The organism is Rhodococcus sp. SJ-2 (assembly GCF_053750035.1).
The window spans coordinates 5,092,188-5,149,858 of sequence record NZ_CM132340.1; the positions used below are offsets into that span (position 1 = coordinate 5,092,188).

Genomic DNA, 57,671 nt, shown 5'->3' on the forward strand with positions numbered 1-57,671 from the left:
GCGCAGAACGCCTTGGTGTACTCGAAGATCGAGGCGTCGAAGCTCGGGGACGCCAGATGCGAGACACGGGCGTGGTGGGTGATCGTGAAGTGTTCGCGGACCTCGGCATTGAGGTTGGTCAGGCCGCGGTGGGTGACGACGACACCTTTGGGGCGGCCGGTGGAGCCGGAGGTGTAGATCAGGTAGGCGGGATGGTCGAACCGCAGCGGTGTGGTGCGGTCGGTGTCGGTGATCGGGTCGGTGGACGCCGCGGCGAGACGCTCGCGCACGGCCGGATCGTCGAGGACGAGCCACGGCACCGTGTCGGGGAGCCGGTCGCGGTGCTCGATGGTGGTCAACCCGAGGGCGGCGGCGCAGTCGGTGAGCATGTAGGTGATGCGTTCGGGTGGGTAGGTGGGGTCGACGGGCACGAACGCCGCGCCGGTCTTGGTGACCGCCCACACCGCCGCCACCGACTCGATGGAACGTGAAATACCCAGTGCTACAACATTTTCTGGACCAACGCCACTGTCGATGAGTAGGCGGGCGACGCGGGTGGACCACTCGTCGAGGTCCCGATAGGTCACCTGACGGCCCCGGAACGACAACGCCACCGACTCGGGCATGATCGCGGCGATCGCGGTGAGCATCTCCGGCCACTGCTGCGGCGAGACCGGAGGACGGCCGCGGGCCGGAGCGAGGATGGCCAGTTCGGCCTCGCTGACGATGCCGATGTCACCGACCGGAATCCGCGCCCCCGCCGCGGCCGCACTCGAGTCCGATACCGCGGCAGGTCCGGCGCTGACCGCATCGAGGATGCGAATGAACCGGTCGGCGAAGGAGCGCACGGTGTCGGTGTCGAACAGATCCGTGGCGTAGGTGAAATACGCCGAGATCCCGGCAGGCCCCCGGTCGTCGACGGTTTCGGCGACCGACAACTGCAGATCGAACAGCGACAACGGCGCCGCGAGATCGAGAACTGCGACGGTCAGATCGGGCAACACCACCTCGGGGCGTTCGGTGTCCTGGAACTCGAGCATCACCTGGAACAGCGGTGAATATGCCGTCGACCGGGGCGGATCGAGAACCTCCACGAGACGCTCGAACGGAATGTCGGCGTGATCGAACGCCGCGAGGTCGTCGTCGCGGACCCGCTGCAGCAACGCCGCGAACGGTTCGGTGTCGTCGACCCGGGTGCGCAACACGACGGTGTTGACGAACATGCCGATCAGATCGTCGAGGTGGCGGTGCCCGCGACCCGCAACCGGGGTGCCGATCGCGATGTCGGAGGTCGACGACAACCGCGCGAGCAGCACCGCCAGCGCCGCGTGCACCACCATGAACACCGACGTGTCGTGCCTGCGCGCCAACGCCACCAACCGGCGGTGGGCCGCGGCATCGAGGGTGAACGGCACCCGGCCACCACGGCGGCTCTGCTGCACCGGGCGGGCACGATCGAGCGGCAATTCGAGCAGTTCCGGAACCCCGTCGAGATACTCACGCCAGAACCGCAACTGTCGCGCGGCGAGCGACTCCGGGTCGGCCTCGTCGCCGAGCACCGCCCGCTGCCACAGCGTGTAGTCGGCGTACTGGATCGGCAACGGCGCCCAGCCGGGATCGTGCCCGGCACTGCGCGCCGTATACGCGATGATGACGTCGCGGGCCAGCGGGCCGAGGGAGAACCCGTCACCGGTGATGTGATGCAGCACCATCACGAGCACGTGCTCGCTCTCGGAGAGCGCAAGCAACCGGACACGGGCGGGGATTTCGGTCGCGACGTCGAATCCGGTCGCCGCGATCTTCTCGATGTGCGCGTCCACGGTGTCGGCGTCGATCGCGGTGACGGTGAAGTCCGCGAGCGACGCCGCCGCGGCCGGGACGATCACCTGCACGGGAGCGGTGTCGACGAACGGGTAGCGGGTACGCAGCGATTCGTGGCGGGCGACGACATCGGCGACCGCGGCCCGCAGGACGTCCAGCTCGAGGTGTCCGGTCAGACGCAGCGCGACGGCGATGTTGTAGGCCGGAGACGTCGTGTCGAACTGGTTGATGAACCACATCCGTTGCTGCGCCGGGGACAGCGGCAGCGGAGCCGGGCGTGGCCCGGCGGCGAGCGGCGGGCGCGCGGCGGCGGGCGCGGGGGCGTGGTGCACATGGTCGAGCACCCCCGCAACGGTCGGATTGTCGAACAGGTCGCGGATGCCGAGGTCGACGCCGAGTGCGACGGACAGCCGCGCGGCGAGCCGCATCGCGAGCAGGGAGCCGCCGCCGAGGTCGAGGAAGCTGTCGTGCAACCCCACCCGGGGTACGTCGAGCAATTCGGCGAAGGTATCGGCGACGAGTTGCTCGACAGGGGTGCGCGGCGGACTGTACGGGCGGTCGGGTGCGGTCGGGTCGGGCGCCGGGAGCGCATCACGGTCGAGTTTGCCGTTGACACCCACCGGGAACCGATCGAGCACGATCAGCGTGGCGGGCACCATGTATTCGGGGAGTTGCCGGGCGAGTGCGGCGGTGACCGCGACGGTGTCGACGCTGCGGCCGGGGTGCGGCACCACGTACCCGGTGAGCACATCGTCGGCGAGGTGATGGACGAGCACCGCGGCCTGCGCAACGTCCGGCCGGCTGCGCAGGGCATGTTCGATTTCGCCGAGCTCGATACGCAGGCCCCGGATCTTGACCTGGAAGTCGGTGCGCCCCAGGTACAGCAGGGCGCCGTCGGGGCGGCGGGTGGCGAGGTCGCCGGTGCGGTACATCCGCTCCCCCGGCTGTCCGTGCGGGTCGGCGACGAACCGGTCGGCGGTCAGTGCGCCGCGGCCGAGATAGCCCCGGGCGAGTTGCACCCCGGCAAGATACAGTTCGCCGACCGCCCCGACGGGCACCGGATGCAACCGAGCATCGAGGACATAGGCGCGGGTGTTCCACACCGGGCCACCGAGCGGCACGGTGCCGGTGTCGTCGTCACTGGTGGCCCAGGCAGTGACATCGACGGCCGCTTCGGTGGGTCCGTACAGGTTGTGCAATCCGATCCGGGGGAAGGCGCGGCGGGTCGCGGCAGCGGTTTCCGGAGGCAGCGCCTCACCCGAGGCGAACAGATGCCGCAGGGAACTGCCCGCCGCCGGCCGGGTTTCGGCGGCCGCGGTGAACACCGCGAGCATGGACGGCACGAAATGCGCGACCGTGATCTGTTGCGCGTCGATGAGATCGAGCAGGTAGTGGGGATCACGGTGCCCACCGGGTGCAGCAAGCACAAGCCGTGCCCCGGTATGCAGGGGCCAGAAGAACTCCCACACCGACACGTCGAATGTCGCGGGGGTCTTCTGCAGCACGCTGTCGGCGCCGGTCAGCGGATAGGTGTGCTGCATCCAGCGCAACCGGTTGACGATGGCGCGGTGGGTCACCGCGACGCCCTTGGGGCGGCCCGTGGAGCCGGAGGTGTAGATGACGTAGGCCAAATCGTCACCGACCGGGGCGCGGCGGTCGGTCTCGGTCAGCGGCGCATCCGATTCGCCGTGGAGGTCGAGCGTGTCGAGGTGCAGGACCTCCACATCGGAGCCGGCCAGGCAATCGGCGTCGGCGGTGGCGGTCAGGATCAGCGCGGGGCGGGCGCTGGTGAGCACATAGCCGGTGCGTTCGGCGGGGTGTTCGGGGTCGACCGGCAGGTACGCGGCGCCGGTCTTGACGATCGCATACATGCCGACGAGCAGTTCGAGCGACCGGGACACGGCCAGGCCGACGATCCGGCCGGGTCCGGCGCCGCGGCGCAGCAGGAGGCGGGCGAGACGGGTGGTGACGGCATCGAACTCTGCGTAGCGCAGAGCGCGATCCCCGGCGACCACGGCGACCGCGTCCGGCGTGGCAGCAACCTGCGCGGCGAACGGGTCGAGGAGGGTGGCGTCGGGCAGCACCACAGTGGTGGCGTTCCATTCGTCGAGCACCCGGCTGCGTTCACCGGCGCACAGCAGGTCGAGATCACCGACGGCGCGGCCGGGGTCGGTCACCGCGGCGGTGATCAGCCGCACGAGGCGGTCGATGAATCCGGCGGCGGTCTCCGCGTCGAACAGATCGGTGGCGTACGACAGGGCACCGTGCAGCGAGTCGATGCCGCCGTCGAGGCCCGGGATCTCCGTGACCGTCAGATGCAGATCGAACTTGGTGGTGGCGGTGTCGATTTCGGTGATGTCGACCGTCAGGTCCGGCAGTTCCAGGTGGGCGGTGTCGTTGTTCTGGAAGGCGAGCATCACCTGGAACAGCGGGGAATGCGCCGCCGACCGGTGCCCGGCGAGCAGATCGACGAGCGCATCGAACGGCAGATCGGCATGTGCGAATGCTTCGAGATCACCGTCGCGGACCGCCCGCAGATAGGCGCCGAACGGCATCGCCGGTGGCACCGCGGTACGCAGCACGACGGTGTTGACGAACATGCCCACCAGGTTGTCGAGTTCGGGTTCACCGCGACCCGAGACGGGAGTGCCGATGAGGACGTCGTCGCTGCCGGACACCCGCGCGATCAGCAGGCTCACCGCGGCGTGCATCACCATGAACTCGGTGGCGCCGTGCGCGTGCGCGACCGCGCTGATCCTGCGGTACAGGGCAGGATCGATGTCGAAGTCGACGGTGGCGCCGCGGAACGACTGGGTCGGGGGCCGCGGCCGATCGGTGGGCAGCGCGCCGATCTCCGGGGCGCCCGCGAGCCGGGTGCGCCAGAAGTCGAGTTGCTGCGCGGCGCGGGATGCGGCGTCGTCGACGGTGCCGAGGATCTCGTCGAACCACAGGGTGTAATCGGCGTACTGCACCGGCAACGCGTCCCACTGCGGGTTCCGCTCGTCCCGGCGCGCGAGATAGGCGGTCATCAGGTCGCGGGCCAGCGGCGCCAGGGACGCACCGTCCGCGGCGATGTGGTGCACGACCACCGCGACGACATGATGCTCGTCGTGCACCCGCAGCAGCCGCAGCCGCACCGGTGGATCGACGGTGACGTCGAATCCGGCGGTGACGACCTCGGCGACCGATCGCTCGAGGTCGGTCGGGTCGACGGTGGTCGGGTTCGGATCGAGGTCGATCTGCGCCGCCGAAAGGATCTGCTGGATCGGGCCGTCGGCGGTCGCGGGGAACAAGGTCCGCAGTGCCTCGTGCCGCTCGAGCAGATCGTGCACCGCGGCGGTGAGCGCGGCGACGTCCAGCCGGCCGGTCAACGTGATGGCGATGGGAATGTTGTAGGCAGCGGAGGCGGGATCGAGCTGGTTGACGAACCACAATCGCCGCTGGGCCGCCGACACCGGTACCTGCTCGGGCCGGGGGCGTGCGGTCAGCGGAATCCGGGTGAAACGTTCCGCGGTAACGCCGCTCGCGTCGAGGTGCGCGGCGAGCGCCCGCACGGTCGGAGCCTCGAAGAGGGTGCGCACCCCCACCTCGGTGCCGAATGCGTCGTTCAGGCGCGCCACCACACGGGTGGCGATCAGGGAGTTACCGCCGAGGTCGAAGAAACTGTCGTCGAACCCTATCCCGTCGAGACCGAGTTGGTCGGTCAGGATCTGCGACACCGCGGTTTCGGTGGGCGAGCCCGCTGCGTCGCCCGTCGCGACGGTGGTGGCGAACACCGGCTCGGGCAGGGCCCGGCGGTCGAGTTTGCCCACCGGGGTCAGCGGGATGTGGTCGAGCACCACGAGCGCGGCGGGCACCATATGCGCAGGCAGCCGCCGCCGCAGGTGCTCGGCCACGGTGTCGGTGTCGACGACATGTCCGGTCTCGGGCAGGAGGTAGGCGACGAGCATCGGATCGCCGGACGGTGCGGTGCGGCCGAGGGTGACGGCGAACGCGACGGTGGGATGGTCGGTCAGGGCGGCGTCGATCTCACCGAGTTCGATGCGGAAGCCGCGGATCTTGACCTGGAAGTCGGAGCGGCCGAGGTATTCGATGGTGCCGTGGTGATGCCAGCGGACCACATCGCCGGTGCGGTAGGTGCGCGATCCGGGTGGGCCGTACGGGTCGGCGACGAAGCGGGCCGCGGTCAGAGCGGGCCGGTCGAAATAGCCGCGGGTGACACCGGGCCCGCCGACATACAGCTCGCCCGCGACCCCGCGCGGCACCGGATGCAGCCGGGGGTCGAGGACCACTTCGGTGACCCCACACACCGGCGCCCCGAGCGTGACGGTCTCGCCCGCGACGAGCGGGTCGGTGATGTTGACGACGATGGTGGTCTCGGTGGGTCCGTAGGCGTTGAACATGCGCCGGCCCGGTGCCCATCGTGCGGCGAGTTCCGGGGGGCAGGCCTCGCCGGCGACGGTGATCGCCCCGGCCTGCAGTCGGGCCGGGTCGAGTGACGCCAACGCTGCGGGGGTCGAGAACATGTGGGTGACGCGTTCCCGATTGAGCAGATCGGTCAGTTCGTCACCGCCGTACACGGTGGCGGGGACGACCACGAGGGTGGCGCCGACCCCGAACGCCGTCATGTATTCGAAGATCGAGGCGTCGAAGCTCGGGGACGAGAAATGTGAGACCCGGGCGGTGGGCGGCGGGGCGAGGCGAGTGTGCAACGTGGCGGACAGGTTCGCCAGGCCGCGGTGCGGGACGAGCACCCCTTTGGGGCGGCCGGTGGAGCCGGAGGTGTAGATCAGGTACGCGGCATGATCGAAATGCAGATCGCAGGGACGGTCGGCGTCGGTGACGGGGACCCCCGAGGTGTGCTCGATCCGGGTCCGCAGAGCGGGATCGTCGAGTTCGAGCCAGGGCACGTGGTCGGGCAGCTGCGGCCGGTGCGCGCCGACGGTCAGGCCCAGTACGGCACCGGAGTCGGTGAGCATGTAGTCGATGCGGTCGGTGGGGTACGCCGGGTCGATCGGCACGAACGCCGCACCGGCCTTCGCGACCGCCCACAGCGCAGCCACCGATTCGATGGAGCGGGCGATACCCAACGCGATGATGCGGTCCGGTCCGGCACCCGCGCCGATGAGGATGCGGGCGAGCCGATTGGACCATAGGTCGAGTTCGGCGTAGGTCACGGCGCGGTCGCCGCACACGAGGGCGGGGCTGTCGGGGACGATCGCGGCGACCGCCGAGAGCAGTTCGGGCCACAGTTGCGGAGACATCGCGGGGCGGCCGCGGGCGGGCAACAACCCGGCCGGCTCGTCGGGCGCGACCACGGGCAGATCTCCGACCGGGCAGGCCGGATCTGCGCAGGCGGCAGTCAGGACGCGGCCGACCCGCACCACGAAGTCCGTTGCCGTCTGCGAGTCGATCTCGTCCGGCCGGTAGGTGCCGTGCACGTGCAGAGCGTCGGCGGTCACCGTCATGTGCAGTGCCAGCGCGGCGTCCGCTGCCGGCCCGGTCGCGGGGCGTGCCTCGGTCCCGGTGACCGTCAGAACCACCGGCGGGACCGGAGCGGGGCCACACGAGGCCAGCACCTCGGCCGTGACATCGGCGTGCGCTGCGGCCTCGGTGTCGAGCGTGTCCAACCGCGCGAGCAGGTCGGTGAACGATTCGCTGCCGTCGATGCGAGCGCACAACGGCAACACCACGGCGCTAGCGGGCCACCCGACGACGGTGTATTCCTCGGCGGTCAGGCGGGCCTCGACGATCGCGGTGGCAGCGTGCAACACCGGGTACCAGGTGTCGGCGAGGCCGGACGGGTGCGTGCCGTCGGCGACCTCGCGCACGACCGCGAGCGCTGCGGGGGGCAGGGCGAGGACCGTGTCGACAACGCCGATCGGCTCGGCGGGCACACCGGGGTTCGCGGTCTCGACGGGTGTGCCCTCGTCGACGGTGCTGTGCGGCAGCCGGAGCTGTTCGGGTGCCCCGGCGAGGGTGTGGCGCCAGAACGCCTCGGTCGCCACTGCGTGCCTGCGGCGACGGCCGATCTCGGCGGTGGCGGGGTCGATCCGGTCGAGCGGGGTGTCTCCTGGGGCGCGCAGGAACTCGCCGAGCAACGCGACGAACGCGGCGTGGTGTTCCGCGAGTTCGTCGGGATCGTAGCGGTGCGGGTTGCCGCGGAAATCGATGAACGTCTTCGCGGGAGTTCCGCTCTGATAGATGTTGACCAGCAGGTCCTCGACGGGGCCGGAGGTCATGATGTGGAATTCCCCGCGGATGTCCCCGAGGGTGATCTGCTGACGGAAGAGCATGACGTTGACCATCGGCCCGGCGTAGCGGGTCGGGTCGCCCGCGGCACCGCTTTCCCTGCGGATGTCCTCGAGGCTGAAACGCTGGTGCCGCAACGCCCCGGTGAGCTCCAACTGCACCCGTTGCACCAGATCGTGGCGGGTGTCGTCGGCGGCGAGCCCGATGTGCATGGGCGCCGTGTTGACGAGCATGCCGCCGCTGCGCCGCACGATCGCGGTGGTGCGGGCCGAGACGGGCAGATTGATCACCACGTCGTCGTGGCCTGTCATGCGCGCCAGATAGGTCGAGAAGGCTGCGATGACCGTCGCGGTGGACGACGAGCCGGCGGTCTCGTCGCTCGCGGTCAGGGCCCGCACCAGATCGTCGGGCAGTGCGGTGCCGGTGAGCAGGCTCTGGGCAGCTGTCGGGGCGTCGCGGTGCGCGAGGGTGGATCCGGCTTCGAGTCCGGCGACCCGTTCGAGCCAGTAGTCGCGGTCGGAGAGGTAGCGGGCCGAGCCGTGATAGTCGCGGTCCCAGTCGTAGAGGGTGCGCAGGTCCGCGGCGCGCGCGGAATCGGGTTCCCGCTGCTCGCGCGCCGCGGTGTACAGCGCGGCCGCCCGGTTGATCATGGTCATCGCGGCGTAGCCGTCGAGCGCGACATGGTGGATGCGGGTGTACCAGAAGTACCGGTCGTCGGCGACCTGCAGGATCGCCATGTTCACCAGCAGGTCGGTGGTCAGATCGACCGGTCGGGCGTAGTCCGCGTCCATCCAGTCGCGGGCGGCGCGCAGCGGGTCGGTTTCACCGCGCAGGTCGACCTGCGGGATGGTTTCGGAGGCGATGGAGCTGTCGACGACCTGGTAGGGCTCGCCGTCGACTTCGAGGATCCGCAGATAGGCGGATTGGAACTCGCCGCCTGCCAGGTACGAGACCCGGCACAGCAGGTCGATGTCGAGGTCGCCGCGCAGATCGATGTACTGCGCGATGCAGATCGGCACGTGCGGTGCGAGTTGCTGCGCGAACCAGATCGATCGTTGAGCGGACGACAGCGGGAAGGCGCCTTCGGGCAGCGCCGACTCATGAGATCGCAACGACATTCCCCTCCGAGAAGCGATGTGGCCGAAACCGGCGCGCCCCGACATCGCGTCATGGTGGCTCCATAGGTGCCCCATTTTTCCGGTCGTGCGTTCGCTTCCGAGTGATCGGAAGCACTCCCCAAGCTAGACCACATCCGTTGCGTCCCGGTGCGGTTTCGCGCCGCAGAAAGGAGACGGGGAGCGAAGGCGATACCGGTGGCGATACCGATCGGTAATTCGGATCGAACCGGTCACCGGCCGCGCACCATTTGTCCGCGAGAATCATTACTTTTTCATCGCGATTCGATCACCGTTCGATATTCGATTGCGAAATGCCCGATTTGCGACGGCAAATTCGGAAACCGCACGAAACCCGCTCTCGGTGCCTATTCTCGAAACTCGGATCACACCTGTCCCACGATTTGCGGTACCCGACGATTGTTCCCGCCTGACGCACCACTCTCACACCCACGAAGGAGCATCCGATGTCGCGTCGCCGGTTCGCCCGCTCACTCGGTGTCCTGTTCGCCGCAGCGATAGCCGTCACGGCCCCCGCACACGCGGCCGCCGATCCGGCGCTCGCCGGAATGCCCGTCGACCAGTTGCGCGCCGAGCTCGCGGGCTCGCCGGACGTTGTCGGCGCTCTCGACCGGCTGGTCGACGCCGCCCGCACCCCGACGATCCTCGAACCTCCGCCGCGCAACATTCCGCAGCCGTTCATGTCGCCCGCGCCGTCGGTCGGGCCGGGCTGCGGGGGCGGATTCACCCCCTTCGCGATGACCTCCGGTTGGGCACACCCGGGCCCGCACGCCGATCCGGACATCGGATTCGGGGAGATGAAGGTGTTCGTGCAGCCGACCATCCCCGTGCCGCCCGCCGCCGCCGACCTGAAGTTCGTGTGGATGAACATGGAGAACTTCCGGGCCGGTGTCGCCACGCTCGACGACCGGATCGGTGGGGTCCCGCAACTGTCCACCACCATCGCGCCGGGGCCCGGCCCCGTCATGGCTGCACTGTTCGGGTCGGTCCGGTACGTCAACGGCGCGTTCTGCCAGGTCATCTACACCATGGGCGGATTCTTCGTGTGAGCGCACCGCGCGGGCAGCCGGATGCTCAGCGCAGCCGCTCGGCCGCCCGCGCCAACTCCACCAGTTCGGCGCACAACCGACGTAGTTCCCCCTGATCGGCACCTTCGTCGACGGCGGTAGCCACGTCCTCGGCGGCACACCGCACCTCGAACGCCCGATCGGTCAGGGCCTCGGCCTCGGCCGCCGAGAGCACTACGGCATCGGCTGCCAGACCCGAGCTCGCCGCGGTGACTCGCTGCTCGTAGGCGCGTTGCCGGCATGACCGGCGGCAATAGTGACGGCGGCGACCCGTCCCGATCTCGGGCACCGGTCGCCCACACCACAGACAGCTCGATGGTCTGCGCTCGCGTCCGGACATAGGGCGACACGTTACCGAGCGCAGAACCGGTGCCGGTAAACTGGCTGACCGGCCGTGTCCCCGGTTCGGGAACGGATTCGGCCCCGCCGACGTTGACATGGTGTGGACGTGGGTACCGTCCGGCACACGCCGCGTCGGTGCCGGGACCCACCGGGCGGAGCAATACGAGAGAGGACACCACCATGGCAGATCGTGTACTGCGAGGCAGCCGACTCGGGGCGGTGAGTTACGAAACCGACCGTGACCACGATCTCGCGCCGCGTCGGATGGCACGCTATCGCTGCGACAACGGCGAAGAGTTCGACGTGCCGTTCGCCGACGAAGCCGAAATCCCCGGTACCTGGATGTGCAAGAACGGCCTCGAAGGCACCCTCATCGAGGGTGCGGCACCCGAGCCGAAGAAGACCAAGCCGCCGCGCACCCACTGGGACATGCTGCTCGAGCGTCGCTCGGTCGAGGACCTCGAGGAACTGCTCAAAGAGCGTCTCGACCTGATCAAGAGCAAGAGGCGCGGCTGACCGACCCGACGGGTGGTCATCACCCCGGGCCCGCGCAACCGGCGATGCCGTTGCGGGAATTGTTTCCCGCAACGGCATTTCCTTTTCTCCAGGACCCGCCCGGCGTCAGGTCGCAGACACGCCACAAAAAGATCAAATGACGGGCAGCCGTGCGGATCGGCGTGCAATTATGGGCGAACCCGCCGGACGAGAACACTCGGCGGCACCACCTTCACACCACGCACCGATCATCCGACGATGATCGGTCGGGCAGCACCCGGGGGGTGAATACACGTGAACGACAACAACACCGTCACCGGCAGCGAAATCCGCTCCGTCACCGATCCCGAGACCGCGCTCGAAGCGTTGCGCATCGAACTCGATCGCGTCGACCGGGCACTGCTCGACGACGTCCGGGACCGGCTGGCGCTGTGCACGCGCGTCGCCGAACTGAAACAACGGCACGACATCGCGGTGCTGCAACCCGGCCGCATGCAGCTCGTGCAGCGCCGCGCCCGCGACTATGCCGAACGTCACGGGCTGTCCGCCGAGTTCGTGCGCGAACTCTACGACCTGCTGATCGGGGAGGCGTGCCGGGTCGAGGACCTCATCGTCGCCGACGGCGCTCCCTCCACCGGGGGCGATCCGAGCGTCACCGCGTCCGCCGAGCGCCGGAGCTGAGCGGGTCATGGCTGCGTCCCCGTCCGACCCCAGATCGACCCACGCTGGGTCGTCATCGCACCCTGGGTCGTCATCGCACCCTGGGTCGTCATCGCACCGTAGGTCGCAGCCCGACCCGCCCGCACCGCCGGTCCGCACACTGCTCGTGGACAACTACGACTCGTTCACCTACAACCTCTACAGCCTGCTGACCCGCGTCAACGGCGCCGCCCCGCTCGTGGTCACCAACGACACCCCCTGGGACGACGTCCTCACCCTCGACTTCGACAACGTCGTCATCTCCCCCGGCCCCGGCCGCCCGGACCGCGAACGCGATTTCGGGATCAGCGCCCGCGCGCTGACCGAACTGCACGTCCCCGTGCTCGGGGTATGTCTCGGCCATCAGGGGTTGTGCCACCTGTTCGGCAGCACCGTGGTCCGCGCCCCCGAGCCGGTGCACGGTCGCACGAGCGACATCCTGCACAACGGGACCGGGCTGTTCGCCGGGATCCCGTCCCCCTTCACCGCCGTGCGCTACCACTCGCTGATCGTCGAGGACGTCCCCGGCGAGTTCGAGGTCCTCGCCCGCACCGGCGACGGATTGCTCATGGCCGTCGCGCATCGCCACCGGCCTCTGTTCGGCGTGCAGTTCCACCCCGAATCGATCGGCACCGACTACGGATTCGAACTGCTCGACAACTTCCGTGCCGTCACCACGACCCGTGCACGCACCACCCGCAACGGGGCCGCCGCCCCCGCCCCGGCACCGGCCGCCGCACGATTCGTGCTCGAGAGCCGAACCCTCGACTGCCACCCCGCACCGCAGGCGGTCTACGAGGCGTTGTTCGCCGCGGGCCCGCACAGTTTCCTCCTCGACGGCAGTGACGCACTCGAACCGGAGTCCCGATTCACGGTCATGGGCGACGCCTCCGGGCCCCGCGCCGAGTTCGTCACCTACAGCGTCGCGGAAACCCTGGTGCGCGAACACCGTTCGGACGGCAGCAGTGCCTCGTATCACCGCACGTTCTTCGACCATCTCGACCGGCGCCTCACCGACCGGCGCGTCGAGCCCCGCAACGACCTGCCCTGCGCGTTCGGACTCGGCTACGTGGGATATCTCGGCTACGAACTCAAAGCCGACGCCGGCGGTCAACTCGTGCACACCTCCCCCGTCGCCGACGCCGCGATGGTGTTCGCCGACCGGGCCGTCGTCCTCGACCACGAGGCCGGGCGCTGCCACCTGCTCGCGCTCAGCGAGCAGGTGGGCGAGACCGCCACCGAGGCGTGGTTCGACGAGACCGCCGCGGTACTCGCCACCCTGTCCGACTCGGTGCCGCCCGCCCCGCCGCCGCTGCTGGTGCGCGCCGATCGCGACGAGAAGATCCGGGTGCGGCACGACCCGCGGCGGTACCTCGACCTGATCGGCCAGTGCCTCGCCGAGATCCGCAGCGGCGAAACGTACGAGGTGTGCCTGACCAACACCGCGACCGTCGACCGGCACATCGATCCGCTCCGCACCTACCGGGTCCTGCGCAGCATCAGCCCCACCCCGTACAGTGCGTTGCTGCGCTTTCCGGGACTGGCGGTGCTCAGCGCCTCCCCGGAACGGTTCCTGCGGATCGGGCCGGACCGCGTCGTCGAGTCCAAGCCGATCAAGGGCACCCGGCCGCGCGGCACCACCGCCGCGCAGGACGACCTCCTACGCGAGCATCTGCGCACCTGCGAGAAGGACCGCTCCGAGAACTTGATGATCGTCGATCTGGTACGCAACGATCTTTCCCGGGTGTGCATCCCAGGATCAGTGCACGTCCCCGACCTCTTCGACGTCGAAACCTATTCCGCAGTACACCAATTGGTGTCCACCGTCCGAGGAACCCTACGTCCCGACAGGACGGCGGTGGACTGTGTGCGGGCCGCATTCCCGGGCGGCTCGATGACCGGCGCACCGAAACTGCGCACGATGGAGATCATCGACAAACTCGAGGACGGGCCACGCGGCGTCTACTCCGGGGCACTCGGATATCTGTCCCTGACCGGCACGGTGGATCTGTCCATCGTCATCCGCACGATGGTCGCCACCGACCATCAGGTCAGCTTCGGTATCGGCGGCGCGATCGTCGCGCTCTCCGACCCCGACGACGAACTCGAAGAAACCCTGGTCAAGGCCGTCGCGATGCGCCGCTGCCTCGCCGACCCCGGCGCGGGGGGGACGGGTGGAGCCGCTCGCGTCGGCGGAACCGGCCCCGTCGACGTGGCGTCGCCGGCAGACGGAACCCGCCGGTGACGGCGACACTCACCGGGCCCATCGTCGTCGCCGGAGGTTGCGGGGCCGTCGGTGCGATGCTCGTCGCGGCGTTGCGCCGCGCCGGCCACACCGTCCACGTCCTCGACGCACAGGCAACCGAACCCGCTGCTGCGCATACTGATTCGGATCGTCAGGCGCTCTGTGCCGACATCACGGCACCGACTCCTGCCGCCGCATCCGCGCTGCGGGCAGCCGCCACCGTCGTCCTCGCCGTCCCGGAACCGGTTGCTCTCGCCGCGCTTCCCGCCCTCGCGGCCGTGCTGCGCCCCGATGCCCTGCTCGTCGACACCCTGTCGGTGAAAACCGTCATGGCCGACGCCGTGCACAACGGACTGCCCGACCGTGCGGCCCTGGGCATCAACCCCATGTTCGCTCCGTCTCTCGGGATGGCGGGGCGGCCCGTCGCCGCCGTCGTCTACCGACCCGGACCACCCGTGCAAGCATTTCTTGCGGTGTTGCGCCGCGAACGGGTGCGCGTCGTCGCGGTCGATGCCGACGAACACGACCGGATCACCGCCACCACCCAAGCCCTGACCCACGCGACCGCCCTCGCATTCGGGTTGGCCCTCGAGGCCCTCGATCCGCCGGCGGCCACCGAGAGCACCGCCCCGCCCCCGCATCTGCTGCTGCGCGCACTCCTCGCGCGAGTCGCCTCGGGCGTCCCCGCGGTGTACCACGACATCCAGGCGGCCAACCCCTACGCGGCGCAGGCCCGCCGCGCCCTGCGTGGTGCCCTCGACGAACTCGACGCCGCCGCCGACCCCGAGCGGATCGACACATTCGCCGCGGCGATGACCCGGGCCGGTACCGCCCTCGGACCCGGGCTCGACCGGTATCGTGCGATATGCGGGCAGCTGCTGACGACGCTGCCGTCCGCAGCACCCGGATCCGACCTCGAGAACGGGGGTCCGCGATGATCGATCCCGATTTCGGCGTCCCCCTCGCCCACGCCGACGCCGCCACCGCCGAACCCGTGCGCGCCCGGCTCCGCCCTACGGAACTGCCCACCCACGACCCGACCGATCCCGTCGAGAGCGCCGTGATCCGTGGCCTGTCCCACTCGTGGCCGCGCCGCGCCGCGGTCAAGAAGGCCGAACCCGACCTCGACGCGATGTTCGAGCCGGCCCTGCACGACTTTCCCGAAACGATGATCCCGTTCCACACCCACCCCCGCTATCTCGCGCTCGACCAGCAACACCGCGCCCGCATCGAGTCCTGGGCCTGGATCGCATACAACAAGAACGTCATCGACATCGAACAGCACGTCGTCAATCCCGGATTCGGATTGATCACCTCGGACGTGTTCGGCGTCGGCCCGCACGACACGGTCACCGTCGGGGTGCTCCAGGCGATGGTCGACGAGCAATACCACACACTGATGCATCAGAACGCCAACGCCTTGACCCGCCGGCGCCGCGGCTGGGCGATGCCCGACGCGGTGCTGCCTCCCTGCCGTACCGTCCGTGCCCACGACGCGGCCATCGCCCACGCCCTCGACCCTCGGCATGCGGCCTTGATCCGATTGGCGTTCACCACCGTCGCCGAAACCTCGATCAGCGCCTATCTGGGCTTGTTCATCGGCGACGAGACGGTGCAGCAGGTCAACCGCAGCACGGTGTCCGTGCATCGCCGCGACGAGTTGTGTCACAGCTCCCTGGCCGGGGAACTGCTCATGATGATCTTCGACGAACTCGACGCCACCGAACGTGAACTCCTACTCGATGCGCTCGCCGCCGGCATCGAGGCGTTCACCGGCAACGACATGAGCACCTGGGCCGCAATCGTGGCGCACGAGCAGATCCCCGGCGGGCAGGCGATGCTCGCCGATGCCGCCGCTGCGACCGCCGGGCGGCCGGTGGTGCAGGACTGCACCGCCATCCGCCGGTTGTGCGGGCATCTCGGGGTCGAAGCCGACCTCGTCGCGCGCGGCCCCTTCGATCCGGCCTGAGACACACCCGGCGCGCACCGGATGCGTGACCCGAAGGGCGTTGTGGGTCAGCGGCCGGTCACCCGCGCGAGCAGCGCCCGCCCCTTCGACAGCCGCGACTCGAGCCCCCACAACGTGACCTTGAGCAACGCTTCCTGCACGATGTTGCCGCTCATCTTCGATTCCCCGATCTCCCGCTCGGTGAACGTGATCGGCACCTCACCGACCGTGAATCCGGCCTGCAGAGTCCGCCAGGCCAGATCCACCTGGAAGCAGTAGCCGTGCGAGGCGATCGCGTCGAGATCGAGCGCTTCGAGCACATGCCGCCGGTACGCGCGATAACCACCGGTGATGTCCTGGACGCCCACCCCGAGCGCCACACGCGAATAGATGTTCCCGCCGCGCGAGAGCACCTCCCGATGCCACGGCCAGTTCACCACGGTGCCGCCCGGCACATACCGCGAACCGAGAACCAGATCGGCGCCGGCATCGATCCGCTCGAGCAGCAGATGCAGCTGCTCGGGGGCATGACTGCCGTCGGCGTCCATTTCCACGAGCACGGTGTAGCCGCGGTCCAGGCCCCACCGGAAACCGGCGATGTAGGCGGCACCGAGACCGTTCTTCTCGGTGCGATGCATCACCTCGATACGCCCACCCGAGCCGTCGGGACCACGATCGGCAGCCGCGAGTTCGTCGGCGAACGCGCCGGTGCCATCGGGGCTGCCGTCGTCGACGATCAACACGTGGGTGTGCGGCAGCGCAGCGTGCAGCCGCGCGACGATCCGTCCGATGTTCTCGCGTTCGTTGTACGTCGGAATGATCACCAGGGTGCGCGCGCTCGGTGCGCTCGTGTCCCCGGCCGGCGTCGCCGCTGCCATCAGTGGTCCTCCCTGTCGAACCGGCCGTCGGCCGGGGTTGATGCTGTGTCGGAGTCGGGCTGTGACCCCGGCATATCCCGCCGCCGACGATCACGCACGAGTGCGAGGCCGGCAGCGACCACGGCCCCGACACAGAGCGCGAGCTCCGGGACGGGTCCGAACCGACTAGCCAGCGTAGCGTCTTGCCGCAGAGGCACGTGCGCGACCAACGCGGCCGGCTCGAACAACGCAGTGCGTTGCTGCACCCGACCGTCAGGGTCGACGACCGCGCTGACGCCGCTCGTCGCGGCGACCACCACGGTGCGACCGTGCTCGACGGCCCGCACCCGCGACATCGCCAGCTGCTGATATGTCATCTCGGTGTCGCCGAAGGTGGCATTGTTCGTCGGCACCGCCAGCACCTGCGCGCCGGCATCGACCGAATCACGAAACGCCCGATCGAACGCCACCTCGTAGCACGTGGCCACCCCGATCGTGATACCCGCGGCCGAGACCGTGCCGTCCCCGTCTCCCGGCACGAAGAACCCGGCCCGGTCGGCGTATTCGGAGAACAACCGGAAGAACGACCGATAGGGCAGATACTCGCCGAACGGCTGGATGATCCGCTTGTCGTGCCGCTCCCCCGGGCCGGACTGCGCGTCCCACACGATCACCGAATTGGTGGTGGTGCCGTCGCCGTTGACGAGCACCGCGCCGACGAGGATCGGGGCACCGATCGCCGCGGACGCCGCGGTGATGTCCGCTGCAGCATCGGCGTTGCGCAACGGATCGATATCGGACGCATTCTCCGGCCAGATCACCACGTCCGGAGCCTCGACCCGACCGGCACGCACCTGCTCGGCGAGTTCGAGGGTGCGGGCGACGTGGTTGTCCAGGACCGCCTTGCGTTGCGCGTTGAAGTCGAGACCCAGGCGCGGCACACTGCCCTGGATCGCCGCGACCGTCACCTCCCGCCCGTCCGAATCAACGGTATCCGGGGTGACGATCAACGGCCATGCCGCCGCTGCTGCCAGCGGCGCCAGCGCCGTCCACGCGACTGCCGCCCACAGACCACCACCACCCGGCCTGCCGCGACGCCGACACTGCCACACCCCGAGCACGAGCACGGCCGCGCCACTGCCGATCAACGCCACCGCGAACGACACCAACGGCGCGCCCCCCACCACGGCAAGCCACACCAAGAACCCGTCGGGCTGCCCGAACGCCAACCGGCCCCACGGAAACCCACCGAACGGCACCGACGACCGCGCATACTCGGTCAGCGACCACGCCGCCGCGATCCACACCGGTGCCGCAGGCAAGGACCGCACATGCACCGCCAACGCCCCGAACAGGCCGATGAACAACGCTTCGACCGCGGCCAACGCCAACCACGGCAACGGCCCGACATACACCCCGATCCACGGCAGCAACGGCACCAGGAATCCCAGGCCCGCAAGATAGCCGTACCCGAACCCCGCCCTCCGCCGCATCGGCCGGGCCGTCACCACCGCAACCAGGACCGCGATGCCCAGCGGCGCCAGAAACCACAACGGGCGCGGCGGGAAACTCGCGAACAGCAGTACGCCGGCACCGACCGCAGCCACCGACCGTGCCACCACCGGCACCAGCCGCCGGGTCAGCGACGCACCCGCTCCCGCCCGAAACCTATTGCGCTGCATCACATCCTGTGGCTCGGCACTCACCGCTCGTACACCACACGGCCACGATGCACACTGCGCACCAGCACCGGATCGGCGGTGCCCGGACTCAGATCCGGCAGCGGCGCAACCCGCGACCGCGGATCCGTCGACCACCGCTGCACCCCGTCCTTGGGGGCACTGATCACCAGTTCCCCCGCCTCCCACAGCGCATACGACGCAGGCGCACCCGGCTCCAACGTGCCCGCCAGACCGTCACGCACCCCACCGGCCCGCCACGCCCCGCGCGTCGCCGCAGCGAACGCGGCCCGCGGCGAAATACCGCTGCCCTCGGTGCGATGGTGCACTGCCGCGCGCAGCATCGCCCACGGGCGCGGCGCGGTCACCGGCGCATCCGACCCGAACGCCAGCGACGTGCCGGTCGCGGCGATCGCCGCGAAATCGTTGAGCACGGCCGCCCGTTCGGCACCGAGTCGCTGCGCATACATTCCCGACGGCCCACCCCACGCCGCATCGAATCCCGGCTGCATGCTCGCGAGGATCCCGTACCGCGCAAGCACCTGCGCCTGCGCGGCGGTCACCGACTCGACATGTTCGAGACGATGCCCGCACGACGCAACGGCGGGCCCACCGAGATCCGCGGCGACCTGCTCGATCGCCGCGATCACCGCTGCCGTCGCCGCGTCACCGATCACGTGGAATCCGGCCTGGACCCCGGCGACGGTACAGGCCCGCAGATGCGCGGCGATGGCCTCGACATCGAGGTAGGTGCGGCCGCAACAGCCGGGCGCATCGAGATACGGCTCCGACACCCACGCGGTCCGCGACCCGAACGCACCATCGACGAACAGGTCGCCGCCGAGGGCGTGCGCTCCGGTGTCCGCGAGCACCGCACGTGCCTGGCCCTCGGTGGTGACGGCCTGCCCCCAGTAGCCGCGCACCTGCACCGGATGGTCGAGGGCGAGCAGTTCGGTGAAGTCGTCGACACCGAAGATGTCGGGGCCACCGCACTCGTGCACCGCGACGATCCCGTGCGCGGCCGCGTCGTCGAGGGCCGCGGCGCGCGCCGCGGCGCGTTGCTGCGGGGTGAGCGCCGCGTGCGCGGCCGCGCGCACCGCGTGATGCGCGGCGGCGGTCAACGGCCGCTCGGGGTGATAGCCGTCGAGCCCGGTGGCCTGCACAGCCCGCCGCAACGCCGTCGACGCCACCGCCGAATGCGCGTCGACCCGCGCCAAGTACACCGCGCGGCCCGGCGCGGCGGCATCGAGCGCCGCGGTGGTCGGTGCATCGTCGGGCCAGGTGGTCTCGTCCCAGCCCTGCCCCCAGATGACGGCGTCGTCGTGGGTCGCGGCGAACTCCGCGACCCGCCGCAACAACTCGGCGCAACTGCCGAGGTCGGCCAGGTCCACCGCGAGCGGGTTGCGGTCGGTGACCGTCAACCCCTGAGCGGTGACATGCATGTGGGTGTCGACGAATCCGGGTGCGACGAACAACCCGTCGAGATCGACGATCTCCGCATCCGGATGCAATGCCCTCCCCGGACGGTCCTGACCGACCCACACGACGTGTCCGTCCGTGACCGCCATCGCGGTCGCGTCCGGGGCGGAGGAACTGTAGATGCGGCCGCCGACGAGAAGCCGGGTGCGCGGTGCTGAACTCACGAGAGTCCAGTCTGCCCCCTCGTCACGGGTGTCGGCGGGGCGGGGTGTCGACGATCTCGCCCTCGAGCACACCGTCGCCGGCGATCACCGAGTCGGACGCAGCAGGTGCGGTCAGCCGCGGATCGGCACCGACGACCGTGTGTTCGACGACCTGCCCGTCCACCACCACCATGCGGGCCCCCCGCACGGTGGCGCCGTGCCGCGCGACCTGCCGCGCCGCGGCGATGCGCACCAGCGGGCGCAGCACCGCGCGGGTCGGCAGCAACAACACGATCCCGAGCACACTGGTGACCAGCCCGGGCACCAGCACGAGGGCGGCACCGACACCGATGAGCGCACCGTCGGTGAGCATCCGTTCCGGTGTCACATCGAGGTTCGGTGTCGTGCCACCGCGCAGCGACGTCAGATCACGCAGCGCACGGCGGCCGCGGGAGGCGAGCACCGCGTAGCCGAGCACGCTCACACCCAGGAACAACAGCACGGTGGACAGCGCGCCGAGCGCGCTGCCGAGCCAGGCGAGCACAGCGATCTCCGCGACCACGTAGGCGAGGAACAACAACAGGTACATGGCGGTCCTTCCGGTGCCGGCCGCTTCGTCTGCTGCAGGGGATGAGCGGCCGTTATCCCCTCAACGAACGAGTACGCGATTTTTCTCCCGACGTGATCGAATGGCGGGATGAGTGCCGCGGACTGGGGCGTACTGCTGGTGGCGGCCACGGCCGCCGGGTGGGTCGACGCCGTGGTCGGCGGCGGCGGGCTGATCCTGCTGCCTGCCCTGTTCCTCGTGGCACCGCAGCTCACCCCGCAGGCGGCGTTGGCGACGAACAAACTCACCGCGATCTTCGGCACCGGCGCGGCGGTGCTCACCTTCGCGCGGCGCATCCGGCTGCAGTGGAAGATCCTGGCGCCCGCGGCGCTCGTCGCGGCGGTGTGTGCGGCGGCGGGTGCGGCGGCGGTCTCGCTGATCGACCCGGATGTGTTCATTCCCGTGGTGATGGTGGTGCTGGTGTCGGTGGCGGTGTTCGTCACGGCGCGTCCGACGCTCGGAACCGCCCCGGCCCACCGGCCCAGCGTGCCGCGCATGGTGGTGGTGATCGTAGGGGCGGCCGCGGTCATCGGGTTCTACGACGGCATCCTCGGTCCCGGCACGGGCACCTTCTTCATCGTCGTGTTCGCCGCGATGCTCGGCAGTGAGTTCGTGACTTCGGCCGCGATGGCGAAGGTCCTCAACTTCGGGTCGAATCTCGGGGCGCTGGTGTTGTTCGCGCTCGGCGGGCACGTGTGGTGGACGCTCGGGTTGGCGATGGCGGTATGCAATGTCGCCGGGTCGGTGCTGGGATCGCGCACCGCGCTGCGGCGCGGCGCCGGGTTCGTGCGGGTGGTGCTGCTGGTGGTGGTGACCGTGATGGTGATCCGGCTCGGAATTCAACAGTTCGGGTGAGCGGGCCGATACGCTGCTGCAGGTGAACGTCGTCGATCCGGATTTTCTGGCGCTGCCGTTGCCGCGTATCGCCGATGCGGCACTGTCGGTGGCACGTGCGGCGGGGGCGCAACACGCCGATGTGCGGGTGCATCGGGTGCGCACCGAGTCGTTGATGGTGCGTGACGGCGCGGTCCAGTCCGTGGTGGACGCCTCGGATCTCGGGGTGGCGGTGCGGGTGTTGCTCGACGGAACCTGGGGTTTCGCGTCGCATCCGGATCCGGATCCCGACGGCGCCGCGTATGCGGCGACGCGCGCGGTGGCGGTGGCGCAGGCGCTGCGCCCGATCAACCGGGACCCCGTCGAGTGGGCACCCGAGCCGGTGTACCGCGGGGCGACGTGGTGCTCGGACTACCGGGTGGACCCGTTCACGGTGTCCACCGACGAGAAGGTCGCGGTGTTGACCGACTATTCGCGCCGGTTGCTCGACGCGGACGGGGTGCATCACGTGGCGGCGAGGTGCGATCTGGTCAAGGAACAGGGTTTCTACGCGGATCTGGCGGGTTCGTCGATCACCCAGCAGCGAGTGCGGGTGCATCCGCAGCTGGAGGCGACGACGGTGGACCGCCGGGCCGGGACGTTCGAATCGATGCGCACCCTGGCGGCACCGACCGGGCGGGGCTGGGAGTACGTCTGTTCGGATGCGGGGTGGGACTGGTCCGGTGAGCTCGCGGCGCTGCCCGAACTGCTGGTCGAGAAGGCGCACGCGCCGACGGTGACGGCGGGCCCCACGGACCTGGTGATCGACCCGACGAATCTGTGGTTGACCATTCACGAGTCGGTCGGGCATGCCACCGAATACGACCGCGCGATCGGTTACGAGGCCGCCTATGCGGGGACTTCCTTCGCGACCCCGGACCGGCTCGGGACGCTGCGTTACGGCAGTGCCGCGATGCACGTGCGAGCGGATCGCACCGAGCCGCACGGACTGGCCACCGTCGGATTCGACGACGACGGCGTGGCCGCCCAGTCGTGGGATCTGGTGTGCGAAGGGCGGCTCGTGGGCTATCAGCTGGACCGGGCGTTCGCCGCCAAGGCCGGTGTGGGGCGCTCGAACGGCTGCGCCTACGCCGACTCGGCGCACCATGTGCCGTTGCAGCGGATGGCGAATGTGTCGCTGCAACCGGATCCGCAGGTGGATCGGTCCACGGCCGATCTGATCGGCGGGGTCGAGGACGGGTTGTACGTGGTCGGTGATCGAAGTTGGTCGATCGACATGCAGCGCTACAACTTCCAGTTCACCGGGCAACGGTTCTATCGGATCCGCGGCGGCCGCCTCGCCGGGCAAGTGCGGGATGCGGCGTATCAGTCGAGCACCACCGACTTCTGGGGTGCGCTCGAAGCCGTCGGGGGACGCTCGACATGGCAGCTCGGCGGGGCGATGAACTGTGGTAAAGCGCAACCCGGGCAGGTCGCCGCGGTCGGTCATGGTTGCCCGTCGGTACTGCTGCGGCAGATCAACGTGCTCAACACCCGGCAGGAGGGCAGTCGATGATCGACGCACCCCGGCTCGTCGACGCCGCGCTGGCCGCGTCCCGCGCCGACGAGACGATCGTGCTGGTCACCGACCGCGCAGACGCGAATGTGCGGTGGGCGGGCAGTTCGATGACCACCAACGGGGTGATGCACGCCCGCAGTTGGACGGTGATCGCGATCCGCCGAAGCCCGCGACCACGCTGCGGCATCGTGACCGCCCCGAGTGTGCCCGCCGACGAGATCCCCGCGGTAGTGGCCGCCGCAGTCGCGGCCGCAGACACCGCGGCCGAGGCCACCGACGCGATGCCGCTGCTGCCCGGCGACGGGGAACCCGGGAACTGGGCGGACGCGGCAGCGGGCACCGGCATCGACGTGTTCGGTGACGTGATCGGCGCGTTGGCCGCCGGTTTCGGTGGCGGCGGGCGCGATCCGCTGTACGGGTTCGCACATCACCAGGTGCACACCACCTGGCTGGGCACCTCCACCGGGCTGCGACGCCGCTGGACGCAGACGGACGGGTCACTCGAAATCACCGCGAAACGCGGCGGGCTGTCCGGCGCGGGCGCCTGGGTCGGGGCAGGCACCACCGACTTCACCGACGTCGACACCACTGCGCTGCTCACGGAACTGGACCGGCGCCTCGGGTGGGCCGAGACCACGGTGGCGTTGCCGCCGGGCCGGTACGAGACGCTGCTGCCGCCCTCGGCGGTGGCGGATCTGATGATCTACCTGATGTGGTCGATGGCCGGGCGCGGCGCCGAGGAGGGGCACACCGTCTGGTCGCGGCCCGGCGGCACCCGCCTCGGCGAGACCGTGGCGGCGTTGCCGGTGACGTTGACCTCGGATCCGGCGGTGCCGGGGCTGGCCTGCCCACCGTTCCTCACCGCCACCGCCTCGACCGACACGGTGTCGGTGTTCGACAACGGTCTCGGAATCGAACGCGTCGACTGGATCCGCGACGGCACCGTGGCGGCATTGACCTACCCGCGTGCGGCGGCGGCGGAATTCTCCGTGCCGGTGACGGCGCCCGGAGAGAATCTGCTGCTCACCGGCGGCTCGCGCGCCACCCTCGACGAGATGATCGCCGGCACCGAACGAGGCTTGCTGCTCACCACCTTGTGGTATTTGCGGGATGTGGACCCGTCGGCGCTGCTGCTGACCGGCCTGACCCGCGACGGGGTGTACCTGATCGAGGACGGACAGGTGCGCGGCGCGGTGAACAACTTCCGATTCAATGAGTCCCCGCTCGACCTGCTGCGCCGCGCCGTCGAAGTCGGGGCGACCGAACGGACGTTGCCGCGGGAATGGAACGACTGGTTCACCCGCACCGCGATGCCCCCGATGCGCATCCCCGATTTCCACATGTCCTCGGTGAGCGCGGCACAGTGAGCAGCACCGTCCGGTGGTCCGATGGGCGATCAGGGTAGGTTGCGCCGATGCCGAGCGGGACTGCCGACGTACAGCGCGTTCGGCGCGCAGTCCGCGGTGACCAGGGAATTCGCGCCGATGACGGCGCCGGTCCCGATCGTCACACCGGGCAGGATCACCGCCCCGGACCCGATCCAGGCACCGTCCCCGATGTGCACCGGTTCGCCGGTGAGCGGCCCGGCGCGTTGTTCCCGTCCTCCGGTGCGGTGACTGCTGGTGAGCACACGAACATGGTCGGCGAGGAAGACACGGTCGCCGACGGTGATGTCGGCGACCGTGTCGAAGAAGCACCCGTAATTGACGAAGACCCCGGAGCCGAGTGTCAACCGGCCCAGCCCCTGCACCACCACACCGCGGTGGATCAAGCTCGGCGCGGACGTACGCGCACCGGCCCCGCGCAGCAACCGGTGCCGCAGGGCCCCGGGAACAACAGGAAGCCCTGCGGCAGCGACGAACACGGACTGGGACAGATAGGTGTGGTGCACCGCGGTACCACCTTCCACAGGTGTCTTCTTCCGGGGGTGTCGTCTCCGGGCGACGATCCCTAGAGCAGGTCGGCGAGTTCCGTCGCGATCTCCTCGGGAGTGACGGTCGGCTCGAAGCGGCGGACCACCGCGCCGTCGGGGTCGACGAGGAACTTGGTGAAATTCCACTTCACCTCGTCGGTGCCGATCGCCTCGGGGCGCGACTTGCTCACATGCTCGAACAGGAACCCGTTGCCTGGGCCGAAGTCGCCGGGTGCCTGCGCACGCAGATGCGTGTACAGCGGCGCGGCGTCCTCGCCGTTGACGTCGATCTTGCCGTAGACCGGGAATGTCACGTCGTAGTTGACCGAGCAGAAATCCTGGATCTCCTGGTCGGTGCCCGGCTCCTGGCCACCGAACTGATTGCACGGGAACCCCACGACCTGCAGGCCTGCGTCCTTCTTCGCACGGTGCAGTGCCTCGAGGCCCTCGTACTGCGGGGTCAGCCCGCACTTGCTCGCGACGTTGACGATCAACAGGTGCTTTCCGCGGTGCACACCGAGGGATTCGGTGCCGCCGTCGGCGGTGGTGACGGTGAAATCATGGACGCTCATAGTGCTCCTCGGAGATCGGGGTCGGTCGGATATCGGATATGCAGTGTCAGTCGAGGGTGCACGCCACCCCGATCGTGCCGGACCGGCCGCGCCGCAGCAGACTGCCCTTGACGGTCAGCCACCCGAACAGCTTGTACTTGCCGATGATCGCGGACCGGGTGCGTTCGGTGCCGGCGTCGTCGAGCAATACCGCGGTGCCCGGCACCGCAGCGCTACGCGGACGTCCGCGCGCATCGCACACCGCAAGCGTGATCCGCGAGTCGCGACGCACGCGTCCCACTTTGTGGGACCCGGTGGCGGTCCATACCAGCAACCGGTCTCCGTCCGCGACCGCCCACACGGCAGTGGCGACAGCCGTGCCGTTCTTGCGGAACGTGCTCAATAGCACGTACTGGGCGGCGGCGAGGTCGGCGAACGACGGTGTGGTGACTTCCCCATCAGACATGCGCCCACCCTACGGAACAGGCCCCGAAGTGCGCGCGGCGGTTCACCTTCCGGTCGGCGCGCCGCGAGGCACGTCCCGGAACGCGAGGTTCGGGTCGTGGCTGCGCTCACGCGGCATCCCGAGAACCCGTTCGCTGATGGTGTTGCGGGCCATCTCGGTGGTGCCACCGGCAATCGTGAACGACTGTTGCATCAGGAAATCGGTGCCGCATTCGACGACTGCGCCGTCGTCCTCATCCCACGCGGCGCCCCCGGCGCCGGTCATCTCGTAGATGATCGTGGTGAGCCGGGTCGCTACCTCGCCGTGCATCAACCGGACGATGCTCGCGGCCTGGTCGGTCATCGCGCCGGTCGCCATGCCCTGCCCGATACGGTTCTGCAGTGCATTCTTGACCAGTTCGAGGGTGTCGGCCTCGCCGATCAGATCCCGAGCGAGGGGGTCGTCGAGGCGTCCGGCGTCGCGGGCCACCGCGAGAAGTTCTTCCGTGCGGGAGCCGCCGCGGCTGTTGCCCGCAGGCAACGTCGCGTACGGGGAACGCAACAACAGCCGTTCGTGGAACATCCAGCGGGTGCCGACGGTCCAGCCGGCATCGACCTCACCGATCCGGGCGCTGTCCGGGATCCGGACGTCGGTCATGAACTCCTGACAGAACTCCTTCGATCCGCTGAGCATCTCGATGCGGTGCACCTCGATGCCCTCGGCCTTCAGCGGCACCATGAACACCGTCAACCCGCGATGTTTGGGCGCATCCCAGTTCGTGCGGGCCAGGCACAACGCCCAGTCGGACCACCAGGCGCCGGTGGTCCAGATCTTCGAGCCGTTGAGGATCCAGTCGTCTCCGTCGCGCACCGCAGTGGTCACCGCGCCGGCCACATCGGAGCCGCCACTGGGCTCCGACAACATCTGCATCCACAGTTCCTCGCCGCGCAGGATCGCCGGGATGTGCCGCTTCTTCTGTTCCTCGGTGCCGAAGTCGAGCAGCACCGCCGCGCACGGCACGAAGGTCGGAGCCTGCAGCCGCGCCGGATACTCGAACCCTGCGAGTTCGTCGTTGAGGACCCGCTGGTGCGCGGGCGTCAGCCCTTGCCCGCCGTACTCGCGGGGAATGCTGACGCCGGCGAGCCCCGCGTCGTACAACGACCGTTGCAGCGCGCGGTCGTGGGCGACCGCGGCGAGTTCGTCCTCGTCGGAGGTTTCCTTGCGTAGTACCCCGATGTGGGCGGCGGGATCGGCGGGCTCGAGAGTCGCCCGGATCCAGGTGCGAGCACGCGCCCGGAACTCGTCGAGGGTTTCGATCTCGACCTCGGTCTGGGTCACTGTGCGCTCTCCTTCGACGTGGCAGCGGTGGCGATGACGGCATCGGCAAGCATCCGGCGATGCTCGGCGGGGGTGCCGTAGGTGGACCGGTTCGCGGCGACGCGCCGGGTGTACAAGTGCAGGTCGTGTTCGAAGGTCAGGCCGATTCCGCCGTGGAACTGCACGCATTCCTGCATCAGATCGGCGGCGTGGTCGCCGATGTAGGCTTTCGCCGCGCTCGACAGACGGGCCGCGTCGGGGGTGCCTGCGGCGACGGCGGCGGCTGCGCTGTCGCTGATCGCGTGGCACGCCTCGAGCCACATCTTCATGTCCGCGAAACGATGCTTGATGGCCTGGTAAGAAGCCAGGGCCCTGCCGAACGAATATCGGTCGAATGCCCACGCCACGGTGGTGTCGAACGCGGTCTGCAGCGCACCGACGGTTTCGGCGCAGCCCAGCACGATCGCCACGTGGCGGGCGTACTCGTCGTCGGCGGCGCCGTCCCCCGCAGTGCCGAGCAGTGCGCTGGCGGGAAGGCGCACCTCGTCGAACTCGACCTTCGCGTAGCGGCGGGTCAGATCCACCGAGCGCATCGCCGTGACGCGCACGCCGGGAGTGTCGCGGGGCACGAGCACGTGGCTGACACCGTCGCCGGTACGGCCGGTCACCAGCAGGATCTCGGCGGTGCCCGCGGCCTCCACGGGGCGTTTGGTGCCGTGCACGATCACCTCGCCGCCGTCGACGGTGATCGACAGCGCGGTGGTCGCGGCACGGGCCTGCGGAGGCGGTTCGGCGGAACACCACGCGGCGGTGACGGAGCCGTCGAGCAGCCCGGCAAGGGTCTCCGGGTGGCGACCGTGCCTGCCCAGCAGAGCCGCCACCACATTGGTCGGGACCAGCGGGCCCGGTGCGGCGTGACGGCCGAACTCGTATGCGATCAACGACAGGTCGATCAGGCCCGAGTCGCTGAGGGAGCCGCCGCCGTGCGCTTCATCGACGAGCAGGCTGGTCCAGCCGAGTTCGGCACCGGCACGCCAAAAGGCGGGATCGAATCCGGCGGCATCGTCGCGCAGGCCCCGCAGGACCGCGACCGGGGTCCGCTCCTGCAGGAACCGGGCGGTCGTGTCGCGGAAGAAGTCCTGGTCGGGCGTGGGTTCGAGCAGCATGCAGTGCCTCTCGTCTCAGGTAGGGGCCCACGAAGGAGCACCTCGATCTCAATAATGAGAATATAGTTATCCAATCCTGTAAAGGAAAGTCTCTTCCGTGCGTTTCACGAGACTTCCCCGCACCCGGATACTGGACGATGTGACCGCGACGAACCCGAGCGACGACCCCGCACCCGTAGACGTGCATCTGCCCGCCGGAAGACTGGCCGCCGCGCAGTTGCAGGCCCTCGCCGACCTCGCGCACACCCACGCCGGCGGCGTCCTGCACCTGACCCCGCACGCCCACCTGCGCCTGCACGGCGACCCCGCAACCCTGACCGCCGCCGTCACCAGCGCCGGACTCACCGTGGGCCATCCCGCACTGCCCCACCTGTTCACCTCCCCGCTCAGCGGCCGCATCGGCGGAAAATGCGATATCCGTCCCCTCACCGACGCAGCGCTCCCCCACCTCCCCACCGCACGCCCCGGCAGCACCCTCGGGCTCGACGACGGCACCGGCGACATCGTCGCGCTGACCCCCGATCGCGCGCTGCTCGCCCTCTCCGGCGACGAATGGACACTGGTCCTCGCCGGCACCGACACCGGGATCCGCCGAACCGACCCTGACGCCGCCGTCGACCTCCTGTTCGACGACACCCCGTCTTTCTCCGCGGACACCGCCCCCGCCGTTGCCCTTCCCGCACCTCCGAGCGCCCCGATCGGATGGCTCGACCAGCCGAGCGGCACCGTCACCCTCGCCGGCGGCCTACCCGGAGGTCTGCTCCCCGCCCGCCTCGCCGAGTTCCTCGCCGCCGTCGACCGCCCCCTCGTCATCACCCCTTGGCGCTCGATTCTGCTGTGTGACCTCCCCGAGCACATCGCCGAACAAGTCGTGCGAGTCCTCGCCCCCATGGGCCTGATCTTCGACGCCCAGTCACCGCGCCTGCACTGACCTCCGACGAACCACCCCCGCCCCGCACCCAAGCGGCCTACCGTAGAACGCGTGAGTTCCGAACCGGCCGACTCCGCATCCACCGACACCTTCGACGTCATCGTGCTCGGCGCAGGCCCCGCAGGCGAGAACGCCGCGCAGTACGCGATCGCCGGCTCCGACCGCACCGCCGCCCTCGTCGAACACGAACTGGTCGGCGGCGAATGCTCCTACTGGGCATGCATGCCCAGTAAGGCCCTGCTCCGCCCCACCCAGGTCCTCACCACCGCCACGCACATGCCCGGTGTCCAGCAGCACGTCACCACCGAACACGTCGACACCCCCGCCGTCCTGACCCGCCGCGACCGATTCACCTCCGGTCACGACGACTCCTCCCAAGTACTGTGGGCCGACGCCGCAGGCATCGATGTGATCCGCGGCCACGCCCACCTCACCGGGCCCCGCACCGTCACCGTCGACGGCGACCACCCGCGTACCCTGCACGCCCGCCACGCCGTCGTCCTCGCCACCGGCACCCTCGCCACCGTCCCCGACCTGCCGGGACTTCGCGCGGCGCTGCCCTGGACCTCCCGCGACGCAACGAACCTGCAGCAGATCCCCCGCCGGGTCCTCGTGCTCGGCGGCGGCGTCGTCGCCTGCGAAACTGCCACGTGGCTACGACAACTCGGCGCCGACGAGATCACCGTCGTGGTTCGCGGAGCCCGCCTGCTCGCGCGGGTAGAACCGTTCGCCTCCGACGCTGTCGCCGCCGCGATGCGCACCCGCCACGTGCAGGTGCGGTTCGGCACCGAAGTCACCTCGGTGACCCGCCCCGACGCCCGCGACACCGGCATCGGCATGATCCACGGCGGCCCCCTCACAGTGGAACTGACCGACGGCACCACCCTCGAAGTCGACGAACTCGTCGTCGCGACCGGCCGCCGACCCGCCGTCGACCATCTCGGACTCGACACTGTAGGGCTCGACGCCCGCAAGATCACCGTCGACGACCATCTCACTGTCGACCATCTCACCGTGGACGGTGTCGACGGCGCCTGGCTGTACGCCGTCGGCGACGTCAACGGCCGCGCCGCGCTGACCCACATGGGCAAGTACCAGGCCCGGGTGTGCGGCGACGTCATCGCCGCCCGCGCCGAGAACCGGCCCCTCGACGACCCCCGGTTCCGGGCGAGCGCCGACCACCAGCAGATCCCCCAGGTGATCTTCACTGTCCCCGAAGTCTCCGCCGTCGGACACACCGCCGACTCGGCCCGTGCCGCCGGACTCGACATCGAGGTGCTCGAGGCCGACATCGACGTCGCGGGTGCCACCCTGCACCGCGACGACTTCACCGGCCACGCGGCGCTGGTCGTCGACCGCACCACCGACGTGCTGGTCGGCGCCACGTTCGTCGGGTCCGAGGTCGCCGAACTCGTCCATGCCGCCACCGTCGCGATCGTCGGGAAGGTACCCCTCGACCTGCTGTGGCATGCCGTACCGGCCTACCCCACCATCAGTGAGGTGTGGCTGCGTCTACTCGAAACCCGCCGCCCCTGATACCAAGGTCTTTGCAGTGGTTATCTATCGGCGTTGTCTTCACATGTCCCGGAAATCTGCACCCGTGGACCCGAACCGGGCCAGAAGCGTTGAACGAATCGATACCCGTCGCCGCTGTAGCGCTCGTACCCGATGTCGCCATCGCGGCGAGGCTTCACCAGATACGGTGCACCAGCAGGCAGGTAGCGTCGGGCATGTCGAGGTCTCTGAGTGCGGGTCCGGCGCCACTCAGCGTCTGCGTCATTCGACATCAAGCAGGCATGGCCGGCATAAGGCGCATGACCGCGTCGCGGGTTGCGCCCGCGACTCCTCGAAGCGATGAGAGGCGACCGGTCAGTCGGGAGAGCAGAATCATTCTCGCCGTGCGGGCGCGACGCTCCGCGTCGTAGCGCCGCAGTGCAACAGGAACGTCGTGTTGGCTGGTGCGGATCGCATCGATCAGCGCGACGGCATCCTCGAACGCTTGGCTTGCCCCTTGGCCGAGATCCGGAGTCATCGCATGGGCGGCGTCCCCGAGTAACGCAACTCGCCCGACAGTCAGCGACGGAAGAGGCCTGGCCAGTGATGCTGTCTCTCTGACATGGATGCGTTCCGGATCCGTCGCGGAGAGCAGGTCGCCCACGGCCGGATGCCACTCCGCCCGGTCGTACCGCAACCACCGCAGAAGCGAGGAGGGATCGCTCGGCACCTGCTGCCGCGAGTCCCAGAGCGCGTACCAGTAGATGCTTCCGTCGGCCATCGGCAGTGTGCCGAACCGGCCTCCCGACCGGTGGTCGAGCATCTCACCGATGATGGGCGAGACGTCCTGCGTGAAGTCCGGAACAATCGCCTGCGCGGCATGCTGGCCTGACGGCTTCAGTCCGGGGTGCCCTGGGAAAAGGATTCTGCGCACACGGCTTCGGGCACCGTCGGCGGCGACAATGAGATCCGCGTGCATGGTCTCGGTCGTGCTCACAACGGAACCGGAGGCAGCGTCGACGCTCGTGACATGGACAGGACTCTTCACTGTCCCTTCCGGTAGGGCGTCACGCAGAATGCCGGCGAGGGTTCGACGCGGCAGCGCGACAATCGGATCAACTGCAGGCGTGGCCTTCTCCGCGTCTCGAACGCGCAACAGAGCGCGCCCGCCACGGTCTCGCGTGGTGCCGTCCCCATCCCCGGGTACGAAGTGGGCGCGGACAGCGTCGCCCAGCGCCAAGCGGTCGAGGGCCCTGATTCCGTTGGGCATGACACCTATTCCGGCGCCGGCCTGACTGATTTCCTCGGCACGTTCGAGGACGGTCACCTCGTGACCGTCCTGCGTGAGGCCCACCGCCGCGGCCAATCCGGCCATGCCCGCCCCGACGACGATTACCTTCATCACGACCTCCAGTCTCTACATTTGTTGAGGGATAGTATGTCCAACATACCTCAACAAACGTAGAGAGGATGGATGGTGTCCGATCGACGCACGGACCTGTTGGATGCGGGCTTACGTGTCCTCGCTTCGAGCGGAATGCGCGGCCTGACGCATCGAGCCGTTGACGCGGAGGCCGGGCTGCCGATGGGCAGCGCCACCTACTACTTCCGCTCTCGTGTGGAATTGGTGCGTGGGTGCACCGACCGCCTCCTCGAGTTCGAACAGGCACCTCTGCTGGGCGAAACGGACTCGACGGCAGAAGACATCGTCGACGCCGTCGTTCGATCTGTCGTGCGCATGCTGGGCGAGGAACGTGTTCGGACGCTTGCTCGCCTGGAGCTGACCTTGGCTGCTGTTCACAATGAAGAACTTCGCGTCACGATGCGCGAGCGTGGGGCGTTGGCGGAGAGGTGGAGGGCGCAGATGCTCGCTTCCCACGGAATCGCTACCCCCGAGGCTGCGAGCGAACTCGGGGCAGTCGTCGATGGACTCGTGGTCACCGCGCTTCTTCTCGGACCCGAGGAACCCGACGCGATTGCACAGTGGTCTCGTCCGGTGATCCGCGCCGTCATCGACCGTTATATTCCGGGTGACCCGCAACACGCGAGTTGTTCGCTGCATCCCCATCTGCGATGAGCCCGCAAAGTCTGCCGTGGCAGCATGCGCTGCCGCATCGAGTCGGTAGCGGGTGTGTTGCCCGTCCAGCACCACGAACGTCGGATCGTCAGCAAACTCGGTGGCGATGCAACGCACCGCTTCCGAGCGTCGGGACGCCGCGGCCAGATAGATGTCCACACCCCAGATCGGGCTCGACAGCTTCCACGACCATCGGGCGTTGTTCGCTCTCACGCAGGATCAACCACCGGCGAGTCGGGTCACGATCGGGATCGGTGAGGGCGTGGTAGATGATGCGTGGCGGCGGTGACTGGATACGCCGCCGACGCACAATTTCCGGCATATTGCACCCTAGCGTTGCGGATGTTCACGCCATGGTGGCGACGCCGAGGACCATGCCCGGCTCCTCGAATCGATCCGCTGACACAGTGGCCTCCCGCCCTTCGAGGGGGCGCTGCCGGCTCTCATCAACGGATGCCGCTGCCAGTGCGTCCGGGAACCGGGCCGAGGCCCTGCTACTCTCCGAAGCAGTGAACACCGATTCTTGTGCGTGACCTTCGAGCCACGCGTCGATCGTGAACGACGCCGCCTGCGCGCGGCGGTGATTCCGTGTGCCCCGAGCAGGGGGACCATGACCGGTTCCCCAGCTTCGCCTCCCACCGGATCACACCCTTCGGAGTTCCCATGCCCCGCACCCACCTACTTGGCGACTGCCGCAACTGTGCTGCCTTGTGCTGCACCGTCTTCGGATTCTCCCGCTCCGCCGATTTCGCCACCGACAAGCCCGCCGGAACACCATGCGCACACCTCGCATCCGATTTCGGCTGCACGATCCACGACGTCCTGGCCGCGCGCGGGTACCGCGGCTGTACCACGTTCGACTGCTTCGGCGCCGGGCAAGCCGCCACCGCACGGGTCCCCGGCCCCCTCACCGGGGCAGTGTTCCCGAGAATGAAACAACTGCACGAGATGCTCTGGTATCTCCACGAGGCCACCGACCGCGCCCTCGACCCCGACGACATCGCCGGCGCCGCCGAACTGGCCGAGACGATCACCGGACTCACCCGACTCGAGGCATCCGAATTGGTCGCTCTCGACCTGGACGCGCTGCACGAGCAGGTACGCAACCTGCTCGTCGACGTCAGTGAGGTGATCCGCGCGTCATATCACGCCACCGGCACACCCGATCCACGACTGCACCCCGGCGCGGACCTCGCCGGCCGGTCTCTGCGCAGCCGCGCCCTGTGCGGCGCCGATCTGCGCGGGGCGTGCCTGATCGGCACGGATCTGCGCGGCAGCGATCTGAGCGCGGTCGACCTGCTCGGCGCCGACCTGCGTGACGCCCGACTCGACGGCGCCGACCTGTCGTCGGCGCTGTACCTGACCGGTCCGCAGATCGCCTCGGCGCGCGGGAACCACGACACGGCACTGCCGCATTGGGTACCGCGCCCGACGTGGGACCGGTGAGCACCCACCGGCCCCACCGAACCTGTCGGCCCCTCCTGGCACACTGGATTCGCACAAGCGTACGACAACCACGGGAAGGTGGCTGCTCCGATGACGAGCCGGGACAAACCGCCCCTCCTCGACTGGGTCGCGTCGTACCTGGAGACCTTGCAGACCGCGAAACGCTCGGCGCACACCGTCAAGGCATACCGCCTGGACCTGCACGGGGTGTGTGCCGCACTCGCGGCGGTGCGTGGTGCCGCACCGGACACCCTGACCATCGCGGATCTCACGATCCGCGGGTTGCGGTCGGCGTTCGCCGCCTTCGCGCGGGAACGCCAACCGGCGTCGGTGCGTCGCGCGTGGTCGGTCTGGAACAACTTCTGCAACTTTCTCGTCACCGAGGGGCTCTCCGAAGGCAATCCGATGGCCTCGATCGCGCAGCCGAAACGCCCCGAACACACCCCGAAAGCATTCAAACCGGCCGCCGTCGGGCAACTCGTCGACACCTTGACCCGCGACGCGCAGCACCCGAGCGGGTCGTCGCGGGACTGGCCGCAGCGGGATCTGGCGTTGGTCGCGACGCTGCTGCTCACCGGCATCCGGACGGAAGAGCTGATCTCACTGGATCTCGGGCACATCCTCGGTGGACTCGAAGCCCCGGTGCTGCGCGTGCACGGTAAGGGCGCGGTCGAACGAGAGATCCCCCTCGAGGACAGCTGGACGGCGATCGTCTCTGCCTACCTGCAGGAACGCTATTCCAGGTTTCCGCCGCTGCGGCGATCCGCGCTCGCCGACCGCGCCGACCTGCCGGTGTGGGAGCGGCACACACCGGCAGATCCGTTGTTCGTCGGCGCCGATGGGCAGCGCATCACCCGCGGCACCCTGCAGTATCGGGTGCGACGGGTGTATCGGCGGGCGGGTATCGAGTCCGAACGCAAACGAGGTGCGCTCGCGCACGCGCTACGGCACACCTTCGCAACTTCGCTGGCCGACAACGGCGCGACGATGGTCGAGTTGCAGCAACTGCTTGGGCACCGGTCGCTGCAGACCGTGCAGATCTACACCTCGGCGACGAACGATGCGGTGCGGCACGCGGCCCGCCACAACCCGGTGTACGGGTTGCTCGGCGGCACCGATCGCGCTGTGAGTGACGGCGAGAGCTGACAGACTGAGAACCGAACCGCAGTGGCATCGAAACTGCAGTGGCATCGAAACTGCAGTGGCGTTGAAACGGGCGCTGAAACGCTGGGCCGTCGAACCGCTGCTGTACCGAGATCAACGAAGGAGCTTGCATGAGCGTCGAATCGGTGGGATCTGCTCGTCATCGCGTAGTGGTGATCGGATCGGGGTTCGGAGGGTTGTTCGCCGCGCAGGCACTGGCCCGCGCCGACGCGGACGTCACGCTGGTCGCGCGCACCACCCATCACCTGTTCCAGCCGCTGCTCTATCAGGTCGCGACGGGCATCCTCTCGGTCGGCGACATCGCCCCGGCCACGCGCATGGTGCTGCGCAAACAGGAGAACACCCAGGTGCTGCTCGGGGAAGTCGACGACATCGATCTCGAGAACGGCACGATCACCTCCCAATTCCTGGAGCGTCGCACCACCACCGGCTTCGACTCGCTGATCGTCGCCGCAGGCGCCGGCCAGTCCTATTTCGGCAACGATCACTTCGCGGAGTTCGCGCCCGGCATGAAGACGATCGACGACGCACTCGAGTTGCGCGGCCGAATTCTCGGCGCCTTCGAGCAGGCCGAATTGTCGAACGACCCCGAGGAGCAAGCGCGGTTGCTGACGTTCGTGGTGGTCGGCGCGGGCCCGACGGGGGTCGAGCTGGCCGGTCAGATCGCCGAGCTCTCCCGCCGCACTCTCAAGGACACCTTCCGTCATATCGACTCCACGCGGGCGCGGGTGGTTCTGCTCGACGGGGCATCGGACGTGCTGCCCGTCTACGGCGGGAAGCTGTCGAAGAAGGCACGCAAGACCCTCGAGGGCCTCGGGGTGGAGATCCAGCTGGGTGCGATGGTCACCGGCGTCGACGCGGACGGCCTGACGGTCAAGGAGAAGGACGGCACCGAGCGACGTCTCGAATCACAGTGCAAGGTGTGGTCGGCGGGCGTAGCGGCGAGCCCGCTGGGTCAGCAACTGGCCGAGCAGTCCGGTGCCGGGATCGATCGGGCGGGTCGCGTCGAGGTGCTGCCCGATCTGTCGCTCCCGGGATATCCGAACGTGTTCGTGATCGGCGACATGATGTCGCTCGACAAGCTTCCCGGGCTTGCGCAGGTGGCGATGCAGGGGGGCAAGTACGCGGCGAAACAGATCATCGCCTCCCTCGCGGGGCAGACCCCGGCCCAACGGGCCCCGTTCAAGTACTTCGACAAGGGGTCGATGGCGACCATCTCGCGGTTCAGCGCGGTTGCGAAAGTCGGCAAGCTCGAGATCAGCGGGTTCCTCGGCTGGATCGCCTGGTTGTTCATCCACCTGCTGTACCTGGTGGGGTTCTCGTCGAAGATGTCGACATTGTTGTCGTGGGCGCAGGCATTCTTCTCGACGGGACGTAACGAGATGGCCGCAACCGAGCAGCAGGTGTTCGCGCGGATCGCCATCGAGCGACTACGACACCACGAGAACTCCGTCACTGCGGGCAACGGCACCGCCGACGGGAAGGACGCCGCCGACGGGAAGGACACTGCCCAGAACGAAGGCGACTCGTCGGCGGCCCGTCGAGCGGCAGGCTGACCGCCCGGCGTGCGCCGTCAGTTCCCGATGCGGGCGCTGTCCTCGATGTTCGCCAGCCGCACCTGCCCCTGTGAGACGACACGCTCCTTCTCGTCGGTGATCACCACCCGCCACAGCTGCTGAGTGCGGCCACGGTGGATGGGGGTGCCGACGGCGGTGAGGACGCCTTCGCGGGTGGCCCGCAGGAAATCGGTGTTGTTGTTGACGCCGACGACGTTGCCGCGCTCACCGAACCAGGTGGCGCCGCCCATGCTCGCGATCGTCTCGATCACCGCGCAGTACACCCCGCCGTGCACGATGCCGTAGGGCTGATGCTGATCGGGGCTCACCGTCCACTGCGCCCGCACGACGTCGGCGGTCACTTCCAGGAACTCGAGCCCGAGCGCGGTCCCGAAGCCGGCGCGGTTGAAGGTGGTGATCTCTTCGAGGGTGGCGGCGGCGGGATCCGGAAGGGAATGATCGGTCATGTCTAAGCGTGCTCCTGCTCGATCGGGGCCGGCCGGGTCGCCGGTTGCCGTCGAACGATGGTAGGGCATGGAGGTTTTCGCCTGCCGGTGCGGCAACCATCCGAGCGGTCCGAACGTAGCGGCGGGCCTCGCGTGGTGATCGCGAGGCCCGCCGTCGGGATGGACCGGGAGTCGCTGCAGCCCTCAGGACTCCGGCACGGTCCGGTGTTGCACGCCCCCAACTATAGGGAAGCCTGACCTAATCCCACAAGGCCTCGCACCGGGTGGCCCGCGGCAACGAACGCGTCGAGCAGTTGCTGGCCGCGTCGCGCCGCGTCGCGCCGGGAGGCGCCACCGAGGACGGGCAGTTGCGATGCGCCGGTGACGATCGTGCGTCCGACCATCGCCCAGAAGCGCGGGCCGTCGAGCGGGGCGCATCGCTGCACGGCCTCGTGCACCGCGGTCAGGGCCGTCACCGCGCGATGGGCAGTCCACACCGCCAGGGCCTGCTCGCACGGCAGCACCACGACCCCGCACTCGGCGGCGGCCCGGTCTCCGGGGAGTACGCGCAGGGTGTCGTCGGCGACACCGGCCCAGTCGATGCAGCCGTCACTGTCTTGATGCAACCAGAGATTGTCGAGCCCGGGATCCCACGCGCGCCCTTCGAGAGCGAGTGGTGCCAGGACCCGGCCGACCACGGCGTGAATGAGGGCGGCAGCGACCTGCTCTGCGGCGATGCGCGGTTCGTCGACGTCCTCGAGGGAGCGTCGGTAGAGCAGTTCGACGCGTTCGGTGCGTTCCGCACTGCCGAGACTCCACCAGCGGCGCTTGGGCTCTTCGTCGATACAGGCCACGGCGTAGACGCGGGGAGATCCCGCGGCAAGGGCCCGCAGGCGGGTGCGGGTGTCCTCGAATGCGCGGATGCTCCGGTCGTCGAACGTGGGGACCGGAGCGGTGGTGGTCGGTGGCAGCAGCAGAGTCGTCATCCGACACCTCTCTTGTCGACAGGAACCCAGCGGTTTGCTTAGGTAAGGCTAACCATTACATTCGAGGTGGGGATTGCGCAACCCGCCGCACCGAACCAACACCCACCGACCGGACCCGCCCCGTGACAGACCGAAATAGGATTCCGTAACCTAACCTCCAAACCCAGCCGAGCACGCTGTCACGAGGAGCGCACCACGCACGTGGCCATCATTCGACCCCCCTCCCCCACACTCACGGCCACAGAACCCACGACCACCGAGTGCACCGAACCGCCCACCACGGCCCGGCGCGTCGTCGCGGAACTGCTGGATCTCGCGCTCCTCGCAATCCCCCTCGCGATCGGCGCACTACTGGTCGACACCCTCGCCGACGCCAACGGCGGCGGACAGACCGACCGCGTCGTCTTCGGCGGCGCCGCACTGGCCGCCACCCTCGGGGTGCTGCTGTGGAACCGGGGCCACCGGGAAGGCCGCACCGGCGCAAGCCTCGGCAAAGCCTGGACCGACCTGATCACCCGCGACCCGGACACCGGCGCTCCCGTCGGCCCCCGCCGCGCCCTGCTGCGCCGCCGCACCGAGGTCGTCATGGCCCGCACCGCCGCCGACGACGGTTTCACGCCGCTGCCCGCGGACACCAGCGTCGCCGGGATCCGCCGCCGACGACTTCTGGGACTGCTCGCGCTCGCCGTGATGCTCGTGCTGGTCCTACTCGCCAGCGTCGCCATCGGCGCACGACCGATGACCTTCACCGAAGTGTTCCACGCGTTGTTCGTCAACGACGGCGCCGAAACCGACGTGATCATCCACTCCCTGCGCATCCCCCGCACCCTGCTCGGACTGCTCGTCGGCATCGCCCTGGGCGTAGCAGGCGCCCTCATCCAAGGCCACACCCGCAACCCGCTCGCCGACGCCGGGCTACTCGGCATCAACGCAGGCGCCGCACTGTTCGTCGTACTCTCGATCTACCTGCTCGGCACCAGCACCCCCGCCGAATACCTGTGGTTCGCGTTCGCCGGATCCCTGTTCGCCAGCGTCATCGTGTTCGGGTTCTCCTCCATCGGCAACGGCGGCTCGAGCCCCCTGAGCCTGGCCCTCGCCGGCGCCGCCGTCGCTTTCTTCCTCCAGGCCATGATTCAAACCGTCGTCCTGCTCGACCAGACCAGCCTCGACGGCTACCGCTTCTGGGTCGTCGGATCCGTCGCCGGCCGCGGCATGGACGTGCTCTGGCAGGTCCTGCCGTTCATCGTCGTCGGCCTCCTCATCGCCCTCGCGAGCACCCCGGGCCTCAACGTGCTCAGCCTCGGTGAGGACGTCGCCCGATCCCTGGGCACCAACATCGCACTCACCCGCGTCATCGGCATCGCCGTGATCACCATCCTCACCGGCGCCGCCACCGCGGCGTGCGGGCCCATCGCGTTCGTCGGCCTGATCGTCCCGCACATCGCCCGCGCCGTCACCGGCCCCGACTACCGCTGGCTCGTTCCCTACGCAGGCCTGCTCGGCGGCGTGCTCCTCGTCCTCGCCGACGTCATCGGCCGCATCGTGGTGCGCCCCGGCGAACTCCAGGTCGGCATCGTGCTCGCCCTGGTCGGCGCCCCGTTCTTCATTGCCCTCGTCCGCCGCCGGAAGCTGGTGTCGCTGTGACCGACCTGACGAAGATCGACCCCGCGGCGCCCTCCACCACCGGCCGAGAACGCCGCCGCCACACCCCCGTCCAGCGCTCCACCGCCGTCCCCGCCCGCCCCGCCTTCCGCCTCGGCCGCTTCTCCGTCGTATGGCGCGGACGCCCGGTGCTGGTGTGCCTCCTGCTCGCCGTCGCCGCATTCCTGCTCCTGTGCATCGGACTCGGTCGCGGCGACTACCCCATGTCCGTCCCCCAAGTCCTCGAAGTTCTCTTCGGCGGCGGCGAACGACTCGACCGGTTCATCGTGTTCGACCTGCGACTCCCCCGCGGCATCGGCGCCCTCGTCGTCGGCGCGGCCCTCGCCGTCTCCGGAGCCATCACCCAGTCGTTGTCCCGCAACGCCCTGGCCAGCCCCGACATCCTCGGCATCACCGCCGGCGCCAGCGCCGCTGCCGTCGCCCTGATCGTCGTCACCAGCGGCGGCACCATCGTCGGAGTCCTCGCAGCCCTCGGCCTGCCCCTGGCCGCCCTCGCCGGCGGTCTGCTCACGGCCACCGTGATCTACCTGCTCGCCTGGAAGAACGGCGTCGACGGATTCCGGCTCGTGCTCATCGGCATCGGCGCCAACGCCATGCTGATCGGCCTGACCAACTGGATGCTCGTCTCCGCCGACATCAACGACGTCTCCCGCGCCCAGGTCTGGCTCACGGGCTCCCTCAACGGGATCAGCTGGAGTCAGGTCATCCCCGCGGGCATCGCCCTCGCCGTCATCGGCACCTGGACGATCATCGCCTCGTTCACCATCGGCGCCCTCCGCCTCGGCGACGACACCGCCCGCTCCCTCGGGATCCGCCTGCAATCGCAGCAAGGCATGCTCCTCGTCGCCGCCTGCGCGCTCGCCGCCATCGCCACCGCCGCCGCCGGACCCATCGGCTTCGTCGCACTCGCCGCACCCCAGGTCGCGCTCCGCCTCGTCCGCTCCGCCGGACCCCCGATCATCGCCTCCGCGCTGACCGGCGCCGTACTCGTCGTCGGCGCCGACATCATCGCCCGCACCATCCTGCCGGTCTCCCTGCCGGTCGGCCTCGTAACCTCCGCGCTCGGCGGCCCGTTCCTGCTGTACCTGCTCGTGCGCTCCAACCGGAAGGTGTCCGTGTGACCCCCACCCAGCCCCTCGACACACACCGCCTCGACACACACGCCGACGGCGCCACCGACCTCACCGGCTCACGACTCATCGCCGAACATCTCGCACTCGGCTACGGAGACCGTCTCATCGTCGACGACCTCGACCTCGAGATCCCCACCGGCGTGATCACCACCATCATCGGCCCCAACGGCTGCGGCAAATCCACACTGCTGCGTGCACTGAGTCGTCTCCTCAAACCTCGCAGCGGACACGTCGTGCTCGACGGCCGCAAGATCACCACGATGCGCACCCGCGACGTGGCCCGAGTCCTCGGCATGCTCCCCCAAGCACCCACCGCCCCCGAAGGACTGACCGTCGCCGACCTCGTCGCCCGCGGCCGCCACCCCCACCAGTCGTGGATGCGGCAATGGTCCGGCGACGACGAGGACGTCGTATCCACCGCACTCGCCCGCACCGGCATCGCCGACCTCGCCGACCGCCCCGTCGACGAACTCTCCGGTGGCCAACGCCAACGCGCCTGGATCTCGATGGCCCTCGCGCAAGGCACCGACATCCTGCTGCTCGACGAACCCACCACCTACCTCGACCTCGCACACTCCATCGAGGTCCTCGACCTCGTCGATCAACTCCACAGCGAACTCGGCCGCACCGTGGTGATGGTGCTCCACGACCTCAACCTCGCCGTCCGCTACAGCGACCACCTCGTCGTCATGCGCGACGGCAAGGTCATCGCCTCCGGCCCTCCCACCGAAGTCATCTCCGTCGAACTGCTCCGCGACGTGTTCGGACTCGACGCCTCTGTCATCAGCGACCCGGTCTCCGGCCGACCCCTGATCGTGCCCATCGGCACCCGCCACGTCTACGGCACGGTCGGCGGCGACACCCCGCCCGAATAGCTACGACCCTAGGTAGTACGCACAAATGTCGGAGACTCCGTAGAATCACGGTATGGCAGCACTAGGCGAACTCGAGCGAGCAGTGATGGACCACCTGTGGTCCTCCACCGAACCCCAAACCGTGCGACAGGTCCACGAAGGCCTCTCCGCCCAACGCTCCCTCGCATACACCACCGTCATGACTGTCCTTCAACGCCTCGCGAAGAAGAACCTCGTCATCCAGCAACGCGATGACCGCGCCCACCGCTACCTCCCGGTACACGGCCGCGACGAACTCGTCGCAGGCCTCATGGTCGACGCCCTCGACCAGGCCGACGAAACCGCCGGACGCACCGCCGCCCTCGTCCACTTCGTCGGCCGCGTCGGCGCCGACGAAGCAGCCGCACTGCGCGCCGCCCTCGCCGAACTCGAAGCCCAACACAGCACCGACCGGTCCCCCGGACGCGCAAGCTGACACACTCGACTACATGAATGCGACCACAGCGCTCGTATTCGGCATACTTGCGCTTCTCCTCGCGGGCCCGGTGCCCGGGCTCCTCGCCCGCGCCACCTGGCCACACCGCAACCCACGAGCCGCCCTCGTCCTGTGGCAGGCCGTCGCTCTCGCCGCCGTGCTCTCCGCATTCAGCTCCGGGCTCGCCATCGCCGCGCTCCTGCTGGTCCCCGGCGAAGACGGCCGCCCCACCACCGGCCCCCTCGAAGAAATCGACGCGCTCGGACTACCCCTGTGGCTGACCTACGTCGTCGTCTTCACGCTCACCCTGCTCATCGGCGGCCGCCTGATCTACTCGATCCTGCGCGTCGGGGTCCGCACCCGCCGCCGCCGCGCCCGCCACCGCATGCTCGTCGACCTCCTCGACCGCCGCGACAACCCCTCCGCCGTCCGCACCCTCCCCCACGTACGGATCCTCGACAGCGCCGACCCCATCGCCTACTGCCTACCCGGCATCCGGCACCGCGTCGTCCTCTCCGAAGGCACCCTCGACAACCTCGACGACGACGAACTCAGCGCCGTCCTGCGCCACGAACACTCCCACCTGCGCGCCCGCCACGACCTGATCCTCGAAGCATTCACCGCCGTCTACGAAGCGTTCCCCCGATGGGTTCGCTCCGGCTCCGCCCTCGGCTCCGTGCAACTCCTCGTCGAAATGCTCGCCGACGACTCCGCCGTCCGCCGCACCGGCCCCGCCCCCCTGGCCCGTGCCCTCATCACCTGCGCCGATGCCCGCACCCCCACCGGCGCCCTCGCCGTCGGCGGCCCCTCCACCCTGCTGCGAGTACAGCGACTCGCCGCCCCCGGCCCCGACCTGACCATCTCCGCGTGCGCCTACATAGCCGCCGCCGCGATCCTCGTCATCCCCACCGTCGCCGTCGCCGTCCCCTGGCTCACCGAACTGACCCGCCTGTTCACCCACTGACACACCTCGTACCCGTTCGATTTCGATCGCGCCCCATTTCGGGGGAAGCTGTACCCATGACCGTCGAACGCACCGAGACCCCCCTCGCCCAGATCGGCGTGACCGGCCTGGCCGTCATGGGGTCCAACATCGCCCGGAACTTCGCCCGCCACGGCTACACCGTCGCCCTGCACAACCGCAGCATCGCCAAAACCGACGCCCTGCTCGCCGAACACAGCAGCGACGGCACCTTCGTCCGCACCGAAACGATCGACGAGTTCGTCGCCGCCCTGGAAAAACCCCGCCGCGTCCTGATCATGGTCAAGGCCGGCGACGCCACCGACGCCGTCATCGAAGAACTCGCCGACGCCATGGAACCGGGCGACATCATCATCGACGGCGGCAACGCCCTCTACACCGACACCATCCGCCGCGAAGCCGCCCTGCGCGAACGCGGCCTGCACTTCGTCGGCGCAGGCATCTCCGGCGGCGAAGAAGGCGCCCTCAACGGACCGTCCATCATGCCCGGCGGCCCCGCCGAGTCCTACGCCGCACTCGGCCCCCTCCTCGAAGCCGTCTCCGCCAAGGTCGACGGCACCCCCTGCTGCACCCACGTCGGCCCCGACGGCGCCGGACACTTCGTCAAGATGGTGCACAACGGCATCGAATACGCCGACATGCAGCTCATCGGCGAGGCCTATCACCTGCTGCGCGACGCACTGGGCTACGACGCGGCGAAGATCGCCGACGTATTCGCCGACTGGAACACCGGCACCCTCGAGTCATATCTCATCGAAATCACCGCCGAAGTGCTCCGCCAGACCGACGCCACCACCGGAAAACCCCTCGTCGACGTCATCGTCGACGCCGCCGAACAGAAAGGCACCGGCCGCTGGACCGTCAAAGCGGCCCTCGACCTCGGCATCCCCGTCACCGGCATCGCCGAAGCCGTCTTCGCCCGCGCACTGTCCGGCTCCCGCACCCAACGTGCCGCAGCCCGCAACCTGGCCACCGGCACCCTCGGCGCCGCACCCACCGACGCCGCCCAGTTCACCGAAGACATCCGCGCCGCCCTCTACGCCTCCAAGATCGTCGCCTATGCCCAGGGCTTCGACCAGATCGCGGCAGGCAGCGCCGAATACGGCTGGAACATCGACCGCGCTGCCATGGCCACCATCTGGCGCGGCGGCTGCATCATCCGCGCCCAGTTCCTCAACCGCATCAAAGAGGCCTACGACGCCGATCAGGAACTGCCCAGCCTGATCCTCGCCCCATACTTCCGCGACGCGATCGAAGCCGGCATCGACAGCTGGCGACGCGTCGTGGTCACCGCCACCACCCTCGGCATCCCCATCCCCGCCTTCGGCTCCTCCCTGTCCTACTACGACGGACTGCGCGCCGAACGTCTCCCCGCCGCACTCACCCAAGGCCAACGCGACTACTTCGGGGCACACACCTACGAGCGCACCGACAAGCCCGGCAAGTTCCACACCCTGTGGAGCGGCGACCACAGCGAAGTCCAGGCCTGACCCGCCCCCGACCATGACCGGCACCGCGGCAGCATCCGTGACGTGCGCACTTGCCGCCGCGTTGCTGGTCGCTGTCAGCATGGTCGCCCAGCAACGCACCGCCGCCGCCGTTCCCACCTCCGGCCCACTCGTCGGCACTCTCATCCGCAGCCCCCGCTGGTGGGCGGCGTTGGCCGTGGACGGCGGCGGCTACACCCTCCAAGTTCTCGCCCTCGCGCTCGGCACCGTCCTGATCGTGCAACCCCTGCTCGTCTCGTCGCTGCTGTTCGCCATCCCCATCTCCGCCTACTACACAGGACGACGACCCGACCACCGCACCCTCCTGCTCGCCGCGGCCCTGTGCATCGCGTTGGCCATGTTCCTGATCGCCGGCAATCCCACCGCGGGAAACATCGACGCTGCCGCCACCCGATGGGCACTGCCTCTCACGATCACCCTGACCGTCGCCGCCTGCGCCGCCGCACTCGGCGCCGCCCCCGGGACGCCGAGACGCCGCGCCATGCTGCTCGGTACCGCCGCAGGCATCCTCTACGGCGTCGCGGCGGCCCTCACCAAACATGTCACCGACCTGATCGAACACGGCCTACCCACCGTTCTCGGTTCGTGGCAGGTCTGGACCGTGATCACCGCCGGACTCACCGGCATGTACCTGCAGCAACGCGCCTTCCAAGCCGGGCCGCTCACAGCCTCCCTCCCCACACTGACGATCGCCGAACCGCTCGCCGCCGCGGCCCTCGGCATGACCGTGCTCGGCGAACACCTCGACACCGACGGCCTCGGCCTCATCGCCACCGCCATCGCGGTCGCAGTCATGGCCGTAACCACGCTCGCGCTCGCCCGCACCGTCACCACACCGGTGACCGACGAGACCGCAACGATCAAACCCACTCGGTCCTGATCAGTTCCCCGACCGCGACAACACCGCAACCAAGAAATCCGAATCCTCCGCGAACGGGCGCAGATCCCATGTCGACAGCAACAGCTCCGGAGTGAGCCCTCCGGCTGCGGCATCAGCAAGGAACTCCGCGAAGTCGTAGTCGCGGCCCGCACCGAACCCCACCACCGCACGCCCCGACGGCGCCAGATGCCGCGCGAACCCAGCCAACGTCGCCCGACGCGTCGCCGGTGCCAAGAACGTCATCACATTGCCCGCACACACGATCGCATCGAATTCCGCCGACACACCACGACTCGGAAGATCCAACTCGGCCAGATCGCCGACCAGCCACGTCGGGCCCGGATAATCCTCCTCGGCCGCCGCAATCAACACCGGGTCGACATCGACCCCCACCACGACATGCCCCACCCCGTGCAGATAGCCACCCAACCGGCCCGGACCACACCCCGCATCAAGCACCCGCGCACCCCGCGTCAACATCGCGTCGATCAACCGGGCCTCGCCCACGATGTCCTCACCCTGTGCCGCCATCGTGCGGAAACGCTCGACATACCAAGTCGAATGCGACGGATCCGCGGCGGTGATGTCCTCCCACTGGCTTCGAATGCGCTCGGCCAACGTCCCACCTCCTCGATCGGGCCGCCCACTGCGAGCCACGTACGCCCCACCCTATGCACTGCACCGCAGCACGAGACAGCCCACGACCCCCGAATTATAATGACCACTTTCACCACACCGTCCGGGACCAGACCATCCATCCCGGGCCGGACGAGAGGAACACGGTGCCCGCGGCACCCACTATCGGCACGCCCCCGGCCGAATCCGCCGCCACCCCGGAGCGGCACTGATGTCCGTCGCCCTGTCCATCCTCAGCCTCCTCGGCTTCGTCGCACTCACCGCAGGCACCGCACTGTTCGTCGCTGCCGAGTTCTCCCTGACCGCCCTCGAACGCAGCACCGTCGAAGCACACGCCCGGGACGGCGACACCCGCGCCCGCCAGGTACAACACGCCCACAGCACTCTCTCGTTCCAGCTGTCCGGTGCCCAACTCGGCATCACCATCACCACCCTGATCACCGGCTACCTCGCCGAACCCGTCCTCGCCCGCTTCCTCGACCCCGTATTCGGTGCCATCGGGCTGTCCGAGAACACTGCGAGCACCCTGTCCCTGATCGTCGCGCTCGTCCTCGCAACGTCGTTCTCCATGATCTTCGGTGAACTCGTCCCGAAGAACATCGCCATCTCCCGGCCCCTGGCCACCGCCCGCACCACCGCCGGCCTCCAAGCCGGCTTCTCGCTGGTCTTCCGCTGGGCCATCAACGGCCTCAACGGCACCGCCAACCGCATCGTGCGACGCTTGGGCATCGAACCCGCCGAAGAATTGCGCTCAGCACGCTCCCCTCAGGAACTCGGCTCTCTCGTACGCGCCTCCGCTGAAGGCGGTGTCCTCGACGAATCCACAGCCCGCCTCGTCGACCGTTCGCTGCGCTTCGGTGAACGCACTGCCGAAGACCTCATGACCCCGCGCGTGACCGTCGAATGCCTCGATCACCGCGACACCGTCCTCGACCTGATCGAACTGTCCTCACGCACCGGATACTCCCGATTCCCGGTGATCGATGCCGATCTCGACTCCACGCTCGGCGTTGTCCATGTCAAACACGCGTTCACCGTCACCGCCGACCGACGCGGCACCACCGCAGTCCGGGATCTCGCCCGAAGAGTGCCGATCGTGCCGTCGACCCTCGACGGCGACACCGTCATGGAACGCGTCCGCGCCGACGGAATGCAGGTCGCCCTCGTCGCCGACGAATACGGCGGCACCGCCGGGATCGTCACCATGGAAGACCTCGTCGAGGAGATCATCGGAGACGTCCGGGACGAACACGACCAACCACAACCCGCCGCCCTGCCATTCGACAAGGGGTGGGCGTGTTCCGGGCTCCTGCGCATCGACGAGGTCACACGACTGACCGGCTACCGTGCTCCCGACGGCGACTACGAGACGATCGGCGGACTCATCCTCACCGAACTCGGTCGTATCCCCCAGGTTCACGACGAGATTCCGCTCCCCGCCCGCGACCGCGACGAGTCCCCCTGGCTCGCCCGCGTCCTCGAGATGGACGGACACCGCATCGACCGTCTCTTGCTGACCCCCACCGGCCACGACGATCCGGGTCAGGAGCAGCCATGAACGACCTGCTCGCCGTCGCCCTGACCATACTTCTCCTCGCCGGGAACGCCTTCTTCGTCGGCGCCGAATTCTCCCTCATCACCGCCCGGCGCGACCGACTCGAAGCGCTTCATGCCCAAGGCAAGAAGCGTGCCCACACCGTCATCACCGCCGGCGAACACCTCTCCCTCATGCTCGCCGGCTCCCAACTCGGCATCACGATCTGCTCGATCCTCCTCGGTCGCGTCGGCGAACCCGCCATCGCTCACCTCATCGAGAGCCCACTCCACCTGATCGGCCTCCCCGCCCCACTCTTGCACCCCATCGCGTTCGCCGTCTCGATCACGCTCGTGGTGACACTGCACATCCTGCTCGGCGAGATGGTGCCCAAGAACATCGCGATCGCCGGGCCCGAACGCACCGCCATGCTCCTCGTCCCGATCCACCTGCAGTTCATGCGCCCCGCCCGCCCCCTGATCGCCTTCTACAACTGGTGCGCCAACATCACGTTGCGACTGGCACGTATCGAGCCCAAAGACGAACTCGACGCGACCGTCACCGCAGGTGAACTGACCGAGATGATCGGTGAATCACGATCCGAAGGCCTGATCGACGAAGAAGAACACCGCCGCCTGACCCACGCACTGAACACCGGAGGACGCACCGTCTCCGACGTCCTCATCCCCGTCGACGATGTCCGTACCGTGCCCGCCACCACTGCCGGTGTCGCCCTCGGCGCCATCGAACTGGCCGTCACCACCACCGGGTTCTCGCGCTATCCCACGCGCACTGCCGCCGGCGACTACACCGGATACCTCCACGTCAAGGACATCCTCGACCTCGTCCACGACCACACTGCAGGCCCCGACACCGTGATTCCACCAGGCACCATCCGACCGCTCCCGCCGCTCCCGCTCGACACCGCACTCGACGATGCCCTGTCCCAGCTCCGCCGCGCCCGCTCCCACCTCGCCTGCGTAGTCGACCACACCGGCGCCACGCTCGGCATCGTCGCCCTCGAAGACCTGGTCGAAGAATTCGTCGGCACGGTCCGCGACGCCACCCACCGCATCACCGATCCCACTCCCGGGAAACGCACAGGAGGCACACCCGAGTGACCGAGACCCCGACCGCCCACCGCGAGGTGATCCTCACCGAGAGCCAATGGACCGCGCGCCGCGACCGACATCGACACGAGGTCGACGAGTTGCTCGCCGCGTATCTGCGCCGGCGCGCGGCGCACGAGAAACATCCCGTTCACGATTTCCTGTTCACGTATTACAGTCACCGGCCCGCTCAGCTGCGGCGGTGGCACCCCGGATTCGGCACCGTTCTGCTCGGGGCGGGTCGCGAATACCGAAACCATCCCGCCTACGAGCGGGTCGTCATCGACGGCACGCCCGGGGTCCGGGTGAGCTCCGACACCCTCGAGCGTCGGTCCGGCACCGTCGAGTTCGTGACCGATCTGCTGACTCGCACTGGTTCGAGGTCCGCTCAGCTCGGCTGTTTCGGGCTCCACGAATGGGCGATGGTGTACCGCACGAGCAGTGACGATGTGCGGCATTCGGCGGTGCCGCTGCGGCTCGGTCACGCCGGAACGGATGCGGTGGTGGAATCAATGCAGCTGCGCTGCAGTCATTATGACGCCTATCGGTTCTTCACCCCGGAAGCCGCGCCTCGCAACTTCGAACCCCTCACCCGCGACACCCAACTCGATCGCGAGCAACCCGGGTGTCTACATGCGGGGATGGATCTCTACAAGTGGTGTTACAAGCTCTCCCCCTTGGTGGATTCGGACCTGCTGTTGCGTTGTTTCCGGCACGCCGCCGTGGCACGCGAACTCGACATGAGGGCGAGCCCGTATGATCTGGGCGACTACGGCTACTCGCCCATCACGATCGAGACTGCCGCCGGACGCGCACAGTACGTCCGCGAGCAGTCGGCGCTCACCTCTCGCGCCGCGGACCTGCGACAGGACCTGCTCGAACGATGCACCGCCCTGCGCGCGCGCCGAACCGACGTACGCCCCTAGCTACCGGCGGGTAACATAATTGGTGAATTTTCGTGCGGCTCCCGGAACGCAACAACACCGGGCGCACAGCAACCGGAAAGAGTGAGGGTAATGACTGAACGCGTGACCGTCGGCGGACTGCAGATCGCCAAGGTGCTCTACGACTTCGTCAACAACGAGGCGCTCCCCGGCACCGGAGTGGACGCCGAGGCGTTCTGGACCGGCGCCGACAAGATCGTCGAAGAGCTCGCCCCCAAGAACCGCGACCTGCTCGCCAAGCGCGACGACCTTCAGGCCAAGATCGATACCTGGCACCGCGACCGCGCCGGAACGCCCCACGACGCAGCCGCCTACAAGGCCTTCCTCGAAGAAATCGGTTACCTCGTCCCCGTGCCCGCGCCCTTCGAGGTCACCACCGCCGGAGTCGACAGCGAGATCACCTCCACCGCAGGCCCGCAGCTCGTGGTGCCGATCCTCAACGCCCGCTTCGCGCTCAACGCCTCCAATGCCCGGTGGGGTTCGCTCTACGACGCGCTGTACGGCACCGACGCCATTTCCGAAGAGGGCGGCGCGGAGAAGACCGCAGGCTACAACAAGGTCCGAGGCGACAAGGTCATCGCCTGGGCACGCGACTTCCTCGACAAGGCCGCACCTCTCGCCTCAGGCAGTCATGCCGACTCGACGAACTACATCATCGACGGCACCGCACTGAAGGTCACGCTCGCTGACGGCACCGTCACCGAACTCGCACAACCCGACAAGCTCGTCGGCTATCTCGGCGAACCGAGCGCCCCCACCTCGATACTGCTGCGCAACCACGGCCTGCACATCGACATCCAGATCGATGCGGATTCTCCCATCGGCGGCACTGACGCCGCCGGAGTCAAGGACGTCGTCCTCGAATCGGCCGTCACCACGATCATGGACTTCGAGGACTCCGTGGCCGCCGTCGACGCCGACGACAAGACCCTCGGCTACCGAAACTGGCTCGGACTCAACCGCGGCGATCTGACCGAGTCGTTCGACAAGGGCGGCAAGACCCTCACCCGCACCCTCAACGCCAACCGCGTCTATACCGGTATCGACGGCAACGACCTCGAATTGCATGGCCGCTCCCTGCTGTTCGTGCGCAACGTCGGCCACCTCATGACCACCCCCGCCATCCTCGACTCAGACGGCAACGAAATCCCCGAAGGCATCCTCGACGCCCTGATCACCAGCCTCTGTGCCGTCCATGGTCTGCATACCGACGACGCACACGGCGCCCTGGCCAACAGCCGCACCGGCTCGATCTACATCGTCAAGCCCAAGCAGCACGGCCCCGAGGAATCCGCCTTCACCACCGAACTGTTCGGCCGCGTCGAACAGGTGCTCGGCCTTCCTGCCAACACCCTCAAGGTCGGCATCATGGACGAGGAGCGCCGCACCACCGTCAACCTCGCCGCCTGCATCGAGGCCGCCTCCGAGCGCGTCGTGTTCATCAACACCGGCTTCCTCGATCGCACCGGCGACGAAATCCACACCTCCATGGAGGCCGGCGCCGTCGTGCGCAAGGCGGCCATGAAGCAGCAGAAGTGGATCGCCGCGTACGAGGACTGGAACGTCGACACCGGACTTGCCGCCGGGCTGCAGGGCAAGGCACAGATCGGCAAGGGCATGTGGGCCATGACCGACCTCATGGCCGACATGCTCGTGCAGAAGATCGGCCAGCCCAAAGCCGGCGCCAACACCGCGTGGGTCCCGTCCCCGACCGGCGCCACCCTGCACGCCACCCACTACCACGAGGTCGACGTCTTCGCAGTGCAGGACGCATTGAAGGGCGCGCCCCGCGCCACCGTCGACGACATCCTCACTATCCCGCTCGCCGAGAGCACCGACTGGTCCGACGCCGAGAAACGCGAAGAACTCGACAACAACTGCCAGTCCATCCTCGGTTATGTGGTCCGTTGGATCGACGCCGGTGTCGGCTGCTCCAAGGTTCCCGACATCCACGACGTCGCACTGATGGAAGACCGCGCGACGCTGCGCATCTCGAGCCAGCTCCTCGCGAACTGGATCCGCCACGGTGTCGTCACCGAAGATGACGTCGTCGCCGCCCTCGAGCGGATGGCTCCGGTCGTCGACCGTCAGAACGAAGGCGATGCCACCTACCGGAACATGGCGCCGAACTTCGACACCAACATCGCCTTCCAGGCCGCGAAGGAACTGATCCTCGAAGGTGGCACGCAGCCCAGCGGCTACACCGAGCCGATCCTGCACCGTCGCCGCCGGGAGTACAAGGCCGCAGGCGCCTGACCCCGGCACCCCCAAGGAGGAGCGATGGGCCCCGATCCGCGTGGATCGGGGCCCATCGTCACACCACCGGGGCAGGCATGGACCGGCACCCTCGACACCTCACTAGACTGCTGGGGCCCGACCACAACGAAACGGGGCGAGAAACCAAGTGGCTCGACATCGCGGATCCGGTGGAACACGTGGAGTCAGCACAGGCATCGTCGTTTCCGTGGTCGCGGTCGCCCTCCTGGTTCTCGGCATCGTCGGCTGGCTCCAACTCCGCAACCGAATCGACGAACAGGCCACCGAAGCAGCCAGGACCTGTGTCGAAGGTGACGTCGAACTCCGGATCGCCGCCGACCCGCTCATTGCCCCCACCCTCGCCGACCTCGCCGACACGTGGAACACCGACGTCGCACCCGTCATCCGCGACTATTGCGTCACCGCTCACGTCACCTCCACCGAATCCACCACGGCCGCCGCGACCCTCGCCGACGGCACCTGGAACCCCGAACTCGGACCCGAACCCGCTCTCTGGGTCCCCATCGACACCCGCGCCGCCGACCGCGCGGGCTCGAGCGCGAGCGGACAACGTCGATCCCTCGCCACCTCACCGATCGTGCTCGCGACCCCCGCAGCCCTGAACAACGGACTCACCACGGCCGGGATCGATTGGCGCGACCTACCGTCGCTGCAGTCCGTCCCCGGATCCCTCGGCGCACTCGGCCTGGCCCCTTGGGAATCTCTGCGCATGGCACTGCCCACCGGAACAGGCAGCGATGCCACCCTGCCCGCCCTCGAAGCCGTCGCCACCACCGGGGCAGGACCACTGACCCAGGACGAAGCGCGGTCACCGGACGTCGTGACTGCTATCACCGAACTCGCGCTCGGAGCCGACGCACTCGACATCGCGGCAGGCCCCTCCACCGCGGACGCGCTCACGGCACTCGCCACGAACACCGCCCCCGACTCCCCGATCCACGCAGTGCCCGTGGCAGAAAAACAACTGCACGACGCAGTCACCGACGGAACCGCCGCAGACCTCGCCGGATTCCGTCCCGCAGGTGCCACGCCCATCGCCGACTTCCCAGCAGTGGTCCCGAGCACCCCCTGGATCGACGAAACACTCTCCCGGGCCGCCGGACAGTTCATCGACTACGTGCGCAACCCCGACCAGGCCCGACGCTTCATCGATGCCGGATTCCGGAACCAAGACGGTGATTCCCCCGATCGATCCGACTTCGCATTCGCGCCGGTCGCCGATGTCCTCGCCCCGGCAGATCCATCCGCCGGCGACGCGCTCCTCGACATCCGCCTCGATCCCCAACAGCCTGTCAAAACGACCGTGCTCGTGGACACCACCACCTCCATGGCCGCCACCGCAGCAGGTGGTACCACCCGACTCGACGACACCGCGACCGCAATAGAGAACGTCCTCCGCCGTTCCCCGAACTCCTCGATCTTCGGGATACATGTCTTCGACGACACATCGCCCTCCCGAGTCGCTGTTGCTCGCGACGCGCTCACCGGCGAGCAGCGTGCGGCGCTGAATTCTGCACTCGACGCCGTCATCCCCACCGAGACTGCGCCGGTGTACGAATCGATCCTCGCCGCATACGCCGATGCCGTCGACAACTACGATCCGTCCAGACCGAACTCGGTGCTCGTGATCCTCGACAGCGACGACGAGAGCCTGGACGGCGACGAGATGAACACCGACGTCGATTCCAGCACGGGTACAGGCGAAGAGCTTCTCGACGGAATCAGCGAGCTCACCGACAGCGCATCACCGGTCCGGGTAGACATCGTCGTACTCGGCGACGATGTCACCGACTCCGAGACACTGCAAGACCTCACCGACCGCACCGGCGGGTCGTACTCCACGCTCGCCACCATCGCGAACGACGATCTGACCGCCTTACTCCGAAAGCTCACCTCCTGACCGTGATCCGACTACTCGTCGCGGGGACGTTCCTCGCCCTCATCACCTACTGGCTCCACCGTCGCCTCGTACGAGCGCCAGGCCTCACCGGGAGAGCTGCACTGACGGCCGATATCGTCCTCGTAGCGTTACTCGCGACCGCATTGGTCGCGTCCGTCACCGGCACTGTTCTCGACCCCGCATGGGCACGTCCGCTGGGCTTCCTCGGCTACAGCTGGTTCGCCGCAGGTCTCTACTTGATCTTCGGGCTCCTCGTCATCGGCGCTTTCTGCCTAGCGGCACGGCTCGTGCGACGGTTCCGCAGTGGCAAGTCCCCCTCGGACGAACCCGGCTCATCGCACCTACCACCACCACGCCGTGCACTCCGGATCGCAACGGGCTCTCTCGTTGCCGCCACCGTCGCCACGATCGGCTATGGAAGTCTGGTCGAGGCAGCCAATCCACGGCTCGTTCACTCCACCATCGCCCTGCCCGGGCTTCCGGACGAGTTCGACGGCATCCGCGTCGCCTTGATCACCGACTTGCACGTCGGTCCGGCGCGGGGCGCCGGGTTCGTGCGGGGAGTCGTCGATCAGGTCAACGAACAGCGACCCGACCTCATCGTTCTCGGCGGGGATCTCGCCGACGGCACCATCGAGCTGGTGGGCGACGACCTCGCGCCCCTCGTCGAGCTTCGTGCCCCTCTCGGGGTCTACGGAGTGAGTGGCAATCACGAGTACTACTCGGACGACGCCTCGTCCTGGCTCGATCACTGGGAAACCCTGGGTGTGAAGACCTTGCGAAACGAAAACGTCCTCGTGACGCACAACGGCGAGCAGATCGCACTGGCAGGCGTGCACGACTACACTGCTCCCGCACCGGATGCAGCGGATCTGCCCCGAGCCATCGACGGGCTGTCTCCGGAGACCTTCGTTCTTCTGGCCGCACACCAGCCGAAACACGTCTTCGAAGCACAGGATCTCGGTGTGGACCTTCAGCTGTCCGGACATACACACGGCGGCCAGATGTGGCCCCTGGGATACATCGTCGCTGCTGCGAATCCCACTGTCACCGGGCTGGACCACTTCGGCGACACCGCAATCTATACGTCACAAGGCGCCGGTGCGTGGGGCCCGCCGGTCCGCGTCGCAACTCCGCCCGAAGTTTCTATTCTTGAGCTCGTCACACAGAAGTAGCTGCGCCGCTGCTCGAGACGGACCTTTCGTCTGTGTGTTTTAGAGGGGAGATTCCGTGTTTACTAAGGGGTGATATTCTGTATATTTTGCTATTCCGTATAGTACGGAATGCTTCAACTTCGAAGTGTGGCTGCGGGCAATGCCCGCAGCCACAGGCTCTCAGCTGCTGTATGCCTCCAGCGGTGGGCACGAGCACACCAGGTTGCGGTCGCCGTGGGCACCGTCGATTCGACGGACCGCCGGCCACACCTTCGCACGCCCCTTCCCTAGCGGGTACACCGCGATCTCACGCGAATATGGATGGTCCCACTCCCCCACCAGGCACTCCGCGGTGTGCGGTGCTCCTCTCAGCGGGTTGTCGTCGACCGCCCACTCCCCTGCCCCGACCCTGTCGATCTCCCCCCGGATCGAGACCATCGCATCGATGAACTCGTCGATCTCGCTCAGATCTTCACTCTCGGTGGGTTCGACCATGAGAGTTCCGGCCACGGGGAAACTCATCGTCGGCGCATGGAATCCGTAGTCGGCGAGACGCTTGGCCACGTCATCGACGGTGACACCGGTGTCCCTGGTCAACTGACGCAGGTCGAGGATGCACTCATGCGCCACCATTCCATTCGCACCCGTGTACAGCACCGGGAAGTACTCGTCGAGGCGTCGTGCAATGTAGTTCGCCGACGCGATCGCAGTGAGCGACGCCCGGCGAAGCCCGGAAGCACCCATCAGCTTGATGTACGCCCACGTGATCGGCAGGATCGACGCCGATCCGTAAGGCGCAGCCGAAACCGGCCCCACGCCGCCGAGACCCGGCACTGCGGGATGCCCCGGGAGGAACGGCGTGAGGTGCGAACGAACTCCGATCGGACCGACTCCCGGTCCGCCACCACCGTGTGGAATGCAGAAGGTCTTGTGCAGGTTCAGATGGCTCACATCGCCACCGAACCTGCCCGGTCGGGCCAGACCCACGAGTGCGTTGAGGTTTGCGCCGTCGATGTACACCTGCCCGCCTGCGTCGTGCACGGCACCGCAGATGTCCTCGATCTCGTGTTCGTAGACGCCGTGGGTCGACGGGTAGGTGATCATGATCGCAGCCAGCCGTTCAGCGTGGTCAGCGATCTTCGCTCGCAGATCGTCGAGGTCGACGTCACCGTTGGGACGGCACGCCACCACCTCGACACGCATACCTGCCATGACTGCAGAGGCGGCATTGGTTCCGTGTGCGCTCGACGGAATCAGGCAGGTGTCGCGGTGGTCGTCACCGCGGCTCAGGTGGTAGTGCCGAATAGCGAGCAGACCTGCGTATTCACCCTGACTGCCTGCGTTGGGCTGTAAGGTGACGGCGTCGTACCCGGTTACTGCGGCGAGCCAGCGTTCGAGATCCGAGATCAGTTCCCGGATTCCTACGGTCTGTTCCGCGGGAGCGAACGGGTGCAAGCCCGCGAACTCCGGCCACGTGATGGCTTCCATCTCCGCAGCGGCGTTGAGTTTCATCGTGCAGGAGCCGAGCGGGATCATGGTGCGGTCGAGCGCGAGATCTTTGTCGGACAACCGTCGCAGATACCGCATCATCGCGGTCTCCGTCCGGTACTTCGTGAACGCCTCATGCTTCAGGAAGTCACTGGTTCGCCCGAGCGCCTCCGGGATGGACGCTCGTTCGGCTGCAACCGTCTCCTCGGCGGCGATACCGAACGCGGAAAGCACACTCGCCACGTGTGCATCTGTCGTCGCTTCGTCGCAGGAGATCGACACGTGGTCCGCGTCGACGAGATACAGATTGACCGACCGCTCAGCCGCTGCCGCCACAACCTCGGCGGCGCGATCCGGAACCCGGACCAGGACGGTATCGAAGAAGTCGTCGTGAACGACCGCGACTCCACCGCGTCGCAGCGACGCAGCAAGACCGGCTGCATGAGCAGCCACTCGTCGTGCGATTCCGGTCAGTCCCTCCGCGCCGTGATACGACGCGTACA

At 68.5% G+C, this 57,671-nt stretch carries 44 protein-coding genes and 1 pseudogene (2 of these 45 cut by a window edge); 29 read left to right on the forward strand and 16 right to left on the reverse strand.

From position 1 onward, the window contains the following. Nucleotides 1-9,170: the start of a non-ribosomal peptide synthase/polyketide synthase gene (locus ACSYG9_RS23810; RefSeq protein WP_454840222.1), read on the reverse strand. It extends 12,979 nt beyond the left edge of the window; the window shows 9,170 of its 22,149 coding nt (coding positions 1-9,170); its start codon is at nt 9,168-9,170; its stop codon lies off the left edge, out of view. 464 nt (nt 9,171-9,634) lie between these two features. Here ACSYG9_RS23810 and ACSYG9_RS23815 point away from each other — a divergent pair, with 464 nt between their 5' ends. Further along, nucleotides 9,635-10,237, forward strand: a complete 603-nt coding sequence (locus ACSYG9_RS23815) for a hypothetical protein (RefSeq protein ID WP_440124787.1) — start codon at nt 9,635-9,637, stop codon at nt 10,235-10,237. A gap of 25 nt (nt 10,238-10,262) precedes the next feature. On the opposite strand, the gene ACSYG9_RS23820 is transcribed toward ACSYG9_RS23815, so the two are convergent. Continuing rightward, on the reverse strand, nt 10,263-10,595 hold the full coding sequence (locus ACSYG9_RS23820; protein WP_440124788.1) for a hypothetical protein: 333 nt from the start codon (nt 10,593-10,595) through the stop codon (nt 10,263-10,265). Between the two features lie 182 nt (nt 10,596-10,777). Between ACSYG9_RS23820 and ACSYG9_RS23825 the strand changes: the two genes are divergently transcribed. The 5 genes from ACSYG9_RS23825 (at nt 10,778) to ACSYG9_RS23845 (ending at nt 16,005) form a co-directional block, all read left to right on the forward strand. Further along, entirely contained in the window at nt 10,778-11,113 is a 336-nt protein-coding gene (locus tag ACSYG9_RS23825) for an RNA polymerase-binding protein RbpA (protein WP_054720842.1), read from the forward strand. A gap of 273 nt (nt 11,114-11,386) precedes the next feature. Further along, the gene (locus ACSYG9_RS23830) at nt 11,387-11,773 is read left to right on the forward strand and encodes a chorismate mutase (protein ID WP_440124790.1); all 387 of its coding nucleotides are present in this window, start codon (nt 11,387-11,389) and stop codon (nt 11,771-11,773) included. A 145-nt stretch (nt 11,774-11,918) separates the two neighbouring features. Continuing rightward, nucleotides 11,919-14,036, forward strand: a complete 2,118-nt coding sequence (gene pabB / locus ACSYG9_RS23835) for an aminodeoxychorismate synthase component I (protein WP_440124791.1) — start codon at nt 11,919-11,921, stop codon at nt 14,034-14,036. Continuing rightward, nucleotides 14,033-14,974: a prephenate dehydrogenase/arogenate dehydrogenase family protein gene (locus ACSYG9_RS23840; RefSeq protein ID WP_440124792.1), complete on the forward strand. Its 942-nt coding sequence runs from the start codon at nt 14,033-14,035 to the stop codon at nt 14,972-14,974. Before pabB ends, ACSYG9_RS23840 begins: the two co-directional genes overlap by 4 nt. After that, the gene (locus ACSYG9_RS23845) at nt 14,971-16,005 is read left to right on the forward strand and encodes an AurF N-oxygenase family protein (protein ID WP_454840226.1); all 1,035 of its coding nucleotides are present in this window, start codon (nt 14,971-14,973) and stop codon (nt 16,003-16,005) included. The genes ACSYG9_RS23840 and ACSYG9_RS23845 overlap by 4 nt, the downstream gene beginning before the upstream one ends. A gap of 47 nt (nt 16,006-16,052) precedes the next feature. Here the strand turns inward: ACSYG9_RS23845 and ACSYG9_RS23850 are convergent, their stop codons facing one another. The 4 genes from ACSYG9_RS23850 to ACSYG9_RS23865 are packed head-to-tail and all read right to left on the reverse strand — an operon-like array spanning nt 16,053 to nt 20,731. Continuing rightward, nucleotides 16,053-16,862, reverse strand: coding sequence for a glycosyltransferase (locus ACSYG9_RS23850; protein ID WP_440124794.1), 810 nt, complete (start codon nt 16,860-16,862; stop codon nt 16,053-16,055). Continuing rightward, entirely contained in the window at nt 16,862-18,523 is a 1,662-nt protein-coding gene (gene lnt / locus ACSYG9_RS23855; protein WP_440127780.1) for an apolipoprotein N-acyltransferase, read from the reverse strand. The genes ACSYG9_RS23850 and lnt overlap by 1 nt, the downstream gene beginning before the upstream one ends. A gap of 20 nt (nt 18,524-18,543) precedes the next feature. Beyond that, nucleotides 18,544-20,163 carry an amidohydrolase gene (locus ACSYG9_RS23860; protein ID WP_454840228.1) on the reverse strand — a complete coding sequence of 540 codons (1,620 nt, stop codon included), beginning with the start codon at nt 20,161-20,163 and terminating at the stop codon, nt 18,544-18,546. A 22-nt stretch (nt 20,164-20,185) separates the two neighbouring features. Beyond that, nucleotides 20,186-20,731, reverse strand: coding sequence for an FxsA family protein (locus ACSYG9_RS23865; RefSeq protein ID WP_440124796.1), 546 nt, complete (start codon nt 20,729-20,731; stop codon nt 20,186-20,188). A 108-nt stretch (nt 20,732-20,839) separates the two neighbouring features. Here ACSYG9_RS23865 and ACSYG9_RS23870 point away from each other — a divergent pair, with 108 nt between their 5' ends. The 3 genes from ACSYG9_RS23870 to ACSYG9_RS23880 are packed head-to-tail and all read left to right on the forward strand — an operon-like array spanning nt 20,840 to nt 24,508. Beyond that, nucleotides 20,840-21,604 carry a TSUP family transporter gene (locus ACSYG9_RS23870; RefSeq protein WP_454840230.1) on the forward strand — a complete coding sequence of 255 codons (765 nt, stop codon included), beginning with the start codon at nt 20,840-20,842 and terminating at the stop codon, nt 21,602-21,604. A 22-nt stretch (nt 21,605-21,626) separates the two neighbouring features. Then, the gene (locus tag ACSYG9_RS23875) at nt 21,627-23,138 is read left to right on the forward strand and encodes a TldD/PmbA family protein (RefSeq protein ID WP_454840232.1); all 1,512 of its coding nucleotides are present in this window, start codon (nt 21,627-21,629) and stop codon (nt 23,136-23,138) included. Next, on the forward strand, nt 23,135-24,508 hold the full coding sequence (locus ACSYG9_RS23880) for a metallopeptidase TldD-related protein (protein WP_454840235.1): 1,374 nt from the start codon (nt 23,135-23,137) through the stop codon (nt 24,506-24,508). Before ACSYG9_RS23875 ends, ACSYG9_RS23880 begins: the two co-directional genes overlap by 4 nt. Nucleotides 24,509-24,549: 41 nt before the next feature. Here ACSYG9_RS23880 and ACSYG9_RS23885 read toward each other — a convergent pair. The 5 genes and pseudogenes from ACSYG9_RS23885 to ACSYG9_RS23905 form a co-directional block, all read right to left on the reverse strand. Further along, nucleotides 24,550-24,699 (reverse strand): annotated as a pseudogene (locus ACSYG9_RS23885) (DapH/DapD/GlmU-related protein); the annotation flags it as partial. Between the two features lie 392 nt (nt 24,700-25,091). Then, nucleotides 25,092-25,625, reverse strand: a complete 534-nt coding sequence (locus tag ACSYG9_RS23890; RefSeq protein WP_440124801.1) for a glutathione peroxidase — start codon at nt 25,623-25,625, stop codon at nt 25,092-25,094. Between the two features lie 46 nt (nt 25,626-25,671). After that, a complete protein-coding gene (locus ACSYG9_RS23895) occupies nt 25,672-26,070 on the reverse strand; it encodes a PPOX class F420-dependent oxidoreductase (protein WP_440124803.1) in 399 nt (132 codons plus the stop codon). A 42-nt stretch (nt 26,071-26,112) separates the two neighbouring features. After that, complete coding sequence (locus tag ACSYG9_RS23900; protein ID WP_454840238.1) at nt 26,113-27,387, reverse strand: acyl-CoA dehydrogenase family protein; 1,275 nt, start codon at nt 27,385-27,387, stop codon at nt 26,113-26,115. Beyond that, nucleotides 27,384-28,532, reverse strand: coding sequence for an acyl-CoA dehydrogenase family protein (locus ACSYG9_RS23905; RefSeq protein WP_454840240.1), 1,149 nt, complete (start codon nt 28,530-28,532; stop codon nt 27,384-27,386). Before ACSYG9_RS23905 ends, ACSYG9_RS23900 begins: the two co-directional genes overlap by 4 nt. A 139-nt stretch (nt 28,533-28,671) precedes the next feature. Between ACSYG9_RS23905 and ACSYG9_RS23910 the strand changes: the two genes are divergently transcribed. Next, nucleotides 28,672-29,463, forward strand: coding sequence for a precorrin-3B synthase (locus ACSYG9_RS23910; protein WP_454840242.1), 792 nt, complete (start codon nt 28,672-28,674; stop codon nt 29,461-29,463). A gap of 51 nt (nt 29,464-29,514) precedes the next feature. Beyond that, a complete protein-coding gene (locus ACSYG9_RS23915) occupies nt 29,515-30,999 on the forward strand; it encodes a dihydrolipoyl dehydrogenase family protein (protein ID WP_454840244.1) in 1,485 nt (494 codons plus the stop codon). Nucleotides 31,000-31,249: 250 nt separating this feature from the next. Here the strand turns inward: ACSYG9_RS23915 and ACSYG9_RS23920 are convergent, their stop codons facing one another. Beyond that, nucleotides 31,250-32,359 (reverse strand): FAD-dependent oxidoreductase, encoded by a 1,110-nt coding sequence (locus ACSYG9_RS23920; protein WP_454843032.1) that lies wholly within the window; start codon nt 32,357-32,359, stop codon nt 31,250-31,252. Between the two features lie 72 nt (nt 32,360-32,431). Here ACSYG9_RS23920 and ACSYG9_RS23925 point away from each other — a divergent pair, with 72 nt between their 5' ends. The 5 genes from ACSYG9_RS23925 to ACSYG9_RS23945 all read left to right on the forward strand — a co-directional run bounded on the left by ACSYG9_RS23925 (nt 32,432) and on the right by ACSYG9_RS23945 (nt 37,200). After that, complete coding sequence (locus ACSYG9_RS23925) at nt 32,432-33,034, forward strand: TetR family transcriptional regulator (RefSeq protein ID WP_440124808.1); 603 nt, start codon at nt 32,432-32,434, stop codon at nt 33,032-33,034. Between the two features lie 151 nt (nt 33,035-33,185). Beyond that, nucleotides 33,186-33,323, forward strand: a complete 138-nt coding sequence (locus ACSYG9_RS23930) for a hypothetical protein (RefSeq protein ID WP_440124809.1) — start codon at nt 33,186-33,188, stop codon at nt 33,321-33,323. A 374-nt stretch (nt 33,324-33,697) separates the two neighbouring features. Further along, nucleotides 33,698-34,480: a pentapeptide repeat-containing protein gene (locus ACSYG9_RS23935; RefSeq protein ID WP_440124810.1), complete on the forward strand. Its 783-nt coding sequence runs from the start codon at nt 33,698-33,700 to the stop codon at nt 34,478-34,480. Between the two features lie 90 nt (nt 34,481-34,570). After that, nucleotides 34,571-35,626: a tyrosine-type recombinase/integrase gene (locus ACSYG9_RS23940; RefSeq protein ID WP_454840247.1), complete on the forward strand. Its 1,056-nt coding sequence runs from the start codon at nt 34,571-34,573 to the stop codon at nt 35,624-35,626. Nucleotides 35,627-35,754: 128 nt separating this feature from the next. Beyond that, a complete protein-coding gene (locus ACSYG9_RS23945) occupies nt 35,755-37,200 on the forward strand; it encodes an FAD-dependent oxidoreductase (RefSeq protein ID WP_440124812.1) in 1,446 nt (481 codons plus the stop codon). Between the two features lie 17 nt (nt 37,201-37,217). Here the strand turns inward: ACSYG9_RS23945 and ACSYG9_RS23950 are convergent, their stop codons facing one another. Both ACSYG9_RS23950 and ACSYG9_RS23955 read right to left on the reverse strand, forming a co-directional pair. After that, entirely contained in the window at nt 37,218-37,667 is a 450-nt protein-coding gene (locus ACSYG9_RS23950) for a PaaI family thioesterase (protein WP_454840249.1), read from the reverse strand. Between the two features lie 221 nt (nt 37,668-37,888). Continuing rightward, nucleotides 37,889-38,632 carry a hypothetical protein gene (locus tag ACSYG9_RS23955; RefSeq protein WP_454840251.1) on the reverse strand — a complete coding sequence of 248 codons (744 nt, stop codon included), beginning with the start codon at nt 38,630-38,632 and terminating at the stop codon, nt 37,889-37,891. A gap of 210 nt (nt 38,633-38,842) precedes the next feature. On the opposite strand from ACSYG9_RS23955, the gene ACSYG9_RS23960 reads away from it, so the two are divergent. From ACSYG9_RS23960 to ACSYG9_RS23990, 7 genes are all read left to right on the forward strand, one after another. Next, nucleotides 38,843-40,276 carry a FecCD family ABC transporter permease gene (locus ACSYG9_RS23960; protein ID WP_454843033.1) on the forward strand — a complete coding sequence of 478 codons (1,434 nt, stop codon included), beginning with the start codon at nt 38,843-38,845 and terminating at the stop codon, nt 40,274-40,276. 5 nt (nt 40,277-40,281) lie between these two features. Continuing rightward, nucleotides 40,282-41,415 carry an iron chelate uptake ABC transporter family permease subunit gene (locus ACSYG9_RS23965; RefSeq protein ID WP_440127783.1) on the forward strand — a complete coding sequence of 378 codons (1,134 nt, stop codon included), beginning with the start codon at nt 40,282-40,284 and terminating at the stop codon, nt 41,413-41,415. Nucleotides 41,416-41,492: 77 nt separating this feature from the next. Next, nucleotides 41,493-42,302 carry an ATP-binding cassette domain-containing protein gene (locus tag ACSYG9_RS23970; RefSeq protein ID WP_440127784.1) on the forward strand — a complete coding sequence of 270 codons (810 nt, stop codon included), beginning with the start codon at nt 41,493-41,495 and terminating at the stop codon, nt 42,300-42,302. A gap of 52 nt (nt 42,303-42,354) precedes the next feature. Continuing rightward, nucleotides 42,355-42,756 (forward strand): BlaI/MecI/CopY family transcriptional regulator, encoded by a 402-nt coding sequence (locus tag ACSYG9_RS23975; protein ID WP_169690176.1) that lies wholly within the window; start codon nt 42,355-42,357, stop codon nt 42,754-42,756. 13 nt (nt 42,757-42,769) lie between these two features. Beyond that, nucleotides 42,770-43,720, forward strand: coding sequence for a M56 family metallopeptidase (locus tag ACSYG9_RS23980; protein ID WP_454840254.1), 951 nt, complete (start codon nt 42,770-42,772; stop codon nt 43,718-43,720). 56 nt (nt 43,721-43,776) lie between these two features. Further along, on the forward strand, nt 43,777-45,228 hold the full coding sequence (gndA, locus tag ACSYG9_RS23985) for an NADP-dependent phosphogluconate dehydrogenase (RefSeq protein WP_454840256.1): 1,452 nt from the start codon (nt 43,777-43,779) through the stop codon (nt 45,226-45,228). Nucleotides 45,229-45,241: 13 nt separating this feature from the next. After that, a complete protein-coding gene (locus tag ACSYG9_RS23990; RefSeq protein ID WP_440124817.1) occupies nt 45,242-46,126 on the forward strand; it encodes a DMT family transporter in 885 nt (294 codons plus the stop codon). On the opposite strand, the gene ACSYG9_RS23995 is transcribed toward ACSYG9_RS23990, so the two are convergent. Continuing rightward, nucleotides 46,127-46,783, reverse strand: a complete 657-nt coding sequence (locus tag ACSYG9_RS23995; protein WP_440124818.1) for a methyltransferase domain-containing protein — start codon at nt 46,781-46,783, stop codon at nt 46,127-46,129. Between the two features lie 190 nt (nt 46,784-46,973). Here ACSYG9_RS23995 and ACSYG9_RS24000 point away from each other — a divergent pair, with 190 nt between their 5' ends. The 6 genes from ACSYG9_RS24000 to ACSYG9_RS24025 all read left to right on the forward strand — a co-directional run bounded on the left by ACSYG9_RS24000 (nt 46,974) and on the right by ACSYG9_RS24025 (nt 55,701). After that, a complete protein-coding gene (locus tag ACSYG9_RS24000) occupies nt 46,974-48,320 on the forward strand; it encodes a CNNM domain-containing protein (protein WP_440124819.1) in 1,347 nt (448 codons plus the stop codon). Beyond that, on the forward strand, nt 48,317-49,417 hold the full coding sequence (locus tag ACSYG9_RS24005) for a CNNM domain-containing protein (RefSeq protein WP_440124820.1): 1,101 nt from the start codon (nt 48,317-48,319) through the stop codon (nt 49,415-49,417). Before ACSYG9_RS24000 ends, ACSYG9_RS24005 begins: the two co-directional genes overlap by 4 nt. After that, nucleotides 49,414-50,331 (forward strand): 3-methyladenine DNA glycosylase, encoded by a 918-nt coding sequence (locus tag ACSYG9_RS24010; protein ID WP_440124821.1) that lies wholly within the window; start codon nt 49,414-49,416, stop codon nt 50,329-50,331. The genes ACSYG9_RS24005 and ACSYG9_RS24010 overlap by 4 nt, the downstream gene beginning before the upstream one ends. A 90-nt stretch (nt 50,332-50,421) precedes the next feature. Beyond that, nucleotides 50,422-52,605, forward strand: a complete 2,184-nt coding sequence (locus ACSYG9_RS24015) for a malate synthase G (RefSeq protein ID WP_440124822.1) — start codon at nt 50,422-50,424, stop codon at nt 52,603-52,605. Between the two features lie 208 nt (nt 52,606-52,813). After that, entirely contained in the window at nt 52,814-54,526 is a 1,713-nt protein-coding gene (locus tag ACSYG9_RS24020) for a substrate-binding domain-containing protein (protein WP_440124823.1), read from the forward strand. A 2-nt stretch (nt 54,527-54,528) separates the two neighbouring features. Then, nucleotides 54,529-55,701, forward strand: coding sequence for a metallophosphoesterase (locus ACSYG9_RS24025; RefSeq protein WP_440124824.1), 1,173 nt, complete (start codon nt 54,529-54,531; stop codon nt 55,699-55,701). A 159-nt stretch (nt 55,702-55,860) separates the two neighbouring features. Here ACSYG9_RS24025 and gcvP read toward each other — a convergent pair whose 3' ends face one another. Beyond that, on the reverse strand, nt 55,861-57,671 hold the 3' portion of the coding sequence (gene gcvP / locus ACSYG9_RS24030; protein ID WP_440124825.1) for an aminomethyl-transferring glycine dehydrogenase. Its footprint extends 1,048 nt past the window's final position; the window shows 1,811 of its 2,859 coding nt (coding positions 1,049-2,859); its start codon lies off the right edge, out of view; the stop codon is at nt 55,861-55,863.

Bases quoted from the DNA above. Each gene is read 5' to 3' on its own strand.
- ACSYG9_RS23815 (WP_440124787.1), top strand. From the start codon at position 9,635: ATGTCGCGTCGCCGGTTCGCCCGCTCACTCGGTGTCCTGTTCGCCGCA.
- ACSYG9_RS23820 (WP_440124788.1), bottom strand. From the start codon at position 10,595: ATGTCCGGACGCGAGCGCAGACCATCGAGCTGTCTGTGGTGTGGGCGA.
- ACSYG9_RS23825 (WP_054720842.1), top strand. From the start codon at position 10,778: ATGGCAGATCGTGTACTGCGAGGCAGCCGACTCGGGGCGGTGAGTTAC.
- ACSYG9_RS23845 (WP_454840226.1), top strand. From the start codon at position 14,971: ATGATCGATCCCGATTTCGGCGTCCCCCTCGCCCACGCCGACGCCGCC.
- ACSYG9_RS23850 (WP_440124794.1), bottom strand. From the start codon at position 16,862: ATGGCAGCGGCGACGCCGGCCGGGGACACGAGCGCACCGAGCGCGCGC.
- lnt (WP_440127780.1), bottom strand. From the start codon at position 18,523: ATGCAGCGCAATAGGTTTCGGGCGGGAGCGGGTGCGTCGCTGACCCGG.
- ACSYG9_RS23865 (WP_440124796.1), bottom strand. From the start codon at position 20,731: ATGTACCTGTTGTTGTTCCTCGCCTACGTGGTCGCGGAGATCGCTGTG.
- ACSYG9_RS23870 (WP_454840230.1), top strand. From the start codon at position 20,840: ATGAGTGCCGCGGACTGGGGCGTACTGCTGGTGGCGGCCACGGCCGCC.
- ACSYG9_RS23880 (WP_454840235.1), top strand. From the start codon at position 23,135: ATGATCGACGCACCCCGGCTCGTCGACGCCGCGCTGGCCGCGTCCCGC.
- ACSYG9_RS23890 (WP_440124801.1), bottom strand. From the start codon at position 25,625: ATGAGCGTCCATGATTTCACCGTCACCACCGCCGACGGCGGCACCGAA.
- ACSYG9_RS23895 (WP_440124803.1), bottom strand. From the start codon at position 26,070: ATGTCTGATGGGGAAGTCACCACACCGTCGTTCGCCGACCTCGCCGCC.
- ACSYG9_RS23905 (WP_454840240.1), bottom strand. From the start codon at position 28,532: ATGCTGCTCGAACCCACGCCCGACCAGGACTTCTTCCGCGACACGACC.
- ACSYG9_RS23920 (WP_454843032.1), bottom strand. From the start codon at position 32,359: ATGAAGGTAATCGTCGTCGGGGCGGGCATGGCCGGATTGGCCGCGGCG.
- ACSYG9_RS23925 (WP_440124808.1), top strand. From the start codon at position 32,432: ATGGTGTCCGATCGACGCACGGACCTGTTGGATGCGGGCTTACGTGTC.
- ACSYG9_RS23930 (WP_440124809.1), top strand. From the start codon at position 33,186: ATGTCCACACCCCAGATCGGGCTCGACAGCTTCCACGACCATCGGGCG.
- ACSYG9_RS23935 (WP_440124810.1), top strand. From the start codon at position 33,698: ATGCCCCGCACCCACCTACTTGGCGACTGCCGCAACTGTGCTGCCTTG.
- ACSYG9_RS23940 (WP_454840247.1), top strand. From the start codon at position 34,571: ATGACGAGCCGGGACAAACCGCCCCTCCTCGACTGGGTCGCGTCGTAC.
- ACSYG9_RS23945 (WP_440124812.1), top strand. From the start codon at position 35,755: ATGAGCGTCGAATCGGTGGGATCTGCTCGTCATCGCGTAGTGGTGATC.
- ACSYG9_RS23950 (WP_454840249.1), bottom strand. From the start codon at position 37,667: ATGACCGATCATTCCCTTCCGGATCCCGCCGCCGCCACCCTCGAAGAG.
- ACSYG9_RS23955 (WP_454840251.1), bottom strand. From the start codon at position 38,632: ATGACGACTCTGCTGCTGCCACCGACCACCACCGCTCCGGTCCCCACG.
- ACSYG9_RS23975 (WP_169690176.1), top strand. From the start codon at position 42,355: ATGGCAGCACTAGGCGAACTCGAGCGAGCAGTGATGGACCACCTGTGG.
- ACSYG9_RS23980 (WP_454840254.1), top strand. From the start codon at position 42,770: ATGAATGCGACCACAGCGCTCGTATTCGGCATACTTGCGCTTCTCCTC.
- gndA (WP_454840256.1), top strand. From the start codon at position 43,777: ATGACCGTCGAACGCACCGAGACCCCCCTCGCCCAGATCGGCGTGACC.
- ACSYG9_RS23990 (WP_440124817.1), top strand. From the start codon at position 45,242: ATGACCGGCACCGCGGCAGCATCCGTGACGTGCGCACTTGCCGCCGCG.
- ACSYG9_RS24000 (WP_440124819.1), top strand. From the start codon at position 46,974: ATGTCCGTCGCCCTGTCCATCCTCAGCCTCCTCGGCTTCGTCGCACTC.
- ACSYG9_RS24005 (WP_440124820.1), top strand. From the start codon at position 48,317: ATGAACGACCTGCTCGCCGTCGCCCTGACCATACTTCTCCTCGCCGGG.
- ACSYG9_RS24015 (WP_440124822.1), top strand. From the start codon at position 50,422: ATGACTGAACGCGTGACCGTCGGCGGACTGCAGATCGCCAAGGTGCTC.